The organism is Sodalis sp. dw_96, from assembly GCF_018449575.1.
Taxonomy (GTDB): Bacteria; Pseudomonadota; Gammaproteobacteria; order Enterobacterales; family Enterobacteriaceae; genus Acerihabitans.
Genome location: NZ_JAAVUT010000015.1, coordinates 57,672 through 114,413, shown reverse-complemented (window position 1 = coordinate 114,413; position 56,742 = coordinate 57,672). Strand labels below are relative to the sequence as shown.

Sequence of the window (56,742 nt, the reverse complement as noted above, 5' to 3'; positions counted from 1 at the left end):
CAAGCTCTGTATGGAGCTCACCCTCCAGGCAATAAAGTATATGTCCCTTCGAACACCAGTGATCCGCCAGATAATCCGGAGAATATTCTACCATTCTTACCCGTATATTGTTAAATCTACAGGTCCTCCAGGTGGCATATCCGGTCTCTCCCGGGTGCATTTCCGGCTCGATATTCGACCAGTCGGTGATACCGAACGGTGTGTTTTCCATTTGCATCCAACGCTGCTCCTGATGTGTGCTGTTAAAAACAATGATAACGGCGATTTTGACAGGTTAACGCTGCCATGAATTAACGCAACGTTTAACGTGGGATTTGGTTGTCTCATGTCCGCGATTTTAAGAACAGTAGACAAAAAAATGCCCGCAACTGGCTGCGCGGGCAAAAAAGCTACCTTAAACAATGAAATTGGCTTCATGGGGGAAGCCAATGGCACGATACCAAAATAAAGGTGAGGTTTTTGTAGTGAATTCGTTTTGAGTTGCAACAATTAGCGGCGTTATGGTCGATATGGAGCACCGGACAAAAAAAAGCCCGCATAAGCGGGCGACAAGTATACACACAACAAATGGCAAGGAGATGAGGGTTGTTTCTTTAATGATTATGTTCGTTCGAATGTAGGTTTATGTCATGGCTGAGTAAGTCTTTCTGTGAAGATGTAAGACGCAGTGAGAGAGAAAAGAGCCCGTTGTTAACGGGCGAATCGAGTCAAGTAAACAATGGGATTTCCATGGAGAATGACTATATGCTCTTCGAACACTTAAGCAAATCTTACGTTTCATTCCAAAGACGATAATGCGATTATCGTACCAATTGCGGTTATGTTGAAATATCAGCACATATTAACCTTTAAATGATGGTGGTTAATGCTGCCCAGAGATGACCGCCGCCAGGCTTTTCGTGGGCATGTCAAACAACACTCCCCCCGCCCCCCGGTTTTGTTTCAGTGCATTGTAATATAGAAAGATTATTGACTGACACGGCGGACATAACATATTATATAGCTCTCAGGGACTGAAAAATGTAAGCGAATATTATGGAAAAAAATACTTTGTTCGTTATGGTTTTTGTTTTTGCGTTAGCCGGTTGTGTGCGTACCGCGCCGGTGTTAAATGTCTCCGAGCCTATCACCGCTCATCACAGCGCCGATGAGGTGAAAGCCGCCATCCTTTGGGCAGGGATTAAACACGAATGGGTGATGACCCCCGTTGCTCCCGGCATTATCGACGGCCATCTCAAGCAGCGTGATCATATGGCGAATATTCGTATCACCTATTCTCCCACCGGCTATTCCATCAATTATGTCAATAGTCAAAATTTGATGGCGGATAAGGGTCAAATCCACCGAAATTACAATCGATGGATCCAAAACCTCGATCACGATATCCAGTTAAAACTCTCTTCCAAGCAGGTTAATTAGAGTAGCAGGCCGAATGTCGCTCATTCGGCTGGTTGATCCATTAAATATGGCCTGCTTCTTGAGGGAAAACTGTGCATTACGAATATCATTGCGCTGATTTCGGCCCGTCGGATATGGCGGGATCAAGCCATTAAGCGAATGAATTGTTACTAAAGGTAATCAGTGTCTTGTCGATAACCCTTTCCGTCCTGTATCAATTATTCCAGCCAGCGCGAGCAAGCGGGGCTGTTGTTTACCCATTCCTTCCGATTGGGCTATTCATGCTTCGTTGCCGCAGCCGCCCAGACCGGTTACGCCACGGGTGGCGCCGTCGGTAAATAAACCGGGCGCTGCTATGATTACGAACGGGAGACATGCATTTTTATCTCGTCAGGGCTTCATGCATTTGGCCGGCATCAGGTGAATGGTACCGAAGCAGACGAATCCGATCGTAACCAGGGTGGCGCTGTGGCTATGCTGCCGGATAGCATCGGGATGGCGAAGGGTGTTGGATGCGTCTGTCTGCTAAGACACTTAACCCTTATTAAACCAAAGTGAGAGAAAGGTAAAACGGCACATCGCTGAAGCTGAATGGGACGTGGAGCATAAGTAACGTATCGGCAAAAAAAGACCGGATGAGTTGTCGTGCTCAAGGCAATAAAGCGCAATTCGTGTTTTGATAGCCGGTAATTGTCGCTTGAAGAAGAACTATCGTATGAAATTAACCTTTTCACTTCTTGACTGGCAAGCCAGCGCACCCGGACTTGGCGCCGCCGATGAATGGCGGCGCTGGGCCGCCCATTCCGCGTTTATCGACCCGGAGAGCCCGCTGGTTAAATGCAGCCAGCTGCCGATGATGACGGCGCGTCGTCTGAACAGCGGCAGCAGGGCGGCGGTGGATTGCGGCCTGGCGCTGCTGCGTCGGCAGAAAGTTGATGCCATTGTGTTTACCAGCCGGCACGGCGAATTGGAGCGAAACCTTAGAATTCTGCGGGCGCTGGCGCAAGAAGAAGAAACCTCGCCGACAGATTTCGCCATGTCGGTGCATAATGCGGCGTCGGGAAGCCTGACTATCGCGGCAGCCATGCCGCTGGTCACCACCTCGCTGGCAGCGGGCATTGATTCTTTTCAGCAAGGTCTGGTGGAGGTAGCCGCCTTGCAGGCTGCCGGATACGAACATGTTCTGCTGGTGGATTTTGATGGTGCTGTTCCGGCTTTTTACCAAGACAGGATCCCGACACAGATGCCCCGTTATCCCTATGCGGTCGCTTTATTATTAAGTAAGGGAGATACGATGAGTTGTGAGTCCGATACGGCAGGAAAGTTGGAGGAGCCATTTATGGCACAGAGCCTGCAGTTTTTACATGCCGCGCTGGCGGAGCAGGCGCAGTTTGTCATCTACGGTGAGCGCCTGGCTTGGCAATGGACCCGGTATGGTGGCTAAAGTCCTGCGGCCGTGGGTCGCTACTACTACGGGTTTTGGTCGCCTTTGGCGCCTGCTCATGGGCGGGTGCTGCTTGGTGTTATTCAGCCTGGGGGGATTGTTGATGTCCCTGGTCTGGTTCAATCTTTTGCTTATAGTGCAGCGGGATGCGTCAAAGCGACGCCAGCTGGCGCGTCGAAGCATTTCCGCCAGCTTCCGGCTTTTTCTTGGTACCGCCCGCGCATTGGGGGTGCTTGATTATCGTATTGACGGCATAGAGTCATTGCAAAACGACCACGGTTGCCTTGTGGTGGCAAACCACCCGACGCTTATCGACTATGTTCTGCTGGCCTCCGTTATGCCAGATGTCGATTGTCTGGTTAAAGCCGACCTGCTTCATCATTTTTTTTTCCGCGGCGTGATTCGTGCGGCGGACTATCTGGTTAATAGCCAGGGCAAGACATTGGTGGCAACCTGCCGGCAACGGCTGCTTAACGGGGATACCATCATGATTTTTCCAGAAGGGACCCGTACCCGCTATGGCACGGCGCCGGTATTAAAGCGCGGCGCGGCCAATATCGCCGTGCGTTGCGGCTGCGATCTGAGGGTTGTGCATATCCATTGCAGCGAGCAGATCCTGAACAAGCAGAGCCGGTGGTACCAAACCTCCCCAGCGAAACCGTTTTTTACAATCAGCGTTCGGGAACGTATCAGTATCAGTTCATTCATGGCAAAGGAAGAAGATACGCAACCCATAGCGGTGCGGCATCTGAATCGTTTTTTACAGCAGGCGTTAACGCCGGAGCTTTTATAATTTTTGGAAACAGGTATGGAAGAATTATCCCTTGAGATAAAACAAATGATTATCGACACGCTTAATCTAGAGGAGATGAGTGTGGATGAAATCGAGACCGATGCACCCTTATTTGGGGATGGCCTCGGGTTAGACTCCATCGATGCCTTGGAACTGGGACTTGCGGTCAAAAACCGTTACGGTGTGATGCTGTCGGCGGAAAGCGAAGAGATGCGTCAGCACTTTTTCTCCGTGGCGACACTGGCCGTCTTCATTAATGCTCAGCGCCTCAAGAGTGCCTGATAATACATAACGAGTCGATTATGGACAAAAAACAAATTTATCAGGAAATAACCGGGCTGCTGGAGAAGTTATTTGAAATCGATGCGGCGCAAATAAAACCAGAATCGCGTCTCTATGAAGATCTCGAGCTGGACAGCATCGATGCCGTGGATATGGTGGTCCACTTGCAAAAGCGAATCGGCCATAAAATATCGCCGGAAACCTTCAAGTCTGTGCGCACCGTGCAGGATGTGGTTGACGCGGTAGAACAGTTGGTGAGCTCTGACTGAATGGCGCAGGCCACTGTTGTTGCCGGCAAAACGGTGCAAACACTATTACGCGGCCTGGGCTGGTTAATGGTGCCGGCATGGCCTCTGCTGGTGTGGATAAGCTTTGCGCATCCGCATATCCGCTGGCTGCTGCCGCTCCTGGCGCTGATTTTTGTGCTGCGAATGCTGACGCTTTGGGGGAAAAAAGGCGCCATGGGACAGACGGCGAAGGTTTTGGCGCTGGCCGGGATAATGCTTTGTAGTGCCAGTCTGGCGTTGCGCAATCTGCATTTGCTGCTGTGGTATCCGGTGGCGGTCAATGCCGTTATGCTGGTGCTGTTCGGCGGATCGCTGTTAACGGCCATGCCCCTGGTGGAGCGTCTGGCCCGGTTGCGGGAACCGGAGCTTCCCCTGAGGGCCGTTGCCTATGTACGCCGTGTTACGCAAGTCTGGTGTCTGTTTTTCATCATTAACGGCAGCATTGCGCTGGCGACCTGTCTGGCTGGGAGTTTGCATTGGTGGACATTATGGAACGGCATGTTGAGCTACCTGATGATGGGGTCGCTGGCGGCCGGAGAATGGTGGGTCCGCAGGCGTTTGAGGGCCGGTTTATGAACGCGCCCCGTCCTCTGGCCTTTAATCAGTGGCTCACCGGTGAAAATGACCGGCGTATCGTGGCGGATGACGGCAAGGAGCAGTACACCCTGGCGCAGATGCGCGGACAGGCGCAGGCCCTCTGTCGGCGGCTGCAATCGCTATCCCAGCTGCGTTGGGCGCTGTGTTTCGAAGACAGCTATCTTTTTACCGTTGCTTTGCTGGCCGCATTGCATGCCGGCAAGATTCCCGTTATTCCGGGGCATATCCGTCAATCTCTGTTGCAGGAACAATCCGGCGATTTTGATGGTGTTATCACTGATGCCTGCCTGACCCTGTCATGTCCGGTGCTGGGAGTGGACGACGGCGACGATGGTTTAAGCTATTCCGGGTTAAGCTGCGCCGATTTAACTGACGGATTGCCCGCCATCGATCCCGCGGCTTATGTTGTGCTGTTTACCTCAGGTTCCACGGGAAAACCGCGCCAGGTCAATAAACCGGTGCGGTGCCTCGAGGAGGAGTCGCACTGGCTGGCGCAACTCTGGGGGATGCGTCTGGCGGGTTGCCACTTTGTTGCTTCGGTCAGCCATCAGCATCTGTATGGGCTGACTTTTCGCATTTGCCTGCCCATGGCTCTGGGATTAAGTTTTGACAGTCGCCAGGTGCTCTATAGCGAACAATTGGCCTGCCATTCATCCGGTCGGCGGTATGCTTTTATCAGTAGCCCGGCATTTCTGCGCCGCCTGGATATGTCCCTGCAATCCCCCGGGTGCCGGTTAATTGTTTCCGCCGGCGGCGCGTTGCCCTGGGTGAATGCCGATGGGGCGCGTCGGTGGTTCAGCCAGACGGTGGATGAAATCTACGGCAGTACTGAAACCGGCGTGCTGGCCTGGCGCAGCCGCCAGGAGGAACACACGCCGTGGCAGCCTTTCTACGGTGTCACCCTGTCCTGCGACCAACAGGAAAACTGGTGGGCGCGCTCGGCATTAATCCCGTTGGAGCAAGGGCTGAAGCTTGATGACAAGCTCGCTTTTGAGGCCACGGGCGGTTTTCAGCTGTGCGGTCGTCACGATCGCATCGTCAAAATCGAGGACAAGCGCATCTCTTTAAGCGAAATTGAACGGCGCTTAATGGCGCTGCCGGAAGTCGCGGATGCGGTTGCCTTGCAGGTTGCTCGTCCCGGACGCAGTGGTGTCGGCGTGGTGCTGGTGCTGCGCTCCCCGACTCAGGCTGCCGATTTGCCGCTGCTTAAACGGCAGTGGCGCCATGAGCTGCATCAGTGGCTGGAGCCGGTGGCTATGCCGCGTTTTTGGCGCATCATCGATGCGATTCCCCTCAACAGTCAAAGCAAACGCGCCTGGCCGCAAATACAGGAGTTGTTCCATGCTGCCCGTTGAGCTTTCCAGGCATGCAGATGAGCGTCAGGCGGAACTCTGCCTGCGGGTGGACGGGGATTTGTTCTGGTTTCAGGGACATTTCCCCGGCTATCCGCTGCTGCCGGGGATGGCGCAGCTGGACTGGGTACTGCTGTACGGTGGCGAGCTGTTGGCGCCGGGCTGGCAATTTTCCGCCGTCGAAAGCATTAAATTTCAGCGCCCAATCCTGCCGGGCAGTACTCTGCGGCTAAAGCTGGCCTGGCAGGTGGAAAGATGTCTGCTCACCTTCAGCTATACGATTTTGCATAAGGATGGGGAGCAAGTGGCCAGCAGCGGGAAAATCAGTTTATGTCAGTAGACGGCGTTATCTCCCTTTGTATTATGATCCCCTGTTACAATCATGGCGCCACCATGGCGGATGTGCTGTCGCGTCTGGCGCTGTTCAACCTGCCGGTTATCATCGTGGATGACGGTAGCGATGAGCCGACCCGGCAGATGCTTGGGCAATTGGCCCGGGAGCGCCGGGAGGTCTTTTTGGTGCGTCTGGATCATAACAGCGGTAAGGGCGCCGCGGTTATTCGCGGACTGACCGCGGCGTCCGCGGCCGGTTACAGCCATGCCTTGCAGGTGGATGCCGACGGACAGCACCGGATCGAAGATATTCCCCGGCTGCTGGCGGAAGCGCGCCTTCATCCCGAATGCCTTATTTCCGGCTGTCCGGTTTACGATGCATCCGTGCCGAAGTCGCGCCTTTATGGTCGATATGTCACCCATGTATGGGTGTGGATAGAAACCCTCTCATTCTCCATAAAGGACAGTATGTGCGGCTTTAGGGTCTATCCCATCAGGCCGGTGCTGGCCCTTGCCGCAAAACGCGGTCTTGGGCAGCACATGGATTTCGACACGGAAATCATGGTACGCCTGTATTGGCAGGGAACGACAAGCCGTTTCATCACGACCCGGGTCATTTATCCGGAAGCTGGAATTTCCCATTTCGACGCCTTGTGGGACAACCTGCGGATTTCCTGGATGCATACCCGGCTGTTTTTCGGCATGCTGCCCCGAATTCCCGCTCTGTTACGGCGCCGGCGACACTGGTCGGGCATGGATGAACGCAAGGGGTTGCTGGGCATGCGCTTTATGCTCGCGGTTTACCGACGGCTGGGGAGGGGTGTCTTTAATGTGTTGCTCAGGCCGGTTATCGCCTTTTATTGGCTGACCGGCAGCGTACAGCGCCGCGCATCCCGGCAATGGCTGAGCCAGGTCAGCCGCTATGCCCGTTCGCAGGGGGCGGTGTTGCCGGCGCCCTTGAGCAGCTATCGGCATTTTTTGCGATTTGGTGGCGCCATGCTGGATAAAATCGCCAGTTGGCGCGGCGACCTGCTGTGGGGGCGGGATATAGATTTTGCTCCCGGCGCCCGCGACGCCATCGAAACCTCGATGCGACGGGGACAACTGATCCTGGCCTCGCATCTGGGGGATTTGGAGGTATGCCGCGCCATGGCTCAACAGGTGAGCGGGGTGGTGATTAATGCCCTGGTGTTTACCGATAATGCCCTGCGTTTTAAACAGTTGCTGGAGGAAATTGCCCCCCGGGCGGGAGTGAATCTGATGCCGGTGAATAATATTGGTCCGGAAACCGCCATACTGTTGAAACAAAAGCTGGACGCCGGCGAGTGGGTGGCTATCGTGGGGGATCGCACGGCGATAAACCCGCAGCGGGGCGGGGTACGCCGGGTTATCTGGAGCAGTTTCCTGGGCCGTGAGGCGCCGTTTCCCCAGGGACCCTTTGTGCTGGCGGCGGCGTTGCGCTGCCCTGTGCTGCTGATGTTTGCCATTCGCGAACAGGACAAGCTGCGGGTCTACTGCGAACATTTTGCCGACCCCGTTATGCTGCCTCGCACCAGCCGGCAGGCGGCACTGCAGCAGGTGGTGGATCGCTATGCCGAAAGACTGGGGCATTTCGCCCTGAAAGCACCGCTGGACTGGTTTAATTTTTTCGATTTCTGGCAGTTGCCGGATGAGCGACGCACAACGGAACAGAAGGAGTGACGGTGGTAAACGATTCTCGTTTAAGCCATGAAGTGGAGCTGATTGTCTCTTTCCATGATTGCGATCCGATGGGCGTGGTCTGGCACGGCAACTATATGCGTTTTTTTGAAGTGGCCCGTGAAGCATTGCTGGATAAATTCAATTACGGCTATCGCCAGATGCAGGCGTCCGGTTATTGCTGGCCGGTGGTGGATCTGAAAGTCAAATATCGCGCCGCCATTACCTATGAGCAGCATATCCGGGTGCGCGCCACTATTGAAGAGTACGAGAACCGCCTGCGGATCGCCTATCAGATTTTTGACGCCGACAGCGGGCAACGGACCACCACCGGCTACACCATCCAGGTGGCGGTGGCCGAGGGCTGTCGTGAGCTGAGTTTCGTCTCGCCGCAGATCCTGTTCGAACGACTGGGGGTCACGCCGTGCTGAAATTTTTTATCGCCGTCATGGCGCTGTTCAGCTGCGTCGTGCAGGGCGTGACCCTGGACCAGTTGCAGCAGCGCTTCAGCCTCCAACCGGTGGTGCGCGCCGACTTCAGCCAATCGCGCTCCATTGCGGGTATCGCGAAGCCCCTGGTATCCAGCGGTCAATTGCTGATCGCCCGGGATAAGGGGTTGTGGTGGCACCAGGCGCGTCCCTTTGCCCTGACCCTGGTGCTGGACGATAAGCGTATGGTGCAGGTGATGAACAATCAGCCGCCTCAAATCGTCACCGCCGAAAGCAATCCGCAGATGTTTCAGTTCAATCATCTGTTGCGCGCCCTGTTCCAGGCAGATCGCCAGGCGCTGGAACAAAACTTCATCACCGATTTTACCGACGAGGGCCATCAGGGGTGGCGTTTGGTGCTGACGCCTAAAACCACGCCGCTGGATAAACTTTTTCATACCATCACCCTCACCGGGCACGATTACCTGGAAGGTATCGAGCTCAATGACCGTCAGGGCGACCTGACCACAATTACCCTGAGTAATCAGCGCTTAACACCACGGACGTTAACCGATGACGAACAGCAGCGCTTCGTATTCTGAATGGCATCGCCGCGGGGCCATAGCCTGGGGAATCGTCTGTGTCGCCCTGTTGATTGCCGCCGCCCTGCTATTACCCCGGGCACAGATCAACAGCAGTGTACTGGCGCTGTTGCCCAAACAGTCCATGGGAAATATCCCGCCGGAATTGCAGCAAGGATTTATGCAGCGGCTGGATCGGCAGATGGTCTGGCTGGTCAGCCCCGGCGGTAATGACGATTCCGCCGCCGCCTGGTGGCTGGAGCAGTTGCGGGCTTTGCCGCTGTTGCAAAATCTGAAGGGCCCGGTGGACGAGGCGCAGCTGCGATCATGGGGAAGATTTGCCTTTGAACACCGTAACGGCCTGGTGGACGGCGCAACGCGCTCACGCCTGGCGCTGGGGGGAACGGCTCAGGCGGATTGGGTATTGGCGCAGCTTTACTCCGCTTTTGCCGGCGTCAGCGGACGGGAGTTGCACGGCGATCCTCTGCTGCTGGTGCGCGGCGCGCAGCTGGCGATGCAGGGCAGTGCCGGTGGATTAGGACTGTCCCAAGGCTGGCTGACGGTCAGGGATGCCCAGGGCCGGCAGTGGTATTTTCTCCACGGCGAACTGAGCGGCAACTCATTTGATATGGCCCAGGGCCGGCAATTGGTGGCCGGTCTGCATCGGTTGCAAACCGAACTCAATTCGCGATTCCCCGATGCACAGGTATTGACGCGCGGCACCGTGCTGTTTAGCGATTATGCCAGCCAGCAGGCGCGGCATGACGTATCCAGGCTGGGGCCGGCCACTCTCGGGGGCGTACTCCTGCTGGTATTCGCCGCGTTCCGATCTTCCCGCCCGCTGTGGCTTTGCGGTCTGTCGGTGGGCATCGGCGCTCTCGCCGGCACGGTGATGACGCTGTGGCTGTTTGGAGAGCTGCACCTGATGACCCTGGTCATGAGCCTCAGTATCGTCGGGATTTCAGCGGATTACACCTTGTATTATCTTACCGAACGCATGGTGCACGGCGGTTCGGCATCGCCCCTGGAGAGCCTGAGAAAAGTCCTGCCCGCCCTGCTGCCGGCACTGGCCACGGCGGCGATCGCGTATCTGATCATGGTACTGGCGCCGTTTCCGGGTCTGCGGCAATTGGCGGTGTTCGCGGCGGCGGGCTTGACCGCCTCCTGCCTGACCGTGGTGTGTTGGTATCCCTATCTGGTCCGGGGATTGCCGGTTCGGCCTTTGCCGGCAATGATGCTGCTGGGCCGCTGGCTGGCCGCCTGGCGCCACAATCCCTGGGTACGTCTCGGACTGCCGCTGGCGTTTGTCGCCCTCGCGCTGGCGGGAGCATTGCGCCTTAAGGTTAACGACGATATTTCCCAGCTACAGACCATGCCCGCCGGATTGTTGCGGCAGGAGCGCCAGATTACCGCTTTGACCGGGCAAAGCGCCGATCAAACCTGGTTTGTGGTGTACGGCGACAGCCCTGAACAGACATTGCAGCGATTGGAGAATCTCGCTCCGCGGCTGGAGGAGGCACGGCAAAAAGGCTGGCTGAAAAGCTGGCGTTCGCTGCCGCTGTCATCGCTTATACGGCAGCAGCGCGATACGCAGCTAATCGCCGCCGCCGCCCCCGCGGTTATGAACGGGCTGCGCCAGGCCGGGGTGGATGTCGCCGACCCTGATGTCCGGCCGATGCCGGTGACGCCTGAGTCATGGCTTGACAGTCCCTTGAGCGAAGGCTGGCGCTTGTTATGGTTGTCGCTGCCCTCCGGTGAAAGCGGGGTGCTGGTGCCGGTGAGCGGCGCCGTTCAGGACCAAGGGCTGTCCCGGCTGGCGGAAAGCCTGCCGGGAGTGGCCTGGATCGATCGCAAAAACGCATTTGATGAGCTGTTCGGCTTTTACCGAGTGATGCTGGGCTGGCTGTTGGCGGCCGCCTTGGCGGTGATTGCCCTGAGTTATGTCGCGCGCCTCGGCCTGCGTCGGGGGCTCATCAGCATCGTGCCCTCCCTGCTATCCCTGGGGGCCGGATTGGCGGCGCTGGCGTTGAGCGGGCACCCGCTGAATCTGTTTTCCCTGTTGGCGCTGATGCTGGTGCTGGGTATCGGTATCAACTATACCCTGTTTTTCAGCAATCCCCGCGGTACGGCGATGACTTCTTTGCTGGCGGTGACATTGGCGATGTGTACTACGCTTCTAACGTTGGGCATGTTGGTTTTCAGCAGTACTCAGGCGATTAGCAGCTTCGGTATCGTGCTGTGCAGCGGTATTTTTACCGCGTTTTTACTGGCGCCGCTGGTTGTGCCCGATTCAAAAGGAAAACCTAAATGACATCGTTCAGACGCCGGATAGTCCTGCTGTGCGCGCTGCTTCTCGGTGCCTGTGCCGGCCATCCCGATCCGGGCCGGCCGCAGGCGTGGCTTAAACCCGGCGTGCGCGTCACCCTGCCGGCGCCGGGCATCAGCCCCGCCGTTAGCGAGCAACAGCTGCTGACCGGCACGTTTAAAGGCAAACAACAATCGCTGCTGGTATTGCTGAATGCGGATGAGCGGCAGCTATCCCTGGCGGGGCTCTCTTCCCTTGGCATTCGTCTGTTCCTGGTGACCTATGACCGGCAGGGCATTCATACCCAGCAGTCTATCGTGCTGCCGGAGATGCCCCCCGCCAGCCAGGTACTGCTGGATATCATGCTCAGTCATTGGCCCGTCGAACGGTGGCGGCAGCAATTGCCGGCCGGCTGGACGCTGAGGGACAGCGGCGACACGCGGCAACTCCGCGACGACAGCGGCAGGCTGGTCACTGAAATACGTTACATGATCCGTAATAATCAGCGGGAGCCCATCAGCGTGCAGCAGTTCGCTTTTGGTTACCATATCGTTATTCAACACCTGGATAGTTAGTATGATCACCATTTCTGCTGTGGGCATGTTGAACGCCTTGGGCAATAATCTTGACGACATCGCCGCCAATCTGTCCGGAGGCACCGCTCCGGGGATGAGGCCGGACAGCGGTTGGCTATTGCACGGCAGGCCCTGCTGGACAGGTCGGGTTGATGGGGATCTTCCCCTCATTCCCCCGGCGTTCGCCGATCACAACAGCCGCAACAATCGTCTGCTGCTGGCCGCTCTGGCCCAGATCCGGTCGGCGGTGGATGAGGCTGTCGCCCGCTTCGGCGCCCATCGCGTGGCGGTGATCCTGGGTACCAGCACCTCCGGCCTGGATGAGGCGGATAAGTATGTCGCCCATCACTTGCCCAGCTACCGTTATGCCCAGCAAGAGCTAGGGGATCCTTCCCGTTTTTTGGCCGGCTTGTTGCGATTGGGCGGCCCGGCTTACACCATTTCCACCGCCTGTTCCTCCAGCGCGCGCGCCCTGATAAGCGGACAGCGTGTGATTGAGTGCGGGCTGGCCGATGCGGCCATCGTCGGCGGCGCCGATACCCTGAGCCGTATGCCGCTGAACGGTTTTGACAGTCTGGAGTCTCTTTCCGCCGGGCGCTGCAGTCCGTTCAGTCGCCAGCGCGACGGCATCACCATAGGCGAAGGCGCCGCGTTGATGCTCATTGGCCGGCAATCCGGCAGCGTCGGGCTGTTGGGGGTGGGTGAATCTTCCGATGCGCATCATATGTCCGCCCCCCATCCGGAAGGCGCGGGTGCGATCCGGGCGATAACCATGGCGTTGGAACAGGCGCGGCTGCGGCCGATGGATGTGGGTTATATCAACCTGCACGGCACGGCGACGAAAATGAACGATCGAATAGAAGCCGGGGTGATCCATGGCCTTTTCGGCGACGCGGTGCCCGGCAGTTCCACCAAGCATCTGACCGGGCATACCCTCGGGGCGGCGGGAATCTGTGAGGCGGCAATCTGTTATCTGCTGTTGACGAGGGAGTTGGACCTGCCGCCGCAGGATTTTTCACAAAGCGACCTGGATGATACCTTGCCGCCGTTCGGTCTGCTTACCGCCCCGGCGCGGCCCGCTCATCCCGTAATGTTATCCAATTCGTTTGCCTTTGGCGGCAATAACGCCTGCTTGATTTTGGGAAGGACTGATGGCTGAGTATTTATCCGCCGCGGAGTATTTACCGCACCGCACGCCCATGATGCTGCTGGACGAGTTGCTCTTGATTGACGAAGAACGCGCCCATTGCCGCGTGCGCGTCGGCCGCGATACGGTGCTGGGGCCCTTCCTGAACGCAGAGGGGCAACTACCGGCCTGGTTTGGCATTGAAATCCTGGCTCAAACCATCGGCGTCTGGTCCGGCTGGCATGGCCACCGTCTGTACAATACCGTGCCGCGGCCGGGTATGTTATTGGGCGGGAGGGGATACCAGTGTAAAACCGCCGGTTTCCCGGCCGGCGCCCTACTGGACGTGCAGGTTCAGCTATTGATGCGCGATGAAAAAATCGGCAGCTTCGAAGGGGTGATTTTTATCGGCGGTGAACGTTATGCCGGCGGCAGGCTGAACATTTATCAGCCTGACGACCATGAATTACAACAACTTTTACAACAGGGCGATAGCTAATGTCATGTGCAGTGTTAGTGACCGGGGCCAGTAAAGGCATTGGACGGGCGATTGCGCTGCGTCTCGCCGCCGACGGTTTTTTGGTGGTGGCGCACTACCACCGCGACCGAGCGGGGGCCGAAGAGACCTTGGGGCGGATAAAGACCGCCGGCGGCGCGGGGCGTATCCTGGGTTTTGATGCGGCCGAACGCCTGGAGTGCAGGGCGGCTATCGAGCGGGACATTGAACGTCACGGCGCCTATTACGGCGTGGTCAGTAACGCAGGCGTTACCCGCGACGGCGCTTTTCCGGCCCTTGGCGACGAAGACTGGGATCAGGTTATCCATACCAATCTCGACAGCTTTTACAATGTGCTCCAGCCCTGCGTCATGCCGATGATCGGCTTACGCAAAGGGGGGCGGATCATCACCTTGTCATCAGTGTCCGGCCTGATGGGCAATCGCGGCCAGGTGAATTACAGCGCGGCCAAGGCGGGCATTATCGGCGCCACCAAGGCGCTGGCGGTGGAACTGGCGAAGCGTAAAATTACCGTCAATTGCATTGCCCCCGGCCTGATAGATACCGGCATGATCCAGATGGAGCCGGCGGCTCTTGAGGAAGCAATGCACATGATCCCCATGAAACGGATGGGACAGCCGGACGAAGTCGCGGGCTTAGCGGGGTATTTAATGTCCGATAGCGCGGGTTATGTGACCCGTCAGGTGATATCCATCAATGGAGGTATGCTGTGATTCGGCGCGTCGTGGTAACGGGAATGGGCGGCGTGACAGCCTTCGGCGAGTCCTGGCAGAGCGTGTCCGATGGACTGCACTCGGGTTTGAACGCCGTGCGCAAAATGCCGGAATGGCAAATCTATGACGGGCTGCATACCCTTCTTGGCGCACCCATCGATGACTTCCGCCTGCCGGAGCACTATACCCGCAAGCGAACCCGTTCCATGGGCCGTGTTTCGCTGCTGGCCACCCGGGCCACGGAATTGGCTTTGGCGCAAGCGGGCCTGCTGGGGGACCCGGTGCTTACCAACGGCGAAACCGGCATTGCCTACGGATCCTCCACCGGCAGTACCGGGCCGGTGAGCGAATTCGCCACCATGCTGACGGAAAAACACACCAATAATATCACCGGCACTACCTATGTGCAGATGATGTCCCATACCGCCGCGGTAAATACCAGTCTGTTCTTCGGCCTGCGCGGCCGCCTGATCCCCACCTCCAGCGCCTGTACTTCCGGCAGCCAGGCCATCGGCTACGCGTTTGAATCCATCCGGCACGGCTATCAAACCGTCATGGTGGCGGGCGGGGCGGAGGAGCTTTGTCCGTCGGAGGCGGCGGTCTTCGATACGCTGTTTGCCACCAGCCAGCGTAACGATACGCCTAAAAGCACGCCGGCGCCTTTCGATACCCATCGAGACGGCCTGGTGATCGGCGAGGGGGCCGGCACGCTGGTACTGGAAGAACTGGAACACGCCCTGGCGCGCGGTGCCACCATTTATGCCGAACTGGTGGGGTTTTACACTAATTGCGATGCGACGCATATTACCCAGCCACAGCATGAAACGATGCAGGTCTGTATTGAAGGGGCGTTGCGTATCGCGGGTTTACAGGCGGCGGACATCGGTTATATCAGCGCTCACGGCACCGCCACCGATCGCGGCGATGTGGCGGAAAGCATGGCCACGGCGGCGATATTCGGCAATCAGACGCCCATTTCTTCCCTGAAGAGTTATTTCGGACATACGCTGGGTGCCTGTGGCGCACTGGAAGCCTGGATGAGCATAGAAATGATGCGTGAAGGCTGGTTTGCGCCGACGCTCAATCTAACTCGACCGGCGGAAGATTGCGGCGATTTGGACTACATCATGGGGGAACTGCGCCTGCTGGATACGCAATATATACAGTCTAATAATTTTGCGTTCGGGGGGATTAACACTTCATTAATTTTTAAACGCTGGTCAGCATAAAAATTCTCACCCTATTTTTCCGGCAAAAAACCCCGCCGTCCAAGACGGGTAAACAGGGTAGAACAGTGCTGAATTTTTATCCAGCTGTATCAATTATAGGCTATCGGCAAATTACCGGCACAATGCATCCGCCAGCCGGTGCGGGACTTTTGTTGGCGTTCATGGGTCTGTTCAGGCCGGCAGGGGAAAAGCTATCTGTAAAAAACGGGAGCATTAAAACAGCAGCAGTGCCACGACAATGGGAAAACTCAGCGGCCAGGTAAGGGCTATCAATACCGAGCAGAGAAGACGCATTTTCATTGAAGGGTCGCAGCTGACCCGATATGTTAAAAAACCCGTGGCAGCGGCCCCAAGGGAATAGATCAATTTGATATATTCCCATCCCGTGACCATTTCAATATCCATTTTAATAGGCCTTCAAATCGCGCTATTTTCCCCGGTATATTCCGGGCTATGGGTCCTGCATTAACCTTAATCTATCAAGATACAAAATAATCCAATGATGCTAAGAGCAATAGCCAAAGCGGATATGACATTGAAATCCTGATTGTCCAGATACATAGTCACCTCCTACCATTTTTAACCCTATTAATAATGGGACTTTTGCTGCCGGCGTGTTGTGACTGAGTGTTCATAATTGTAAGTTTACGTAAAAACAGCGGATTTTTGATGGTAGCCGCCGGCGCTATTTTTTTACCCATTCCCTGAGCCGTTGAATATGAAGATAAAGCGCGGGGATCACTAAAATTCCCACGGCGGTGGCCATCAGCATACCGCCGAATACCGTTATGCCGATAATTCTTCGGCTCATGGCGCCGGCGCCGCTGGCGAACACCAGGGGCGTTACCCCGAATATAAAAGATATGGCGGTCATCATAACGGCGCGGAAACGCTGAAAAGCGCCGTCCCGGGCCGCTTGCGTAATACTTGCGCCCTCTTCGCGCCGGGCTTTCGAAAACTCGACAATCAATATCGCGTTTTTAGCCGCCAGCCCTATCAGCAGCACCAGTCCTATCTGGGCATAGACGTCATTGGCAAAACCCATGACCTCTAGGCCGGCCACGGCGCCGGCCACGGCAAAGATGACCGACAGCATCACCACCAGCGGGATACTCCAGCTTTCATACTGCGCAACTAAAAACAGGTAGGCGAAAACCAGCGCCGCCGCATAAATCACCAGCGCCTGGCCGCCGGCCTGCTGCTCCTGCCAGGACATACCGCTCCAGGCATATCCGTAACCCGCGGGAAGCTGATGCCGCATCAGATCCTCCATCGCCCCCATGGCCTGGCCCGAACTGACGCCTTCGGCGGCGGAGCCGCTCACCGACACTGAAGGAAACTGATTGAAATTACTGATAAACGGCGCTCCCAGGGTGGGAGTAATATGCACCAGATTGGCCAGCCGGACCAATGCGCCGTTGTCGCTGCGTACATTGATTTGTCCGATCTGCTCCTGCCGTTGCCGGTACTCCATGTCATTTTGCAGTTGTACGTTGAATAAACGATTATTGCGGGTAAAGTCTCCCACGTTTATCCCGCCCATGGATGCCTGCAGCGTTGCGAAAATACGGCTGACGGGTACCTGCATCAGCGCGGCGCGATTGCGATCGATGCTCAAGCCGATTTCCGGCACCGCGGCGCTGAAGGTAGTGAACACTCGATTTAACAAGTGATTCTGATTGGCCGCCAGGATCACTCCGCCGGCGACCTGCGCCAATGCTTGGGGCGTCTGTCCTTCCAGTGCCTGGATGCGCAGATCAAAACCGGAAGCGCTGCCCAGGCCGCTGATGGCCGGCGGATTGAAGGCCATGATCATGGCTGCCGGAATGGCCGCCAGGCGCGGCTGGATATCGGCCAGTACCTGATTGACCTGCTGACGTTGCCCCCAGGGCTTAAGCAGGACAAACATTAACCCGGCATTGGTGGAATCACCGCCGCTGAGCAGGCTGAAACCGGTGATTTTGATGACATTCGCCACCGCCGGATTCGCCGCCACCTGCTGATAAACCCGCCCCATCACCCGCTGTGTGCGATCCAGTGAAGCGCCGTCCGGTAATTGTACATTGATAAAAAAATATCCCTGATCCTCTTCAGGCAAAAAGGAGGCGGGCAGGCGGCTATAAACCCATCCGGTGGCTAACCCCACCAGCAGCAGGATAATCACGCTGGTGGCCGCCCGCTTACTGATTAACAGGGCAACACGGACGTATTTGTCCCGCAGCCGGTCCAGGTCCCGGTTAAATCCGCCGAAAAATCCCCGGGTAGTTAATTCACGCCGTTTTATCAGCGAGACGCACAGGGCGGGGGCCAATGTCAGGGCATTGATGCTGGACAAAATAACCGCCGAAGAGAGGGTAACGGCGAATTGCCGGTAAAGCGAGCCGGTAATGCCCGGCAGTATGGCGATGGGCACGAACACCGCCATCAGCACCAGCGTGGTGGCGATTATCGGGCCGGCTATCTGTACCAGCGCCTTGCCGGTGGCCTGCGCCGGCGTCAACGTGTCATCCTGGGACAGCAGTCGTTCGACGTTTTCCACCACCACGATGGCATCATCCACCACCACGGTAAGCGCCAGGATAATCGCGAACAGGCTGAGGGTATTGGCGGTATAGCCAAAAGCGAACAGCACAGCAAAGGTGCCGAGCAGGGAAACCGGAATGGTAAGGGCCACGATAAAGGTGGCACGCAGGCTTTGTAAAAACAGATAAACCACCACCAGGACCACCGCCAGGGTCAGCGACAGTGAAATGACAATCTCGTCCAGGGTGGCGGTAACCGTGGTGGTGGAGTCGTAATTGATGGAATACGCCATGTCGTCCGGGAAGTCGCGGGCCAAACGGGCCATTTCCGCTCTGACCGCGCCGGCCACCGCCAGGGCATTGGAGCCGGGGGTGGGATAAACCCCCAAAAAGGTTGAGTCGGTATTATTCAGGGATGAATTCACCTGGTAATTTTGCGCCCCGAGATCCACCCTGGCCACGTCTCCCAATCGTACCGTGCCACCTTGTGCGTTGGTGCGGATAATCACCTGGCTGAACTGCCGGGCGTCCTGCAAGCGGCCCCGGCCGCTGATGGTCAAGGTTTGCTGCTGCGCGGGGGGATTGGGGGGCGAGCCTACCTGGCCGGCGGCGGCCTGGATATTCTGTTGCTGCAAGGCCTGGATAATATCCTGCGTGCTGACATTAAGGGATTCCATCCGGCGCGGATCCAGCCAGACCCGCATGCTGTAATTGCGCGCGCCGAAGATTTGAACGTCTCCCACGCCGTCGAGGCGGGCCAGGGCATCACGCAGGCGCAGGCTTGAATAATTGCTGAGAAACAGAGTGCCCAATGTCTGTTTGGGGGAAAAGATGTTCACCCCCAACAGGATATTGGAGGAACGTTTACGTACCGAGACGCCATTGTTATTCACCTCCGCCGGCAATTGCGCGCTGATTTGAGAGATTCGGTTTTGCACTTCCACCGCCGCCATGTCCGGATCGGTGCCGCTGGCGAACGTCACGTTCAACTGATATCCGCCGCTGCTGGCACTGTTGGATTCCATATACAGCATATGGCTGACGCCATTGACCTGGGCTTCGATGGGGGAGGCCACCGCTTCGGCGACGTCCCGGGCGCTGGCCCCGGGATAAAGCGCGGAGACCGATACCACCGGCGGCGCGATATCCGGGAATTGTTCCACCGGAATCACCTTCAGGGCGGTCAAGCCAATCAGCGTGATAACCACCGCAATGACCATGGCGAACTTAGGACGCGTGATGAAAAAAAGCAGCATGAGTAGACCCCTTAGTCCGCGTTAGCCGGTTCAGCTATGGCCGAACCTACCGGCACCGCCGTGGTCGCATTCACCATCATGCCGGGCTGGACCCGCTGCAGGCCTTCGATAATGACCCGATCCCCGGCCGCCAGTCCCTGTTTGATTTGGTACTCCTGCTCAAACTGATCGCCGATAACCACCGGCCGCACTTCCACCCGGTTTTGACTGTCTACCAGCAGGACAAAAAAGCCCTCGCGATTTTGCTGTAACGCGGCGATGGGCGCCATCACCACCGGATCGACGCGGCCGGAGGTCAGCGATACGTTCACCACCCCGCCGGGCAGCAGCAGATGGCGTGGATTGGCAAAACGCGCCCGCACGGTAACCGTGCCGGTCTGACTGTCGATGCGATTATCCACCGATTCAAATACCCCCGGTTCCGGATAATCCATGCCGTTGGCCAACTGCAGGTGCGGGGTATAGCCGCTGTGGGAAAAATCATCGGCGTCGGCGTTTTTCCGGTTTGCCGCGGCGATGTAATCCCGTTCATTGACGGCGATGGCAATCCGGATAGGGTCGAGCTGGACCAGATGCACCAGCGCACCGCTCGCCGGATTGATCAGGCTGCCGACGCCAAAATTGCTGTGGCCTATACGTCCGGTAATCGGCGCGGCGATCAGGGTAAAACTCAACTGTAACTGCTGAATGCCGAGATTGGCTTGTGCCTGGGCCACCGCCGCGCTGGAGGTATCCCGCTGCGCCTGGGCGGCATCCACGTCCGCCAGGCTGGCGGACCGCTGCTGTCCAAGGCGCTGCAGACGGCCCAGGTTAAGTTGCGCAAGGCGGGCAGTGGCTTTGGCGCTGTCGAGCTGCGCCTGCGCCTGGGCAACGGCGGCCCGATGCAGCGCTGGATCGATTTCAAACAGCGGATCGCCGGCCTTAACCATCTGGCCTTCGGTAAAATCCCGCCTGGCGATAAAACCTTCGGTGCGAGTAGTGATATCCACAGCCTGTATGGCCTCTATACGCCCTAGGTAATATAAAGCCCGCTGGAGCACCCGCTGCTCGATAACCGCGACAGTCACCGCCGGCAGTGGCGCGGCGGACAGGGGGTAGGAGACATTGAATAACGCCAACATTATCAAAGAATAGAGCAGCAGGCCGGTACGATGCTTTACTGTCATGATCTTACCTATACATAAATGAAGTTCACGCTTTTATAAAAGGTTTTTAAATATCCATTCACATCAAATGCGGCCGGTGCATAAAGCGATACCGGTGTGATTCAAGGCTCAATCTTGTTATCGATGCGTTTGAGCATATAAGGAAAAAACGGATTGGATGAAAGACGCATCAGAGAATCCAACCCCACCACCAATACCGAGCGTTCGCCTCGGGCGGCAAAGGCTCCCAGGCTGATACCGTACTGATTGCGCGGATCCGGATAACGCCCGTACAGGGAATCGTTCATGGGAAAAGGCAAGGCCACATGGGATAACGAAAAGATATCCGCCGGATAGTCTATTCCCAGCAGTTCTACGGTTTCCTCAGTGTGTCCGGCAAGGGTGGTCCGCGCCAGGGTTGAGAGGCTATTGGGGGAAATATTGGTGACCACGGTAGTGGTATAGCGGCGCGGCGCCGGCGGTAATAAACGACCTAAGGCGGTATAGGAAGAGGTCCTAAGCAACGGTCCGAAGCTCTCGGTCTGATTCAGATCAAACAGCACCAGTTCGCTGCCGTTGGCCGGTAGCTGCTCATATAACGCCGTGACCACCGCGCGGGTGCTGACGGTGGAATCCATAACCGACTGAAAAGTCAGCACCGGCGGCAATGACGCCAGCTTATTATTGCGGGCGTCCCGGGCGATTTGCTGTTGCAGGACCCGGGTCAGCTCAAAGGATTGCCGGCCGCCGTTCACCGGAAACGAATTGTATTTGAAGGGGTTGAATTCCGGCACTATTCCCAGCCAGGCGGCCTTGGCAAATGCCGGGAAAAAAGCCGGCCAACCGGCGATGCCGGCGAACCGGGCAAAACGGGTCACCCCGATCATGGGCGAAATCAGAATGACCCGGGAGGGTTTTGCCAAAGCAGGATCGTCCAAGGCATCGAGGGTGTATTTCATCGCCAGCGCCCCGCCATTGGAAAAACCAACGATATGCAAAGGCCGATCCTTACCGCTCAGCATTTTCGCTTCACGTACCGCTAAACGTGTCGCCGCCGTCCAATCCTGCCATTTCACCTTGGTAAGGGCGCCCGGTACCGTGCCATGGGCCGGCAGACGGATGCCGACGGCCACAAATCCACGCTGGCGGTAATTTTCGGCTATATGACGCAGACTGTAGGGGGTATCAGTCAAACCGTGCAGTAATACCACCGCGCCTTTGGGGGCGCCGTCAGGCATCATGATATAGGACCGATTCCAGTTGGTGACGAAACGGTCGGGATAAATCGGACTGCCGGAATAATAGCGATTAAGCGGGGTTTGGACGTCCGGCGCCAGCTTGTCGGTCACATTTTCCCGCACGCTTTGGAATAATGCGTCTTCCGCATGTAAATAGTCCTCCCAACTGGCTTTATCAATGGCTTCCGCCTGCATATCGTTCGGCACAAAAGTATGCCAAAGCTGTAATGGCGGTCCGCGCTGTGTTTCAAAAACACGCAATCCGAATACCGCGACAGCGAAGATGACCAGGACCCAAAAAAAACGCCTCATCCAGGTGTAAATGACTCTGACAGCCATAGGCCCATCCCCCGATCAGCGCGGTGAAACCGTCGTCGAACTGCCGTTGGTGGCGACGGCCACGCGCTGGCCGACATGGAACTGGCTGGAGCCCAGGGCCTGGACCACTATGATGGTGGATCCATCGTCCCGGCGAACTTCAAGCTCCACACCGCTGCTGCGATTAGCGGCGCTTTGCACAGCCGAACCCGCGGCGGCGCCGCCCACCGCGCCCGCGGCGGTGGTCAACCTGCGTCCGTTGCCGCCGCCGACGGAATTGCCGAGCAATCCGCCTATTACGCCGCCGCCAACGGTACCCAAGACATTTTCGCCGGAGCCTCCCTGAATAGTGACCGGACGGACCGAGATCAATGTGCCATAGGTAACGATATGGAGTTGCCTGGCTTGCGCCGAGGTAAAAGTATCGCCGGAAGAGGTGCGGTTACTGGCGCAGCCGCTTAATAACGCCATGGTAACGGCAATGACGACATATGTTCTGGTCATGATTTCCCCTGTAATTTCTCATGTATGACACGCGGAGCAACATTTATGTAAGCCCGGGATGGATTATATAAGCGAGTATTAAGCATCTATTAAATGCCTGGTTATCTCAGCCAGACATAAAATGAAAATAGATTAAATCATAATTTATGTGAAGCTAATAATTAACAATAAATTCTCATCAATGTGCCAAAGATAAATAATTCTTACGGAATGGGGGAAAAATCCAAAGTAATCTTGTTCTTATTATTTCAGTATTATTTATGTATAAGTAACCAATTCTTATTTGTACATAAATTCAAAATAGCTCATGCTGGGTTAATATAAACATTAATTATTATTTTGATGTGAGATATCGATCATATTCAACGGTTAAGTTATCCCATAACCGGTATGGCCCCTGCCGGCGGCCCACAATTTAACGCAAAAGGCGCGCTTGCCGCTGCGGGTGGGATAATTTACAATCGATCGTTATGAAAACAGATAAAATCCCTCCCACCAAGCCCCGCGGGCGGCCGCGCTCTTTTGATCGCGATACCGTGTTGGATCGCGCCATGCGATTGTTTTGGCTGCGTGGTTATGAGACCACCTCCCTGGCGGAATTACTTAAGGTCATGGAAGTCACCACGCCGAGCATTTACAGCGCTTTCGGCGACAAGGAACATCTGTTCCTGGAAACCATCAAGCGATATATCGCCGGGCCGGGCAGCTACCAGGCCGAGGCGCTGGGGGAAAAAACCGCCAAACAGGCGGTGACGCGCATTCTCAGCCAGGCGGTGGACAGCATGGTTGACCCCCATACTCCTCCCGGCTGCATGCTGACGCTTTCCACCATCAACTGTTCCGCGGCGTCGGCCTATGTGCAACAGGCCGTTACCGAAGCCCGTAGGGAAACGGAGCTGGCGTTGTGTCGGCGTATCGAGCGGGGCATAGCGGAAGGGGATGTGCCGGCGGATACCGATGCGGCGGCGCTGGCGGGATTCTACGCGACGTTTTTGTACGGGATGTCCATCAAGGCTACAGAAGGAGTGACCCGGGCACAGGCCCGAGCCATGGCGGATGCGGCCTTGAGGGCATGGCCGCCGGACTGAAACGGCCGCCCGGCTTAAAATATGCCAGACCGCCGTCGGGCTGGGACGGTTTTGGGGTCTCAGATCTGCGCCTGGCCGCCGTCGACAAACAGTTCCGCGCCGTTAACGAAGCTCGCCGCGTCAGAGGCGAGGAATACCGCTACTTTGCCGATTTCCGCCGGCTGGCCCACCCTTCCAAGGGGGACCAGGGAGGCCATGGTCTGCAGCAGGCCCTGCTGGTGTTCTTGCTCAACCAGACCCAGCAGGCCGGGCGTTTGGACGGGGCCTGGGCTTAGCACATTGATGCGGATATCCTGGCCGGCCAGATCCTGTATCCAGCTGCGGGCGAAATTCCGCACCGCGGCTTTGGTGGCGCTGTAAACGCTGAAATCCTTTCCGCCAAGGGCCGAGGTGGTGGAGCCGGTCAGGATTACCGACGCGCCTTTCGATAACAGCGGCAGTGATTTCTGCACGGTAAACAGCACTCCTTTGACATTGATATCGAAGGTACGATCATAATGCTCCTCGGTAATCGCCCCAAGGGGAGCAAATTCGCCGCCTCCCGCATTGGCTACCACAATATCCAGATGTCCTTTTTGGCTTTTGATCTGATCAAACAGGGTATCCAGCGCCGCTAAATCCGCTACATCAGCCTGGATCCCCGCTGCCTGATTGCCAAGCTGCGCCAACGCGTCGTCAAGCTGCTGTTTCCTGCGGGCGGTGATAAAGACAAACGCCCCCTCATTGACGAATTCCTGGGCGATACCCAAGCCGATACCGGTGCTGCCGCCGGTTACCAGCGCTATTTTACCTTGAAGCGTTTGACTCATCCGATCCCCCTGGTCAATGTTTGTTATTCTTTAGATTTTCATAGTGAACACTACGAAAATAGTCACAGGAAGAAGGGACGTCAAGATATTTCGTAACGATTGATACGCAATAGTCGTGAAATGTTATACCGCTAAATCAAATTAACTCTTGGTTTCTTTATCGACCCAACCGGCTATTTCCTGATAGGGAACAAACATGGTTTGGTTCCGTTTAGGATGAGTGGCGGTAAATACCCCCACTATCGCACCATCCTGGGCGTAGACCGGACCGCCGCTCATGCCGGGCACACCGCCGGCGTCGCTCAGCCCATAGAGGCAACTTGTGCCCGGCTTATCCCACCAGCCGAATTCCTTCAACACACCGGATGAGGAGGTCGGCATGGCCGTATAGGCGTTATATCCGTAGAGGCTGAGTTTGTCGCCTTTACCCGCGGTTTCAAGCTTGGGTAATTTCCGGCCGGTATTATCATGATAAATAATCGCGACGTCGCACAATGGATTATACGCTTTTACCTTGACCATCATGATCTTAGCCACATGTCCAGCGGTGAGGCTATATTTGGCGGTAAGAGGAAAGCTGGAACCAATGGCGCCGGCAAGCACCGGAATCCCGACAAAATGAAAATCTGCTTTGCTTTCTGCCGTTTGATCAACTTTATAATGTCCAACCGCGGTACAGGCAGATAATAATAGGGGAAATAAAGAGACTAAAAGAGTAATTTTCATCATTACCGCTTCGCTATTGCCGCTTGAATGAAATTGATCACCGGTGGATCAAACCTGGCTAATACTGCGTGCCAATAGGGTTAACGGCCGGTTTTTCTTTTTCTTTAGCCGGCGGAATTACCCTATTCAATAAATGGAAAGAACTTGGCAGGTAAAATTATTCACTTAACTCAAATTATTTTTTGGATGATATTGATTCAGTGAGCTATATTTTATTCGGAGGCTTTATCATTTTTCCGCGTTAAAAAGAAAAAATTTATTTATGCGCGGACCTGGCCATTATGCGCCTCCAGGCCTGCCCGAATGGCCTATCACCGAGTGTAAAAGCAGTGATCGGGTGAGTTAAGTAAAATTTTGAGTTGAATAAGCGACGTAGGGTCATAAAATGACTATTTTTTATTGTTTGCCGTATCATAATTTGTATTTATTTTTATTTTTCGCTTTGAAACAAAATATTAATATATCTACAACATATATATGCCATTGAAAGCAGAAATATCTGCAAGAGTGTTTTTAGCCACTGGTCGAGTTGAGTTGGTTTTGAGTTCGTTTATGGAAAGACATTTATCCTGGTTTTTTTGAACGGGGTGTGTTTATGCATAGAGTGCTTTTATATTTATGTTTGGTGCTTGTGGCGGGGTGTACCGGGAATTCAGGACAGATTGACCGGGGTGATTACCTGGCGGATACCACCGTTTCCTCCCGCAGTCAGGATGAGAGGATACGTTTTCTGGTAATGCATTACACCGCCGCGGACGACAATGAATCGTTACGTTTATTGACGCAGGGCCAGGTGAGCGCACATTATTTGGTGCACACCTCTCCGGAAATCATCCGGGGCAAGCCGGTGGCAAGTCAACTGGTTGCCGAGGAGAAACGCGCTTGGCATGGGGGCGAAAGCCACTGGCAGGGACGTGACAATCTTAACGATACCTCCCTGGGCATCGAAATCGTGAATCCTGGATTTAGCCAGGGTGTGAAGGGAAAACACTGGTATCCCTTCAAGGAAGATCAAATAGAACTGGTGGCGCGGCTGGCGCGGGATATCATCCATCGCTATGGGATAAGCCCGGCTAATGTCTTGGCACACAGCGATATCGCGCCCCTGAGAAAATCCGATCCCGGCCCGCTTTTTCCCTGGCAGCTATTGGCGCAGCGGGGTATTGGCGCATGGCCCGATCGGGCGAGCGTGGATAAGTATTTGGCGGGCAGGGCGTTTGGGACGCCGGCCTCGGTGGCTAACATCCAGCGAACCCTGGCCCGCTATGGCTACCGTATTCCACAGAACGGTCTGGCGGATGAGGAGACGTTACGCACCATCAGCGCTTTCCAAATGCATTTCAGACCAACAGATTTTTCAGGCACCCCCGACGCGCAAACAGAAGCTATTGCAATGGCGCTGGTGGAAAAATACCGCAGCTGACAAGGTCCGTGGCCGGGGATTCATAACGGGTGTCCGTTCCTGACCGCGGGAACCTGCGGACTTTCATCCCTTCCAGGGGTATGATGAGAGGAGCGCGTGGTCATCCTAAGCGACTTTTAACCGAGAATCTGCCGGGACGGGCAGATTCTCGGTTAAATTTCGTGCATTACTTACACAATTGCTCACACAAGCGGGATGCAATCAGGTAAAATACACAAACTTTCTGACAAAATTATGAAAATGCGGAGGTGTCCTGTCATGAATTCAAGTAATCAGCATCAAACCGAAAACCACTATAGCCCTATAACCACCACTTTATCTGGCGTCATCACCAAATCACCCAGCCGTATTAAAGGCAATACCGGACGACCCATGGTGAAAGCGACTATCCTGGCGGAAAGCGATAAACGCAGCTCTTACCCGTTAACCGTGGTGGGTTTCGATATCATGGCGCTGGAATTGATGGCTCATCTTCGGGGCGAACGTTTGACCGTCACTGGCCGTATGGAGTGGAACGGGGGTTATTCAATTGTCGCGGACCAGATTGTCTCCGTATAAATATGTCATTTCTTCCATGACGGCTTGCGCGTCCGGCATGACTTTTTAGAACCATCATACCTCCGGATACACAGTAGCCCTTCCCGGCCCGTACCCCATAGTCGTGATGATTTGCAAATCGAACGAGGTCGTTATTCATCGATAATCAACTCTATTTTTCAAGGAGTTGTGCGGCTTTTTTTTCGATTTGCATGTGGTAATCCGTGGTACCATGGATAGTGCCAGGAAAGTGCAACGGCATTGTCTGGAACGTTAAAAGGATGAAAAATAAAAATGAAAAAACCTTGCTATAACGATCCCCCTATGTGTAAATAGAGTTATCGGTTTGTAGAGCAGACCTATTTATGAATGTCATTTTAGTAAAGTTGTTCCGATTTAAACGGTATTGCAAATTATCGCTTCTCCGAGGAATTTCCTTCTTTAGTGCTCCCATAAGTAAATCTTGATAAGCAGACCTTAATCGCCTTTATGTGGCGGCCCTAAAAAAGGAAACAAAAATGGCTAACAAAATGACTGGTTCAGTAAAATGGTTTGACGCGGGCAAAGGTTTTGGTTTTATCACCCCTGCTGACGGTAGCAAAGATGTGTTCGTACATTTTTCTGCAATCCAAAGCAATGATTTCAAGACCCTGGACGAAGGCCAACAGGTCGAATTCAATATCGAACAAGGCCAGAAAGGTCCGTCAGCAACTAACGTTGTTGCTCTGTAATATAGCTGCTCTGTAATATAGCTGCCCTGTAACATGGTTGCCCTGCAAACAGCTGACGCAATATAGACGCGCAGTGTGTACAGCGCCGCTAGCGCCCCGGTAGTATCATCCCGGGAGCAACACGGAATCAATAAGAGTACCTGCGATAGCGATGAAGGCGAAAGCCGGAGCAGTCAGGTAACTTTTAAACAGCGAAAAAATTCTAAGCCTCGGTAATGCCGGGGTTTTTTTATGGTCATTTCCAATGAAATCCCCTCGCCGCACCGTTGGCAACTCATAACGTCCAACGAAATAACGCTGAATAGCGTTATAAGATTCTTGTCGCTTTTAACAATCCCCTTCATTTAATGCTAAAATCCCGCTTCGACTGAACAAGGACACTGGTATGAAGAAAATTTTTGTCACCGGTCTGCTGGCGACTGCTTTGGCCGGATGCGCGGGAACCGCCAATTATGCCGAGGTGATTAAAGCGCCCGCGCCGCAGGAACTTGCCGGCGTGTGGACGACTAGCGGGCCGCAAAGCTGGCTGGTCAGCCCTGAGGCCAAAGCCAGCCTCATCATCACTCGCGCCGGCGATACGCTGGACTGCCGCCAATGGCAGCGCATCATTGCCAAAAGAGGCAAGCTGGACAGGACCGGCGGCGAGTACTATAACGTCACTTTCAAAAACGAAAACTATAAAATCGACCTGACGGGCGGTGAGATGAAGTATGACCATATGATATTGCATCGGGTTAAAACACCCACCACGGAATGCATGGCTTACCTGAAAAGCGTCAATGGCGACTATATTATCCTTCAACCGACCGCCCCGGCCCGGCCCGCTGCAACATCACACAAAAAATCCGGCGGCGCGGCAATGAGAAATACAAAAGGCTGATATGATTGCCCGGCCATTTAATCTCAAGAGATTAAGATCATGGCACTGTAATTGCTTCTTGCCAAGATAACGTCCCTGAGAGGTCTTAACAATGAAAGCGATCATTATTGGTGCGGGAATGGGGGGTGCCACCGCCGGCATCGCCCTGCAAAAAATGGGCTGCCAGGTAGAGATATACGAGGCGGTGAGGGAAATAAAAACGGTGGGCGCCGCGATATCCATCTGGCCAAATGGTGTTAAGTGTCTGAATTTTATAGGGCTTCAACAGCAAATCAAGGCCCTTGGCGGAAATATGGCCGCAATGGCCTACCAGGACTATCGCACTGGGCAGACCCTGACTCAATTCAGTTTGCAGCCTCTGGTGGATCGGGTAGGTGAGCGCCCCTACCCGGTGGCCAGGGCGGAGTTGCAATCCATGTTAATGGATGCCTTCGGCCGGGAGCGAATTTATCTTGGCAAACGGTTGATGAAGATAGAGGATGACGGCCGACAGGTTACCGCCTGGTTTGAGGACGGCAGCTCGGCCAGCGGCGATTTACTGATTGGCGCCGATGGGGCGCACTCTGTCGCCAGGGGATATGTGCTCGGTTATACCGTTGAACGCCGGTACGCGGGTTATGTGAACTGGAACGGTTTGATTGCCGCTGAGGAGGGCTTGGCCCCGGCGGATCAATGGACCACCTATGTTGGCCAGGGTAAACGGGTCTCGCTGATGCCGGTAGCCGGCGGGCGTTTTTACTTTTTCTTCGATGTTCCTCTTCCCAAAGGGTTAACCCAGCAGCCTGCCGGCGTAAAAGAGGATTTGAGCGGTTATTTCGCCGATTGGTGCGCTCCGGTGCAACAGCTTATTCATAGGCTTGAACCCGCCGGCGTCAATCGGGTGGAAATACATGATATTGATCCCCTGGAGCAATTGGTGCGCGGACGCGTCGCCCTGCTGGGCGACGCCGGCCACAGTACCACGCCGGATATCGGGCAGGGGGGCTGCGCCGCCATGGAAGATGCGGTGGTGCTGGCCACCGTGCTGCGCACACACTCGCTGGGTATTGAGGATGCATTGCGTCGTTACCAGGAAAAACGGCGACAGCGCGTCGGATCCTTGGTACTTAAAGCGCGTAAGCGCTGTGATGTCACGCACGGCAAGGATCCGGCGGCCACTGAACTTTGGTACCGCAGCCTGGCGGGCGAAACGGGAGAGCATATTATCGACGGATTAGCCGAAACTATTGAGGGCGGTCCGCTGTAGCGGCGAAAATAGCCGTCTTTGGCGAGGCGCTATCGGCCAGTGGCGATTGCCTTGCCATGCTGCACGTTCTGCGACGCTATCCCCATAGTCCGATTATTTTATGACGGCGGCCATTCACTCTTGCCGCTGATTGTCGGGTTTGGTAAATAAGCTTTGCCTCGGCTCCCCGCCGGGGTATGGTTCATGAAATATTTTTCAAGATAATCCCGATGCGGATTATGGTATTCTTATCTGCTCCCAATCATTTTTCTTTGTTAGAAAATGTCCTGTTCGCTTCTGTTATTGTCATTTTTCCTTTCTGAAAAAAAAGAAAAGTGCCTCTTATTCAAGCAAATAATCCAGGGTAATTTTTGAAAAAGGTAAACAATAATATTATGAAGCGTAACTAAATGGTAGATTCACAAAAATTTACATTTTCATTACTGCATCCGCGCTATTGGCTTACATGGTTCGGTCTGGGTGTGCTGTTTTTATTAGTACAACTGCCTTATCCGACATTATATAAGCTGGGCGGCTGGCTGGGCCGGCAATCAATGCATTTTCTAAAACGCCGGGCGGCAATAACCCGCCGGAACCTTGAACTCTGCTTTCCCGCCATGGATCCGGCCAAATTGGAACGAACCGTGGTCAATAATTTTCGTTCGGCGGGCATGGGGCTGATTGAGACCGGTATGGCCTGGTTCTGGTCTGATGCCAGGGTGCGGCGCTGGTTTGATGTTTATGGGTTGCATAATCTGCAGCAGGCCAATGAACATAATCAGGGCGTGATGGTCATTGGCATTCATTTTATGTCGCTGGAGCTGGGCGGGCGGGCTATGGGATTGTGTCAGCCGATGATGGCCATGTATCGGCCCCATAATAATAAGGTGATGGAGTTGGTGCAAACCTGGGGCCGGATGCGGTCCAACAAGGCGATGCTGGATCGCAAGGATTTGCGCGGCATGGTGCAGGCTATGAAGCAGGGCGAGACGGTATGGTTTGCCCCCGATCAGGATTACGGCCCGCGCGGCAGTATTTTCGCCCCTTTTTTCGCCGTGAGTCACGCCGCCACCACCCGCGGCACTTTTACGCTGGCCCGGCTGGCTAACCCGAAACTGGTGCCGGTGGTATTGCTGCGCAAAAGAAATGGCAAAGGATACCGGCTGCTGATTCAGCCACAGCTGGATGGTTACCCGTTGGATGACGAGATGGCCGCCACCTGTTATATGAATAAAATTGTCGAGCAGGAAATCATGCGGGCGCCGGATCAATATTTATGGATGCATCGGCGTTTCAAAACCCGGCCCACCGGTGAACTTTCACTTTACCTCTGATTCACCGCTTTCTTGAAATAGGGGATCGTGCTATTAGCCTTTTTAAGCGGAGCCATGAAAGCCTCGTCGTTTTGATCACCTTTTGCCGCAGTTCCCCTTGAATGGACTCGTCCCGGATCTAATCCCCCGATATAACCTGTTTTTTGCCGCTTTTTCCAACAATCACCACGGCGGGTAATTTCTATACTGGCATCATGAAAATAAACACAATGGTCAGAGAATATCCAAATATGGACGAAGCACATAATAACGCCTGGGTAATGGTGTTTCTATTCAGTGCGCTGTTCTGGACGATCGGCGGTGGCTTCATTTACTGGTTACTCTGTAAATAGAGTGCGGCGCGGCCTGTTATTCACATTTGAATTAATTAATTAACTTTATTTAAACATTTGCCCAAATGCAGGGACTATCGGCATTTTTTTTCATTTTTTTCGGGCGATTATGCAAATCTGTCGGTATAGTAATCGACAATTCAGGATACTTTTATATTTCAGATTAATCCGAAATTTTCAGTACCGGGCAATGTAAATATTGTGCAAACGGAAGTAAAGGTCTGTGCACTGTGATGTTTATTTAAAGTTACTGAATAATCAGCTTTTTTTTAGTACTTTACCGCCCAAGGCTCCAACAGAACTTAAATAAAAGCTGTAAAGTTTAAAGTTTGTTACCAATATTACAAAAAATTACTGGTACACCTTTTGTTCTGATTCGCTACACTATCAACCTTTCTTTACATGTGCTGGTTTCATACCCCCCAATTATTTATAGGTAAATTATGTTACGCAATGGCCGCTCTCGGGCAGTATCGCTGTTAGCTATCCTGGGAATGTCCCTGGCTAGTTTCTCGACTTTTGCTGATACCGATATCTTCACCGCGCTGGATGATCCATCAACCGCGAAAAAAAGTTTCGACGGCAATGTCCAAGGCAGCTACAACAAGCAATCCGGTAACACCACCAGCTCCAATCTGGCCGCCAGCACCACCATGACCTGGTTTCAGCCGACCAATGCCTACAGTATCTGGGGCGAAGCGGCGAATGATTCCTCCAATGACGTCCGCTCGGATGAAAAATATCAGGCCGGTGCCCGTGCCCGCCATAACCTGGATGCCGATAATTTCCTGTTTGGCCAGGCCAACTGGTTAAGCGACCGCTATAACGGTTATCGTTCGCGTTCCACCGCCACCGCCGGTTACGGGCGTCAGCTGCTTAACGGCCCCATCACGCATTTGCGGGTGGAAGCCGGTCCTGGCGTAAGGCACGACGAATTCGAGAACGGCGGCCGTCAAACCAAGGCCTTGGCATATGGCGCGATGTCCTTCTCTTATCAGTTAACCGATAGCACTCAGTTTATCCAAGGCGTATCGCTATTGGGTAACGCGGATCTTACTGCTAACTCCGAGACCGGCCTTAGCGTGGCCATCAATAAGAGTTTCGCGCTGAAAGTGACCTATGACGTGACCTATAACAGTGCGCCTCCCGAAGGCGCGCCGAAACATACCGATACCAAGACCGCTATTTCCCTGGTCTACGGGCTTTGATTTTCCCATCGTTTCGGCCGTGCTGAACGGCTGAATCACGTGGGTTGGAAGCAGATAAAGTCAGTGGGAAGTGGTCTTGCAGGTTAAAATGTTATTTTAAGTATTTTTATCACGTTTTGATGATCTTGCGCTGGACAAAGGACTTACCAATTGCTGTACTACACACGACACAGAGTTGGTGTCTATCAATTATTTAAAGGTAAGTTTGATGTCTAAGATTAAAGGTAACGTTAAGTGGTTCAACGAATCCAAAGGGTTCGGTTTCATTACTCCGGAAGACGGCAGCAAAGATGTATTTGTCCATTTCTCCGCTATCCAGAGTAACGGTTTCAAAACGCTGGCCGAAGGTCAACGTGTTGAGTTCGAAATCACTAACGGCGCCAAAGGCCCTTCGGCCGCTGACGTAACAGCTATTTAAATATAGCCGGTTTCCTGAAAAACCCGCCTCGTGCGGGTTTTGTTATTTTAAGGGGATGCCGCTGCTTAAAGCGGTACCGGCGGTCCGAACAGGTGCACCAATCCCACCGCCACGAAGGTCATGATTAATGAACCCACCAGATTCAGCAAAATGTTCACCCCCGCCCACAGCATCTGTCCGCTAAGCATCAACGTCACGACTTCCGCTGAGAACGTGGAAAAAGTGGTTAAACCGCCACAAAGTCCGGTTGTGATAAATAGCTTCCAGAACGGCTCAATATGCGTCATTCGCACAAACAGAGCCAGGCATAGCCCGATAACGAATGCACCCACCAGATTGACGGTCAGGGTACCTGCCGGGATATGAATCGATGAGCTGCTCAACTTCAAGCTCACGTACCAACGTAATACGCTGCCGAGACCTCCGCCGATAAAGACGGCCGAAAGAAGGGTAAACATAAAGACCTTTCAAAATGAGGGAATGAAAGCTCACAAAGGCGAACACGACGCTACGTTCCTCTTTGCAGGCAGGTTAACGTAGGCATCATCAGCCGAAACGGCGGTTAGAGGAGGAATGCCATCTCCGGCATTCATTATACATAAAATTTGTTTATAGCAAAGGACGGAGGCTTTGGGTCGGATGCCGCCGCTATTGGAAAATCGTTGTTTCACCTCTCGCCGATTGCTGGTACGGTAGGTCATAGAGGATCGATGGCATCATCCCGATTCATCCGGATTTCCCGCTCGGTATGTAAATCTGTTACAGATATCTCTTGTAATAGGGCGATAATAGCGGTAAAAAGCGTTAAACTGTAAGTTCGCTGGTTTTATGAGCAAGCGTTAATCAAGAAGGTGATTATGGAAGGTTTAAGCATTACCAAATTGTTAGTTATCGGCGCCTTGATTGTGCTGCTATTCGGTACCAATAAACTGCGTAGCCTGGGTGGCGACCTGGGGGCTGCTATCAAAGGGTTCAAGAAGGCCATGAATGGCGATGAGCCGACCGCGCAGAAAACGCAGACTGAAGAACCGGTGGCTCCTCAGGTAACAGAACGCAAAGACTAAAGCGAGCTGATAAAAAGGATGGTCGCGTAGCCCATCCTTTTTGCATTGCCTGCGATATTTTCCCTTAGCCGTGCCCACCGTAGCGCCGTAATATACTGCGCCGTGCCGTTTAGCGTCATAACCGTTGCTCTTTATCTAAAGGATATCGGTTACTTCACTTCAATTCCCTTAGCCTGTAAATCCGCGTGGTAAGACGAACGTACGAAAGGACCGCAAGCCGCATGGGTAAAGCCCATGGCTAATGCTTCCCCCTTCATGTCGTCGAATTCCTGCGGGCTGACATAGCGCTTCACCGCCAGATGGTGGCGGCTGGGTTGCAGATATTGGCCGAGGGTCAGCATGGTAACGCCATGACGGCGTAAATCGCGCATGACTTCAACTATTTCTTCATTGGTTTCGCCAAGTCCCACCATCAGCCCGGATTTAGTGGGCAACCCGGGGTTAGCCTCTTTAAAGCGTTCCAGCAGCTTCAAGGACCAGGAGTAGTCGGCGCCGGGGCGGACCTGGCGATAAAGCCGCGGCACGTTTTCCAGATTATGGTTGAAGACATCCGGCGGCGAGGTATTGATGATTTCCAGCGCCCGATCCATCCGGCCGCGAAAATCCGGGACCAGCGTTTCGATTTTAATGGTGGGGTTTTTGACCCGGATGGCGCTGATGCAATCGGCGAAATGCTGGGCGCCGCCATCGCGTAAATCATCGCGGTCCACCGAGGTGACCACCACGTAACGCAGGGCCATCTCAGAGATGGTCTGGGCGAGTTTTTCCGGCTCGCCGGCATCCGGCGCCGTCGGGCGTCCATGGGCCACATCACAGAAGGGACAGCGGCGGGTGCATATGGCGCCGAGAATCATAAAGGTGGCGGTGCCGTGATTAAAACACTCCGCCAGGTTGGGGCAGGAAGCTTCTTCGCAGACGGAGTGCAAACCGTTTTTGCGCATCGCGGCCTTTATTCCCTGGATACGTGTGGAATCCGACGGCAGTTTGATCTTCATCCATTCTGGTTTGCGCAACAGCTCTTGCCGCTCTACCGCCACGGTTTTAACCGGAATTAAGGCCATTTTGTCTGCGTCACGGTATTTAACGCCGCGTTCCATCTGTATCGGTTTAGTCATAATATCGCGGGTCCCGTCCCCAAAGTCCTTGAATGAACCTTATCATCCGGACTGTTACGTGGTTGTTCAACTTTTTTTGATAAAACGTCAAAAATTATAACATGTTTGATACCGGCGGTGCATGCTCTTCGGGCTATTGCGGATAATCTTCCCCGCGCCAGGGCAGGATTTCGCTGGCCGGGTTATGCAATAACGCGAGAAAAGACTCAATCAAAACCGGCGCGACATCGGCCGTTTGCACGCCGGGGACATATTCGCTCACCTGGGTCATACGCAACCCGGCGTATCCGCAGGGGTTGATGCGCAGAAACGGCGACATATCCATGGCAACATTCAACGCCAAGCCGTGGAACGAGCAGCCTTTGCGGATGCGCAGCCCCAACGAACAGATTTTGGCCTCGCCGACATAGACACCCGGCGCATCGGCGCGGGCGCGGGCACTAATACCAAAGCGGGCCAGTGTCGCCACCACCAGGTCCTCCAGCAGGGTCACCAACTGCCTGACCCCAAGCTTACGGCGCTTCAGATCGAGTAATACGTACATCACCTGCTGGCCGGGGCCGTGAAAGGTGACCTGGCCGCCGCGATCGCTCTGTATGACCGGTATGGATCCCGGTTGCAGAATATGTTCGGCTTTGCCGGCCTGTCCCTGGGTAAAGACCTGGGGATGTTGCACCAGCCAGATCTCGTCCGGCGTCTCAGGGCCTCGGCGCTGGGTAAAGACATGCATCGCCCGGGACACGATGTCATAGGGTTGCAGGTTCAACTGACGAATGATGACGTTATCCGATGACACAGGCAGCTCCCGCTTTACAATACCATGCGAACCATCTCGATCTTGCCCAGTTCCTCATACAATGCCTCCACCTGCTCGATATGCGTGGCGGTGATGGTAATGGAAACCGCGTGATAGTTGCCCTTGCTGCTCGGTTTGACCTCGGGAATGTAATCACCGGGCGCATGGCGCTGCACCACTTCCACAACGTCGTCAACCAGCTCGGGACGCGCGACACCCATGACTTTATAGGTGAACGAGCAAGGAAATTCGAGCAGTTCGTTCAGTTTGGTTTTCATTGGCGCTCCGGATAGCGTAGATATCCCGGCAAAACCCAGGGGCGGAATACCGGACTACAAAAATGACACTCCCGCGATAGCGGAAGTCAGGTCTGCTGACAACATACTCGGAGTCTATGAGTCGGGACAGGCTGCTAGAAGAGTAAACCGTCAGCGCCAGGGATGGCGCGGATCGAGCCTCCATGGATGGATTCACGGCGTGTTTACGATCTGGCGGCCTGTCCCGACCGGGCACTTTGTCAACAAGCTCACCCCCGCAATAGCGGGAGTGTTAACGATTGGATCTATTATACGGCGGCGGGTTTAAGCCTGACAAGGAATGCTTCCGTTACGCGAACAAGTGATGGAACATCAGTTTGATATAATCCACCATCCGGCTGAAGATATTGCCTTCTTTCACTTCATTCAGCACCACCAAAGGATGCTGATCGATAATTTTGCCGTCGAGCTGGAAATTAATGGTGCCCACCGGCTGATTCAGCGCCAAAGGTGCGTGCAGCTCCGTCTTGTCCAGGGTATAGCTGGCTTTCAAATCTTTCATGCGTCCGCGGGGGATGGTGATATACGCATCTTTATCCACGCCCAGCTTGACCGTGTCGGCATCGCCGAACCAGACCGGCTCGGAGGCGAATTCCTTACCGGCTTTCAACGGCGCCACTGTTTCAAAGAAACGAAATCCCCAGGTCAGTAATTTGCGGCTCTCGTTTTCACGTCCTTTCGAGGACCGGCCACCCATCACCGCGGAAATCAGCCGCATCGGTCCATCGGTGGCCGAGGCCACTATGTTGAACCCGGCGGAATCCGTATGGCCGGTTTTGATGCCGTCAACGTCCAGATTGGTATCCCACAATAAACCGTTGCGGTTCAACTGACGGATATTATTGTAGGTGAATTCCCGCTCTTTGTAGGTGATATATTCATTCGGCACGTCGCGGATTAACGCCTTGCCGATCAATGCCATATCACGGGCTGAACTGAACTGGCCCGGCGCGTCGAGACCGTGCACCGTCTCAAAATGGGTATTGGCCAGGCCCAGGGCGCTGACGTAGTTGTTCATCAAACTTACAAAGGCATCCTGGCTGCCGGCGACATAATCCGCCATGGCAACGCAGGCATCATTGCCCGACTGAAGAATGATTCCCCGGTTCAATTGCGCCACCGGAACACGATCCCCTGGTTTAAGGAACATCAACGATGAACCTTTAAATACCGGGTTACCGGTTGCCCAGGCATCTTTATTAACGGTTACTACATCGTTAGGCGTGATTTTACCCGCCTTGATAGCCTGGCCGATAACATAACTGGTCATCATTTTGGTCAGACTGGCCGGGTCGCGCCGGCTATCGGCATTCTGCTCGGCCAATACCTTGCCCGAGTTATAGTCCATCAGGATATAGGACTCAGCATCGATTTGCGGTGCGCCGGGAATCATGGTCTTCAGATTCACATCATCCGCCAGGCTCTGGGCCAGGGGAAACAGTACGATGACGGAACTTAACGCTAAGCGCTTGAATAAAAGGTGGGTCATTTCTTTATTCATGTCAGGACAACAGCATCCATGGGAGTAAGTTAAAATCGTGCCACACTATAGCAGATGTATAAAAGAGCGGCATCAGACATTCGATTCCCCGACAAAGGAGAACCTTTTAAGAATGTTTCAAGGGGCACGGAACGTTAAAACGCTCCGCAGGCCGTTAGCTTTGCGGTGTTTTACTCCGCAGCGGTGGTAATAAATGACTGCTGCTGTGCTTCGCTGGATAACCGTTGCTGCAGTGCGGCGGCTTGCTGGCGGCTGCTGAACGGTCCAAGCTGCACCCGATAGAGGTTGCCGTTGGCGGTCACTTTACCCGGAACGCCGAAACGCTGGCCGAGGGTCTTTTGCCAGGTCAGCGCTCGCTGTTTGTCCCCCAGCGCCCCCACCTGTACCACGAAGCGACCGGATACCGGTGCCGCAGCCGAGGCATGGGTCTTGGTATAGGTCGCGGCCGGTGCGGCGGACGCTTGGGATGGCGTATAGGTTGGGGCGGACGCGTGGGACGGCGTATAGGTTGTCGCCGGTGCGCCGGACGGTTCACCGGACTCCACTACGCCGGCCGGCAACGGTGAGGGACTGCCGAGAAAGCCGCCGCCGGTGCCGGATGCGGACGGGGCGGACGGCGAATCAGGCGAGGAAGTCACGGGATCCGCCACCGGGCGGATAGTCGGCGCCGGGACGGCTCCGGTGCCGGAAGATACCCGCGTGTCGTCTACCGGCGCCGACGAGGACGGCTGCATCGCACCCGGCGAGGGGCCGTCCAGGTTCGGGCGCGGCGGTAGCGCATAGGTCTGTTTGGCCACCACGGTGCCGATGGTGCCCGGCCCGGACAAGGTGCCGTCGGGGGCGACCTGGATAAAGTCCACCTTGACCGTGGTTTGATTGGATATATTGAGCCGTTCGGCGGCGGCCTCCGACAGGTCGATAATGCGCCCCGGGGTATAAGGTCCGCGATCGTTGACCCGCACCACCAACTGGCGGCCGTTACTCAGATTGCTTACCCGCACATAGCTGGGCAACGGCAGTGTCGGATGGGCGGCGGTCAGAGCCTGGGCATCGAAGGGTTCGCCGGTGGCGGTGGTATTGCCGCTGCGCTCGGCGCCATAAGAGGAAGCCAGCCCGGTTTCACTGAAATTCTGCGGGTTTTTGACGATACGGTAGGTTTTCCCGTCCATCTGGTAGTCTTGGCCGGTATTGGGGTTATAGGGTTCATAACGCGGCTCCACGCCGCTGATTTCCACCACCGGGCCGTTATAGGCCGCCGGCGCGGCGGATTGCTGCGGCGTTTCGGTAGTCGTGGTACATGCCGTGAGCAACAGCCCAATCACGCCGATCCAGTGCCATTCCTTCCGCATTGCTCACCTCTATAGATTTTTAGACAGCATCTTCCGATGTGTATGTATCGACATGACGATACCGAAGCCCGCCATAAGCACAATCAAGGCCGAGCCGCCGTAGCTTACCAGGGGCAGCGGCACGCCGACCACCGGTAAGATACCACTTACCATGCCGATATTCACGAAGACATAGACGAACAGAATCAGCATCAGACCGCCCGCCATCACCCGGCCGAAGGTGGTTTGCGCCTTGGCGGCAATCACCAGCCCCCGCATGATTACGCATAGATATAGACCTAATAGCACCAGAGCGCCAATCAGCCCCAGTTCTTCCCCCAATACCGCAAAAATGAAGTCGGTATGGCGTTCGGGCAGAAATTCCAATTGGGATTGGGTTCCCTGCAGCCAGCCTTTGCCGCTCAAACCGCCGGAACCGATGGCGATTTTGGACTGGATGATATGGTAACCCGCCCCCAGGGGATCGGTTTCCGGATCCAGCAGCATCATTACCCGCTCCCGCTGGTAATCATGCATCAAAAAGAACCACAGTATGGGAATGAAGGCCGCCACCATCAGAGCCGCCAGGACGATAAGTTTCCAGCTCATCCCGGACAGGAAAAGTACAAACAGTCCCGAGGCGGCGATCAAAATGGCGGTGCCCAGGTCGGGCTGGGCCGCCACCAGCAGTGTCGGCACAAAAATAAGCACCAGGGCGATGGCTGTATTTTTCAACGACGGGGGACAACTGTCGCGATTGATAAAGCGCGCCACCATCAGCGGCACGGCGATTTTGGCGATTTCCGACGGCTGAAACCGTACAAAACCCAAATCCAGCCAGCGCTGCGCCCCTTTACTCACTTGGCCGAAGGCATCCACCAGCATCAGCAGGACCAGGCTGATAACGTACAAATAGGGCGCCCAGGCCTCATAGACCCGGGGCGGCACCTGCGCCAGCCCCAGCATGATCAGCAGTCCCATCAGGATCTGGCCGATCTTGCGTTCCATCATGCCCACATCCTGGCCGCTGGCGCTCCATATCACGATGGCGCTGTAACCCAGCAGCAGCATGATGAGGATAAGAAACGGTAAATCAATATGGAGTTTGGCCCAGAATGTCCCGTTTTGCTGATTATCTGTCATGTTGTTCAATCACCTTCGGTACCTGGGGGAGCGGGCTGCTCGGCCGGTAAATTAATCGTGTTGTCGCCCAACATGATATGATCAAGGATCTGGCGGGTAATCGTCCCCACCGCCGGGCCGACCCCGCCGTTTTCCAGCACCACCACCACCACCACCTCAGGCTTGTCGTAGGGCGCGAATGCCGTCATCAATTTATGGTCGCGCAGGCGCTCGGCAATCTTATGCGCATTATAGACTTCATTGGCCTTAAGGCCGTAAACCTGGGCGGTACCGGATTTGGCCGCCACCTTATAAGGCGCGTCGGCAAAATTCTTGCGGGCGGTGCCGTTCGGCCGGTTGGCCACCCCGTACATACCGTCTTTGGCAATCTCCCAATAACCGGAATGGGGATCGCCGATTTGGGTATGCTCCTGTTGCTGGTAAGGAATCAGCTTGCCGTTTTCACGGGTGCTGTACAACAGATGGGGAATTCGCACCGCACCGTCATTGATCAGGGACATCAGCGCCTTGGACATTTGTATTGGCGTCGCGGTCCAATAGCCCTGGCCGATGCCCACCGGGATGGTGTCGCCAAGATACCAGGGTTTTTTGAAGCGTTGCAATTTCCATTCGCGGGTCGGCATGACCCCGGCGCGTTCTTCCGAAAGGTCGATGCCGGTTAGCGAGCCGTAACCGAACTTCGACATCCATTCCGAAAGCCGGTCGATACCCAAATCATAAGCCACCTGATAGAAAAAGGTATCCGCCGATTCCTCCAGGGCTTTGGTGACGTTTAGCTTCCCATGCCCCCATTTTTTCCAGTCGCGATAGCGCTTATCAGAACCGGGCAGTTGCCACCAGCCGGGATCGAACAGCGTAAAGTTTTTGTTGATGACCCCCAGGGTCAATGCCGACACCGATATATAGGGTTTTACCGTCGAGGCGGGCGGATAGACCCCCTGGGTGGCGCGATTGATTAACGGCCGGTCTTCATTCTCCAGCAAACTGCGGTACTGCTTGCCGGAAATGCCGTCCACGAACAGATTGGGATCGTAACTGGGATTGGACACCAGCGCGCGAATACCGCCGTCGCGAGGATCCGCCACCACCACCGCCGACCGGCTGCCCGCCAGCAATTGCTCAATATAGATCTGCAGGTGTAAATCCAGCGTCAGGTAGATGTCTTTGCCCGCTTGCGGCGGCTGTTCATGCAACTGGCGAATGACCCGGCCGCGGTTATTCACCTCCACCTCTTCATAACCGGTTTTGCCGTGCAGAACGCTTTCATAATAACGTTCGATGCCCAGTTTGCCGATATCATTGGTGGCGGCATAGTTTGCCAGGATGCCGTCTTTGTCCAGCCGCTCCACGTCCTTGTCATTGATTTTGGAAACGTAACCGATGACATGGGTCAGGGCGGATCCATAGGGATAAAAACGGCGCTGGTAGCCTTTGACTTCCACACCGGGGAAGTTGAACTGGTTTACGGCGAAACGGGCCTGTTCCACGTCGGTCAGCCCTACCTTGAGGGGGATCGAAGTGAAGCGATGAGAACGTTTACGTTCTTTTTGAAAGTTGGCGATATCTTCATCGGTCAGATCAACGATGGGCCTGAGGGCTTTGATGGTCCCCTGCAGGTCGTCGATTTTTTCGGGCATCAGCTCGAGCTGGTAGATGGTGCGGTTCATCGCCAGCGGGATGCCGTTGCGATCGTAAATGATGCCGCGGCTGGGGGCGATGGGCACCAGTTTGATCCGGTTTTCGTTGGACCGGGTTTGATAATCTTCAAAACGGGTAATTTGCAGGTGGTAGAGATTGACCACCAGAATCCCGCTTAACAACAGAATACCTAAAAATGCCACCAGCGCGCGGCGAATGAATAATGCCGACTCAGCCGAATAGTCGCGAAAGGGGTTGTGATCTATTTTCATTCCGCGAGATTATTTCACTTTGTGCATCTTCACCGGGTTATTCCCGGTGATAAGGATGGTTGGTGGTAATGCTCCAGGCACGATACAGGCTCTCCGCGACTAACACCCTGACCAAGGGGTGAGGCAAGGTTAACGGCGATAACGACCAGCTCTGTTCCGCCGCCGCTTTGCAGGCTGGGGCCAACCCTTCGGGACCGCCAATCAGCAGGCTGACATCGCGGCCGTCCCGCTTCCAGCGTTCCAGCTGGAGCGCCAAAAACGGCGTCTCCCACGGGGTGCCGGGAATATCCAGCGTCACGATGCGGTTGCCTTTACCTACCGCGGCCAGCATCGATTCGCCTTCTTTTTCCAAAATGCGGCCGATATCGGCATTCTTTCCCCGTTTGCCGGCCGGGATCTCCGTCAGTTCAAACGGCATGTCTTTGGGGAAACGGCGCAAATAATCCATAAAACCGGTTTGCACCCAATCCGGCATTCTGTTGCCCACCGCGATCAGCTGAAGTCTCACCGGTCAGCTCCAGAGTTTTTCCAATTCATAAAGCTGACGACTTTCGGCTTGCATGACATGCACAATGACATCCCCCAGATCGACTACGATCCAGTCGGCGACTTTTTCGCCTTCCACCCCCAGCGGCATCAGACCCGCGCTGCGGGACTCCTGCACGACGTGATCGGCGATGGACATCACATGGCGGCTGGAGGTGCCGGTACAGATCACCATACAGTCCGTAATACTGGATTTACCCCGTACATCAAGGGAAATAACATCCTGACCTTTCAAATCATCAATTTTATCAATGACGAAATCTTTGAGCGTGTTACCTTGCAAAGGTTCCCCTCCGGTGTGCTTCGCATGCGCTGCCCTGTAGTACCTATGTAGTACCTATGTAGGACAAGGCTGCGTTCAATGGGTGATTCCTGCCTGATTACTGACGGGCATCGTCTGGTGCTTAACCGCGAAATAAGCCGCGCAGTATAACACGAGCGGCACACTAGAGATATAAACCCTGTTCGTCAATATATCTCTGAACCGATGGCGTCAGCATATCATCACAACGCAGGCCCTCGTGGCGCCGTTCCCGGATTAACGAGGCTGAAATTGACAATTGCGGGGTAGGTGCCAGATAGATAAGCCCGGCGGGTTTTGTGTGCAATTGACCGACATCGGTGGTCAGGCGCGCCTCAAGCCAAGACTGCAATGCCGGCGTAGGCATCTTAGCCCCATAGCCGGGGCGGGCGCAAACCAACAAATGACACTTATCCAATAATTCCAGCCCCCGATGCCATTGTGGCAAGGTCAGCAGGGAATCCTGCCCGATGATGAATCCCAGCGGCGCGTTGCGGCCGCGCTCCCGGCGCAGTGTTTCAAACGTATCCACTGTCCAGGACGGGTTATCCCGCCTCAGTTCCCGGTCATCGATATCGAACAGGGAGCCGCCGATATCCGCCAGGGCCATCTGCACCATGGCCAGCCGCTGCTGGGCGCTGGCTTCCGGCTGCGGACGGTGGGGCGGGACATTGTTCGGCAGCAGGGTGATGCGCTTGAGCCCCACCAGCTTCGCCAGGGCAATGACCGGTTTGATATGGCCGTAATGTATCGGATCAAACGTGCCGCCGAACATTGCCGTCAAAGGCGGGGCGGTCAAGGGCCGGGCTACAGTGTCAGACATTTATCGGCGTTCCGGCGGTGATTTTGCCGCATAACAGCAGGGAAAGGGTTTCCAGACTGGACCAAACCGGATAGCCATAATCCTGCTTGAGGGTGATTTCGATGGCGGTCATCAGCGACACCGCATGGTGCAATTGGTGGGGCGACAGGCGCTGCAACGCCGCCGTCAGCAGCGGCCTGCGGGTTTGCCACACCTTGTGCTGGTCTAGTAATGCGCGCAATGGCGACTGGCGCATCTGCCGTTGAATGGTCAGCAACAACATTACCTCTCGCTGCAGGGTGCGTAATAAAATCACCGGTTCACAGGCTTCCTGCCGCAGTTGCCGCAGTATATGTCCGGCCCGTTTGCCTTTCGCCGCCAGCATGGCGTCCACCCAATGGAAGGGCGTGAAGTGCGCCGCGTCGTTAACCGCGGTTTCCACCCGAGGCAGCGTCAGGCTTCCGTCGGGGTAGGTAAGCGACAGGCGTTCCAGGGCTTGGGACAATGCCAGCAGGTTGCCCTCATAGCAATAACAAAGCAACTGGTTCGCGGCGTCATCCAAGCTCAGCTTCATCGCCTTGGCCCGCGCGGCCGCCCAGCGCGGCAGTTGCCCCTGCTCCGGCGTCATGCAGCTCACATATGCTCCGTTGCGGCCGAGGGATTTGTACCAAGCGCTGTTCTCCTGGGCGCGGGTTAATTTGGTCCCCCGCAACATTAATAATAAATCCGGATGGAGCAGGGTGGACAATTGCGCCAGTTTTTCGCCCAGGGCCGCGTTGGCCCCATTTTCCGGCATTATCAGCAATAAGGTCTGCCGGCTGGCGAACAGGCTCATTGCCTGGCAAAGGCTGAAGATCTCGTCCCAGTCCACGGACGTATCCAGAATAAAGCTCAGATGTTCGGAGAAGCCCTGTGATTCCGCCTGGCGGCGTATCGCATCGTGGCTTTCCTGCAACAGCAGCGGATCGTTCCCGAACAGCAAATAGCAGGCGCGCAGTGATTCCTGCAACTGCGCGCCGAGCTGCTCGGGGTAAAGCCTGATCATTGCGCGTCCTGGGCCGCCAAGGCTTTTTTCAAGGTGAGACTCGCCTGTTTATCGGACTGCCTTTTGCTGGCTTCCTCGGCGGCATGAACCGCCAGAAGCCTGCGCACCAGCTGCTGTGCCGCCTGTTCCCGCATTTCCTGCCGGATGATATCGCCTTCATTGGCTTTGGCCAGGGCGGTCAAGGGGTTGTCAAAAAACGAACGGAATACCCGGATATCGATGGGGAACAAGTCCTTACCGGGCGTCAGCAGGGATGCCTGCACATCCAGCACCAGCTGGTATTCGGCGGTGGTGCCGTTCAGGAACACCGACACCGTCTCCTGGCTTTCGCCGGCGCCGGTCAGGCGCAATGAAGGCAGGAGCCGGCTTTTGGGATCGGAGTCCTTGACTATCTTAATGTCGTTGAGCCGTAATTCCGACCGCACCGCCCGGGTCAGCGGTCCGTAAGGATCGTAACTGTTCAGGGTGAGTGTTTTTAAATCATTGGGTACCATGGTATGAGCCCCGGTACCGCGCAAATGATAACCGCAGCCGGCGGTGACCAGCACCGCGACCCCCAGCAACAATGCTTTCATCCGATGTCGCACAACGCCTCCTTGTCTTAACCTACAACCAGGTTAAGCAATTTGCCCGGTACATAAATGACTTTACGCACCTGGACCCCTTCAAGATATTTTGCCACCAGGTGTTCCCGGGCGGCGCGTTCACGCACCAATGCCTCGTCGGCGTCGGCGGGCACGGTAATTCTGCCGCGCAGTTTACCATTAACCTGAATCACCACTAGTTTGTCGTTTTCCACCATGGCGCTGTCATCTGCAACCGGCCAGGACGCATTGTCGATATCCCCTTCGCCGCCCAGCTCCCGCCACAGGGCGAAACTGGTATGGGGGGTGAAAGGATAAAGCATGCGCACCACCGTCAGCAGCGCTTCCCGCAGCAATGCCCGATCCTGATCATTCTCCTGCGGCAGGCGCGCCAGCTTATTCATTAGTTCCATGATGGCGGCGATGGCGGTGTTGAAGGTTTGGCGCCGGCCGATATCGTCGGTGACCTTGGCAATGGTCTTGTGCAGATCGCGGCGCAGCTCTTTTTGCGGATCGGTCAGGTCGCTTAGGTCCAGCGGCCGCACCGGGCCCGACGCCGTATGATCATAAACCAGTTTCCACACCCGCTTCAGAAAACGGTTTGCGCCTTCAACGCCGGATTCCTGCCATTCCAGGGTCATTTCCGCCGGTGAAGCGAACATCATAAACAAACGTACGGTATCGGCGCCGTATTTTTCCACCATCACCTGCGGATCGATGCCGTTATTTTTCGATTTGGACATCTTGCTCATGCCGGCATAAACCAGCTCGCGGCCCGTGGCGTCGGCGGCTTTAACGATCCGGCTTTTTTCATCCCGTTGCACCGTCACATCCACCGGCGATACCCAGACGCGCTCGCCGCCGGCGCCGGTATAATAAAACGCGTCCGCCAGCACCATGCCCTGGCACAATAAACGTTTGGCGGGTTCATCGGAAGTTACCAGGCCGGCATCCCGCAGCAATTTATGGTAAAAACGGAAATACATCAAATGCATGATGGCATGTTCGATGCCGCCGATATACTGATCCACCGGCAGCCAGTAATTGGCGGCGGCGGGATCCAGCATACCGGTGTCATAGTGCGGGCAGGTATAGCGGGCATAATACCAGGAGGACTCCATAAAGGTGTCGAAGGTATCGGTTTCACGTAATGCCGGCCTGCCGTTCACGGTGGTTTTCGCCCACTGGGGATCGGCTTTTATCGGGCTGGTGATGCCGTCCATCTCCACATCTTCCGGCAGCAGCACCGGCAGCTGATCGTCCGGCGTCGGTATGACCGTGCCGTCTTCCAGGGTGATCATTGGAATCGGCGCGCCCCAATAACGCTGCCGGGATACGCCCCAGTCCCGCAGGCGATAATTGACCTTGCGCTCGCCCACCCCCAGCGCCACCAGTTTATCGGCGATGGCGTTAAACGCGGCGGCGTAATCGAGACCGTCGAATTCACCGGAGTGAAACAACGCGCCTTTTTCCGTCATGGCCTGCTGATTGAGATCCGGCTCGCTGCCGTCCGCCGCCAGGATAACCGGTTTGATGGAAAGACCGTATTTGGTGGCGAACTCCCAGTCGCGCTGGTCATGGCCGGGCACCGCCATCACCGCGCCGGTACCGTAGTCCATCAACACGAAGTTGGCGACCCAGATCGGCACCCGTTCGCCGTTCAGCGGATGAATGGCGAACAGGCCGGTATCCATGCCTTTTTTCTCCATGGTGGCCATGTCGGCTTCAGCCACTTTGGTATTGCGGCATTCGGCGATAAAATCCGCCAGGGCCGGGTTGGCGGCGGCGGCCTGCAACGATAACGGATGGCCGGCGGCGATGGCGACATAGGTTACGCCCATAAATGTATCGGGACGGGTGGTGTACACCGACAGCTTTTCGCCGCTTTCCGCTACGTCGAACCTGATTTCAACCCCCTCGGAGCGGCCAATCCAGTTGCGTTGCATGGTTTTTACCTGTTCAGGCCAGCTCTCCAGCTTGTCCAGGTCGTAAAGCAGTTGATCGGCGTACGCCGTGATCTTCACGAACCACTGCGGGATCTCTTTGCGTTCCACTTTGGTATCGCAACGCCAGCAGCAGCCGTCGATAACCTGTTCGTTGGCCAATACCGTCTGGTCGTGAGGACACCAGTTCACTGCGGAGGTCTTTTTATAGACCAGTCCCTTTTCATACAGCCGGGCGAAGAACCACTGTTCCCAACGATAATATTCCGGCCGGCAGGTGGTGACTTCACGGTCCCAGTCATAACCGAATCCCAGCAGCTTAAGCTGGGTTTTCATATAGTCGATATTGGCATAGGTCCAGGGTGCCGGCGCGGTATTGTTTTTTACCGCCGCCCCTTCCGCCGGCAGACCGAAAGCGTCCCAGCCGATGGGCTGAAGTACGTTTTTGCCCAGCATGCGCTGATAGCGCGAAATCACGTCCCCAATGGTGTAATTGCGCACATGGCCCATATGCAGGCGGCCGGAGGGATAAGGCAGCATGGACAGGCAATAGTATTTTTGCTTGCTGTTATCCTCTGTGACGCTGAAAGTTTTGTGTTCATGCCAGTGACGCTGGACGTGGGGTTCGATTTCTTCCGGGCGATATTGCTCTTGCATGGCAGCCAGTGGTCCTATAGTGAAATACAGCTACGCCCGTATTTTTTATCGGACGCTCTTAACCAAAGATCCGCATAGCATAGCTGATAAGCAACAGTGGCAACAACACCCGCCGTAGCCCGGAGGCGTATTTCTGCCACAATAGGCGTCATCGGGGCGAAATATTTCCTTGCCGCCGGTTTTATGCCGAGTGAGTTTACTCCCATGAACTAGAATTATCGGCACAATAGCTATTCCGGTTCGGCCGGCGGGCAGTCACTGGCCGGTTTGGCACAGACGAGGAGTCAATGATGGACAACGTTGCAATCTATTACCGGGAATTACTGGCCTCCCTGAGTCATCAGCTGGAACAGGGCGAACGGGACATCGACGCGCTGGTGGCGGATGGCCATCGGCGGCTGCTAGCCGCGGGGGATCTGACCCCGGCCGAAGTGGACAATTTAACCCGGGCGGTGCGACGCGATCTGGAAGAGTTTGCTCGTAGTTATGATGAAAGCCGCGGGGAAAATACCGATAGCGTTTTCACCCGGGTGATAAAAGAGAGCCTGTGGCAGGAACTGGCGGATATTACCGATAAAACCCAGCTTGAATGGCAGGAAATCTTCAAGGATGTCTCCCATCACGGTGTCTATACCAGCGGAGAAGTAGTGGGGCTGGGCAATCTGGTGTGCGAACGCTGCCATCATACTCAGCCGGTTTATACGCCGGAAGTGCTGCCGCTGTGCCCGGAGTGCGGTTTTGATCAGTTCCAGCGGCGGCCATTCTGAGGAGTATGTGGCGCGAGTTCCTTTTAACAGGCCCGGTTCAGGCCTCGGCGATCGCGGGTCTAGCGTGCCATGTGGCGCTCGGGCGGGCGGAAAAACCACGCCCGCTTCGACCACATTGGCGCACTCTCCCTTTAACAGGACCGGTTTGAGGTCCGGTAAGTTAGTGCAGGATTTTTGCCAGAAAATCCCGGGCGCGATCGGTTTGCGGATTCTGGAAGAACGCCTCTTTATGGGTGTCTTCCACAATTCTTCCTTCATCCATGAAAATCACCCGGTTGGCCACTTTGCGCGCAAAGCCCATTTCATGGGTGACCACCATCATGGTCATGCCTTCCTGCGCCAGCTCCACCATGACATCCAGCACTTCGTTTATCATCTCCGGATCCAGCGCCGAAGTCGGTTCATCAAACAGCATCGCCACCGGGTCCATGCACAGCGCACGGGCAATGGCCACCCGCTGTTGCTGGCCGCCGGACAATTGACCGGGGTATTTATTAGCCTGTACGGACAGGCCGACGCGTTCCAGTAATTTCAGCCCTTTTTCCCGCGCGGCGTCCTTATTGCGCTTAAGCACTTTTACCTGAGCCAGGGTCAGGTTTTCGATGATGGAAAGATGGGGGAATAATTCAAAATGCTGAAATACCATGCCCACCTTGGCGCGTAATTGCGCAAGATTGGTATGTCGGTCATTCACCACGATATCGTTAACCTGGATTTTTCCCTGCTGGATCGGTTCCAGGCCGTTAACGGTTTTAATCAAGGTGGATTTACCCGAACCCGAAGGACCGCAAACCACCACGACCTCGCCGGTTTGCACTTCGGTTGAGCAGTCGGTCAGAACCTGAAAATGACCATACCATTTCGAAATATTTTTCAGGGAAATCATCAAACCGTCCTTTTCTTTAAATGATTCACCAGCGCAGAAGCGCTCAGGCTGATGACAAAATAAACCGCGCCGGCAAACAAAATCATTTCCACCTGGGTGCCGTCGCGCTCACCCACCGACGTTGCGGTGCGAAAAAAGTCCGCCAGGCTCAATACGTAAACCAGCGAGGTATCCTGGAATAACACGATACCCTGAGTCAGCAGCAGCGGCACCATGGCCCGGAACGCCTGGGGCAGGATAATCAGTTGCATGGACTGCCAATAGGTCATGCCCAATGCCAGCGCGGCCGAAGACTGCCCCCGGGCGATACTGATTATCCCGGCGCGGATAATCTCGGCATAATAGGCGGCTTCAAACAGGGAAAAAGCCACCAAGGCCGAAATCAGCCGGATATCGGTTTTTGGCGACAGTCCCATCACTCTTTGCAGGAAGCTGGGCACCACCAGGTAAAACCATAACAGCACCATCAGCAAAGGTATGGAACGGAACAGATTGACGTAAATTTTTGCCAGCCAGCTGACGGGCTTGAATGACGACAGGCGCATGACCGCCAGGACGGTGCCCCAGACAATGCCGACAAAAACCGCTGTAAAGGTGATTTTCAGCGTTAATGCCATACCCTGCAGCATATAGGGCATACTGGGGCCAATAGAACTCCAGTCAAATTGGTACATCATTTACCTCCTACATGACCGGGCAAGCGTACTTTTCTCTCAACCAGGTGCATGGCAAACATAATGACCGCGTTGATGATCAGATAACCCACCGTGATGGCGGTGAAGGATTCATAGGCGTGTGCGGAGTAATCAAGCAGCTTGCCGGCCTGCGCCGCCATCTCCACCAGGCCGATGGTGGAGGCCACCGCGGAATTTTTTACCAGGTTCAACATTTCCGAGGTCATGGGCGGCAGGATGACCCGATAGGCGCTGGGCAACAGAACATAGCGGTAGGTCTGGGCCAAGGTCAGCCCCATGGCCAACCCGGCGGCCCGCTGACCCGACGGCAAGGACTGTATGCCTGAGCGCACCTGCTCGCAAATACGGGCGGCGGTGAACAGGCCAAGGCAAATCATCGACGAGACAAAAAATTGTATATTCGGATCCAGCTCCGACTTGAACCACATCCCGATATGTACAGGCAAGAGTTCAGGGACCACCAGATACCAGATAAAAAACTGCACGATCAGGGGCACATTGCGAAACAGCTCCACATAACAGGTGCCCAAGGCGGAAAGGAAACGGTTCGGCACGGTGCGCAGGATGCCGAACAGCGATCCCACCAGCAACGCGATAACCCAGGCGCAAAAAGAGACCGCGACGGTCACTTCAAATCCCGACCATAACCAGCCGAGATAAGTGGTGTTGCCGAAAGGGGCGGCTTCAAAAAAAATGCCCCAGTCCCAATTTATAGACATAAAAAACTCCGGGAAAAAAGGGTAGCATCGCTACCCTGAAGATTGATGAAGACCACCATTTTCATACTGCGGGGAACGGCCGCGGCATGTCTGTCTGTCCGGGACCTCAAGCAATCGAGAGGACGGGGAGTCACCCGTCCTTATAGTCGTTATTAGTTTACGGCTTTGTCGTTGGGGGTTTTGAAAAGCTGCTTGACGTCAGAGGACATCTCGAAATTCATATTCATATTCTTCGGCGGAATCGGCTGTTTGAACCAGGTGTCATACCATTTTGCCGCCTGGCCGGAGGTTTGGATGGAGACAATGGTGTCATCCATCAATTTTTTAAACTGCGTGTCGTCTTTACGCAGCATGCAGCCATAGGCTTCTTTTGATTGCGGCGTACCGACTATCTCCCACTCGGACGGGTTTTTGGATTTGGCGCGTTCGCCGGCCAGCAAGGCATCGTCCAGCATAAAGGCCGCCGCACGGCCGGTTTCCAGCGTACGGAACGAGTCGCCGTGATCCTTGGTGGAGATAATGCGCATATTCATGTGCTTTTCGTCGTTCAGTTTATTGATCAGCACTTCTGAGGTGGTACCGGCGGTCACCACCACCGTTTTACCCGCAAGGTCGGAGAAGTCTTTGATTCCGCTGCCCTTTTTAACCGCAAGCCGGGTGCCGATAACAAACAGGGTATTGGAGAAATCCACCTGTTTTTGGCGTTCCAGATTGTTAGTGGTCGAACTGCATTCAAAATCATAAGTGCCGTTTTGCAGCAGCGGAATACGATTTTGCGAGCTGATAGGCAGATATTTCACCTGCAGATTAGGCGCATCGATTTTTTTCTTGATGGCGGCCACGATAGCATCGGAATAATTCTGCGAATAACCCACCACTTTTTGCTGATTATCATAATAAGAGAAGGGTACCGAAGACTCACGATGGCCCACCACCACCACGCCGCTGTCTTTGATCTTTTTCAGTGTGCCGGTCAGGTCTTCCGCATGGGCCATGCTTCCCGCCATACCCAAAATCAGTAATGATAAAGCCACTTTGCGCATTTGCATCTTCCAACTCCTTTGCTGTCATTACGGTGCTGGTGGAATGAGCAGCCCGTAACCATGAGTATCACGTTAAGCGTTGAGAGCTTAAAGCGTAAAACCAAACCAAACTTTATTAAAAATAGTCGATTGTAAATTCTTTGAAATCAAAAAGTTTGTGTTTTGTGAGATTAAGCGCACCAAAATACGGCGTCATGACCGGTTTCGCACAATAAGAGTGCGTAAAATGCACCATTGCGGCGCATTTCGGGCGGAATTATCTCAACAAAAAACAGTTTTTAACGACTATCGCCTGATTATGGAGCAAAATCTATGCCAAAGTCATTATTTACATGCTTGGTATCTTATTTAGCGTCAAGGGACGATAAGGCCACATGAGCTTTGAAAATATCCATTGGCTTGGGGATCCGTGCCGGGTCGGGATGTTTTTCGGGATTCCAGAGGTCGGCAAAGCCGACGGCCCGGCCGCAATGAATAAAGGCTTCGTCTACTTCGATACAAATGACGCTTTTTGCCGGGTGTCCATTCAGCGGGAAACGTTGACATAACGCCGGGTCGACGGAGATACACCCACGGCCGTTAACCCGGAACGTCTCTTGCCAGCCCGGGATCAGGAACAGCATGCCCACATACGGGTTTTGCAGAAGGTTGTTCAGGCCGTCAAGGCGATTGTTGCCGGCGCGGTCGGGCAATAACAACGTCTTGGTGTCCTCGACCTGTACAAAACCGGGTTCGCCGCCTTTGGGAGAGCAGTCGATACCCCGGGCGCCGAGGGTGCCAAGGACCATAAAAGGCGATAAGGCGATGAGCCGCCGTCCATAGTCGTCAATATGGTCAATTTGCTTTAGCACCACCCCTTTTGCGGGCTGCGCATAATGTTCGCGCAGTTGGGCGGGATCGGTAAGCAGATAACGGGGATCGGGCGTCATGGCATTCTCTTCGGTAATAGGCGGGCAGGTTCGCCCGCCGTTTGCTCTATAAAAACCGCGTTTGCCGGCGGCGGCCGAATACCAGCGCCGTAAAGCCCAGCAGCAGTGTGACTATCCACAGCGGCCAATCGCCGAAACGGGCATAGGGCGTCATGCCGGTAGTGGGCGTTACCCTGGCGCTGAGCACGTCGCGGGTAAATTGAGGCAACTGCGCATTGATTTTACCGTCTGCGCCGATTACCGCCGTCACGCCGTTATTGGTACTGCGCAGCAGCGGGCGTCCCAGTTCCAGGGAGCGCATCCGCGCCATCTGAAAATGCTGCCACGGTCCGATGGAGTGGCCGAACCAGGCGTCATTGGAGATGGTCAGCAGAAAATCGGTATCGGGACGGAAATTATCCCTCACCTGAGAACCCAGGACAATTTCGTAGCAGATGGCCGCCGTCAGTTTCATTCCGGCCACGTTGAGCTGCGGCTGGATATAATTGCCGCGGCTGAAGGAGGACATCGGCAGGTTGAATAACGGCGCCAACGGGCGCAACAGCTTTTCAAAGGGTACAAATTCGCCAAAAGGCACCAGGTGATATTTGGCGTAGCGATTCGGGCTCGGGTAATGGTAAGGGGTATTTTCCCCCAGCACCACAATACTGTTGTAATACCGGTCCCCGGCCGGAGACGGACGCGAATCGATAATGCCGGTAATAAGACTGCTATGCTCGTCCCGCAGCAATCCGTCCAGCGTCAGCAGAAACCGGTTCTGATCCAGCTCGTCATCCGGGATCGCCGATTCGGGCCAGATGATGATTTGCGCTTTTCCCAGGGCCGGGCGGCTGTGGTTAAGATAAATATCCAGCGTCGGGCGCACCTGATCGGCGTCCCACTTCAGGGATTGGGCGATGTTCCCCTGCACCATGGCAACATTAATCGCCCGCGCTTCCACGGGGGTATACCAGCGCAGGTTGCTTAGCGGCCAGGGCAGCAGCAAGAGCGCCAGCCCGCAAACCGCCGTCAATGGACCCCGCAGCGCCAGGGAGGCCACCAGCAGGCCGCTGACGGCCATCAGTACGAAGGTCAGGGACTCGACGCCGAACAGCGGCGCCAGGCCCTTGAGGGGACCGTCGATTTGCGTGTAGCCGAACTGCAGCCAGGGTAAGCCGGTGAGCACCCAGCCGCGCAGGAATTCCGTAATCTGCCACAGCACCGGCGCGCCCAGCGCCAGCCGCCATACCGTGGTGGCCGGCCAGATGCGCGCCAGCAGGCCGCTGAACAGCATCGGGTAAAGCGCCAGATAGGCCGCCAGTATCACCACCAAACCGACATTAACCGCTCCGGGAAGGCCGCCGAATTGGGCGATACTGACATAAATCCAGTTCATGCCGCTGCCGAACAGGCCAAAACCCCAGATAAAACCAAGCCAAGCGGCCTGGCGTGGCGTCCGGTTTAAACCTACCGCCAGCAGACCGGCTAATGACAAGAGCGCCGCGGGCCAGAAATCATAAGGTGAAAAAGCAAGGGTGCCGCAGGCACCCGTTAACAGCGCCAGCAGCATACGCAGCCACTGGCGTTTAGATCGCTCGGCGATAACCATGTAAAAATTATTCTTCCATTATGGGTTGAGGTGAATCGTCGGGGATTTTGACATGAACCTGAATAATCCGTCTACTGTCGGCCATGGCAACCTTAAACACATAGTCGTCAATTTCAATGGTTTCGCCGCGGGCCGGCAAATGGCCGAACGCCTGCATCACCAGACCGCCGATGGTATCCACTTCCTCGTCGCTGAAATGGGTGCCGAACGCGTCGTTGAAATCTTCAATGGGGGTAAGGGCGCGAATGGTAAAGGTATGACGGTTAAGCTGGCGAATGTCCCGGTCTTCCTCGTCATCGTATTCATCTTCGATTTCGCCGACAATCAGCTCCAGGATATCCTCAATGGTCACCAGGCCCGAGACGCCGCCGAACTCATCGATGACGATGGCCATGTGATAGCGCTGAGAGCGAAATTCCTTGAGCATGCGATCGACCCGCTTGCTTTCCGGCACCACCACCGCGGGGCGCAATACTTTATCCATGCTGAAAGGCTGGGAATTGCTGAGCATAAACGGCAGCAGGTCCTTGGCCATCAGGATCCCCTCGATATGATCCTTATCCTCGCTTATCACCGGAAAACGGGAGTGAGCGGATTCGATAATGACATCAAGACACTCTTCCAGGGACTGGTTGTTTTTCAGCGTCACAATCTGTGAACGGGGGATCATGATATCCCTGACGCGCTGTTCGGCGATGTCCATTACGCCCTCCAGCATATCGCGGGTATCGGGGTCTATCAGCTCGTTTTGTTCCGAATCGCGGATAAGTTCCAGCAAATCATTACGATTTTTGGGTTCACCGTGAAATAGTTGATTAAGGATAAGGGTAAAAAAGCCTTTTTTGGGACTGGGGCTGTCATTGCTTTGCGAATGGTCGTCGCTCATGGCGTTTAGTTAATTTCACTCGTAGTGGGTTAGGGGTTAACGTCTTTTTCCGCAATATAAGGGTCCGGATAACCCATGGATTGCAGGATTTCAGCTTCCAGCGCTTCCATCTCCTCGGCTTCCTCATCGAGGATATGATCATACCCTAGCAGATGAAGGCAGCCGTGAACAACCATATGCGCCCAATGGGCATCCAGGGGGACATTTTGTTCCTCCGATTCCCGTTCCACCACCTGGCGGCAAATCACCAGGTCCCCCAGCAGCGGCAGCTCAACCTGCGGCGGGGCTTCAAACGGGAACGACAATACATTGGTGGGCTTGTCCTTGCCGCGGTAAGTCAGGTTCAGTTCGTGGCTTTCCGCCTCATCCACCAGACGGACGGTCACTTCGGCCAGTGGACGGAAACGCGGCAACACCGCCGTCAGCCAGCGGGTAAATGCCGCTTCGTCGGGCAAACCCGCGACGTCTTCGCAGGCCAGCTGTAAATCAAGAATAACGTCACTCATCGGGCTTGTCCCTCATTGTCGCCGAGCGTCCCCTGGCCGTTGTAATGGTTATAGGATTCGCGCTTGCGCAGCTCCGCCAATGCGTCTTTGCGTTTTTGCTCGGCGCTTTCCCATTCTTCATAGGCCACCACGATGCGGGCCACTACAGGATGTCGCACCACGTCCTCGCTATGGAAAAAGTTGAAGCTGATTTCCTCAACGCTCGCCAGCACATCGATGGCATGACGCAGCCCGGATTTGGCATTACGCGGCAGGTCGATTTGCGTGATGTCGCCGGTAATGACCGCCTTGGAATTAAAACCGATGCGCGTCAGGAACA

At 55.1% G+C, this 56,742-nt stretch carries 59 protein-coding genes and 1 riboswitch (2 of these 60 running past the window's edge); of the genes, 28 read left to right on the top strand and 31 right to left on the bottom strand.

Annotation, left to right across the window (positions count from 1 at the left end; genetic code table 11):
• Positions 1-217, bottom strand: partial view of a DHCW motif cupin fold protein gene (locus HB631_RS19620; protein ID WP_213992866.1) — the 5' portion only. Its footprint begins 113 nt before the window's first position; the window shows 217 of its 330 coding nt (coding positions 1-217); the start codon lies at positions 215-217; the stop codon falls past the left edge of the window.
• An 818-nt stretch (positions 218-1,035) separates the two neighbouring features.
• Between HB631_RS19620 and HB631_RS19615 the strand changes: the two genes are divergently transcribed.
• From HB631_RS19615 to HB631_RS19535, 17 genes are all read left to right on the top strand, one after another.
• Complete coding sequence (locus HB631_RS19615; RefSeq protein ID WP_213992865.1) at positions 1,036-1,419, top strand: hypothetical protein; 384 nt, start codon at positions 1,036-1,038, stop codon at positions 1,417-1,419.
• 694 nt (positions 1,420-2,113) lie between these two features.
• The gene (locus tag HB631_RS19610) at positions 2,114-2,842 is read left to right on the top strand and encodes a beta-ketoacyl synthase chain length factor (protein ID WP_213992864.1); all 729 of its coding nucleotides are present in this window, start codon (positions 2,114-2,116) and stop codon (positions 2,840-2,842) included.
• Complete coding sequence (locus tag HB631_RS19605) at positions 2,832-3,635, top strand: lysophospholipid acyltransferase family protein (protein ID WP_213992880.1); 804 nt, start codon at positions 2,832-2,834, stop codon at positions 3,633-3,635. The genes HB631_RS19610 and HB631_RS19605 overlap by 11 nt, the downstream gene beginning before the upstream one ends.
• 15 nt (positions 3,636-3,650) lie before the next feature.
• A complete protein-coding gene (locus tag HB631_RS19600) occupies positions 3,651-3,917 on the top strand; it encodes a phosphopantetheine-binding protein (RefSeq protein ID WP_132922875.1) in 267 nt (88 codons plus the stop codon).
• A 20-nt stretch (positions 3,918-3,937) separates the two neighbouring features.
• On the top strand, positions 3,938-4,186 hold the full coding sequence (locus HB631_RS19595; RefSeq protein WP_213992863.1) for an acyl carrier protein: 249 nt from the start codon (positions 3,938-3,940) through the stop codon (positions 4,184-4,186).
• On the top strand, positions 4,187-4,780 hold the full coding sequence (locus tag HB631_RS19590) for a hypothetical protein (protein ID WP_255557131.1): 594 nt from the start codon (positions 4,187-4,189) through the stop codon (positions 4,778-4,780).
• The gene (locus tag HB631_RS19585) at positions 4,777-6,156 is read left to right on the top strand and encodes an AMP-binding protein (protein WP_213992862.1); all 1,380 of its coding nucleotides are present in this window, start codon (positions 4,777-4,779) and stop codon (positions 6,154-6,156) included. The genes HB631_RS19590 and HB631_RS19585 overlap by 4 nt, the downstream gene beginning before the upstream one ends.
• On the top strand, positions 6,143-6,493 hold the full coding sequence (locus HB631_RS19580; protein ID WP_213992861.1) for a hydroxymyristoyl-ACP dehydratase: 351 nt from the start codon (positions 6,143-6,145) through the stop codon (positions 6,491-6,493). The genes HB631_RS19585 and HB631_RS19580 overlap by 14 nt, the downstream gene beginning before the upstream one ends.
• Positions 6,484-8,187, top strand: a complete 1,704-nt coding sequence (locus HB631_RS19575) for a glycosyltransferase family 2 protein (RefSeq protein ID WP_213992860.1) — start codon at positions 6,484-6,486, stop codon at positions 8,185-8,187. The genes HB631_RS19580 and HB631_RS19575 overlap by 10 nt, the downstream gene beginning before the upstream one ends.
• 2 nt (positions 8,188-8,189) lie before the next feature.
• Positions 8,190-8,615, top strand: a complete 426-nt coding sequence (locus tag HB631_RS19570; protein ID WP_213992859.1) for a thioesterase family protein — start codon at positions 8,190-8,192, stop codon at positions 8,613-8,615.
• On the top strand, positions 8,609-9,214 hold the full coding sequence (locus tag HB631_RS19565) for an outer-membrane lipoprotein carrier protein LolA (RefSeq protein WP_213992858.1): 606 nt from the start codon (positions 8,609-8,611) through the stop codon (positions 9,212-9,214). Before HB631_RS19570 ends, HB631_RS19565 begins: the two co-directional genes overlap by 7 nt.
• On the top strand, positions 9,186-11,504 hold the full coding sequence (locus HB631_RS19560; RefSeq protein ID WP_213992857.1) for an MMPL family transporter: 2,319 nt from the start codon (positions 9,186-9,188) through the stop codon (positions 11,502-11,504). The genes HB631_RS19565 and HB631_RS19560 overlap by 29 nt, the downstream gene beginning before the upstream one ends.
• Positions 11,501-12,073, top strand: a complete 573-nt coding sequence (locus tag HB631_RS19555; RefSeq protein ID WP_213992856.1) for a DUF3261 domain-containing protein — start codon at positions 11,501-11,503, stop codon at positions 12,071-12,073. Before HB631_RS19560 ends, HB631_RS19555 begins: the two co-directional genes overlap by 4 nt.
• A gap of 1 nt (position 12,074) precedes the next feature.
• The gene (locus tag HB631_RS19550) at positions 12,075-13,232 is read left to right on the top strand and encodes a beta-ketoacyl-[acyl-carrier-protein] synthase family protein (protein ID WP_213992855.1); all 1,158 of its coding nucleotides are present in this window, start codon (positions 12,075-12,077) and stop codon (positions 13,230-13,232) included.
• Positions 13,225-13,698, top strand: coding sequence for a 3-hydroxy-fatty acyl-ACP dehydratase (locus HB631_RS19545; RefSeq protein ID WP_213992854.1), 474 nt, complete (start codon positions 13,225-13,227; stop codon positions 13,696-13,698). The genes HB631_RS19550 and HB631_RS19545 overlap by 8 nt, the downstream gene beginning before the upstream one ends.
• Positions 13,698-14,429, top strand: coding sequence for a 3-ketoacyl-ACP reductase FabG2 (locus HB631_RS19540; protein ID WP_213992853.1), 732 nt, complete (start codon positions 13,698-13,700; stop codon positions 14,427-14,429). The genes HB631_RS19545 and HB631_RS19540 overlap by 1 nt, the downstream gene beginning before the upstream one ends.
• Positions 14,426-15,658 (top strand): beta-ketoacyl-ACP synthase, encoded by a 1,233-nt coding sequence (locus HB631_RS19535; protein ID WP_213992852.1) that lies wholly within the window; start codon positions 14,426-14,428, stop codon positions 15,656-15,658. Before HB631_RS19540 ends, HB631_RS19535 begins: the two co-directional genes overlap by 4 nt.
• A 213-nt stretch (positions 15,659-15,871) precedes the next feature.
• On the opposite strand, the gene HB631_RS19530 is transcribed toward HB631_RS19535, so the two are convergent.
• From HB631_RS19530 to HB631_RS19510, 5 genes are all read right to left on the bottom strand, one after another.
• Positions 15,872-16,063, bottom strand: a complete 192-nt coding sequence (locus HB631_RS19530) for a GhoT/OrtT family toxin (RefSeq protein ID WP_255557130.1) — start codon at positions 16,061-16,063, stop codon at positions 15,872-15,874.
• 280 nt (positions 16,064-16,343) lie between these two features.
• Positions 16,344-19,436 (bottom strand): efflux RND transporter permease subunit, encoded by a 3,093-nt coding sequence (locus HB631_RS19525; RefSeq protein ID WP_213992851.1) that lies wholly within the window; start codon positions 19,434-19,436, stop codon positions 16,344-16,346.
• Between the two features lie 11 nt (positions 19,437-19,447).
• Positions 19,448-20,557, bottom strand: a complete 1,110-nt coding sequence (locus HB631_RS19520; protein ID WP_255557133.1) for an efflux RND transporter periplasmic adaptor subunit — start codon at positions 20,555-20,557, stop codon at positions 19,448-19,450.
• Between the two features lie 146 nt (positions 20,558-20,703).
• The gene (locus HB631_RS19515) at positions 20,704-22,158 is read right to left on the bottom strand and encodes an alpha/beta hydrolase (protein WP_213992849.1); all 1,455 of its coding nucleotides are present in this window, start codon (positions 22,156-22,158) and stop codon (positions 20,704-20,706) included.
• Positions 22,159-22,173: 15 nt separating this feature from the next.
• The gene (locus HB631_RS19510) at positions 22,174-22,641 is read right to left on the bottom strand and encodes a glycine zipper 2TM domain-containing protein (RefSeq protein WP_213992848.1); all 468 of its coding nucleotides are present in this window, start codon (positions 22,639-22,641) and stop codon (positions 22,174-22,176) included.
• Positions 22,642-23,111: 470 nt separating this feature from the next.
• Here HB631_RS19510 and HB631_RS19505 point away from each other — a divergent pair, with 470 nt between their 5' ends.
• Positions 23,112-23,729: a TetR/AcrR family transcriptional regulator gene (locus HB631_RS19505; protein ID WP_213992847.1), complete on the top strand. Its 618-nt coding sequence runs from the start codon at positions 23,112-23,114 to the stop codon at positions 23,727-23,729.
• A gap of 59 nt (positions 23,730-23,788) precedes the next feature.
• On the opposite strand, the gene HB631_RS19500 is transcribed toward HB631_RS19505, so the two are convergent.
• Together HB631_RS19500 and HB631_RS19495 are read right to left on the bottom strand one after the other, a co-directional pair.
• Positions 23,789-24,538: an SDR family oxidoreductase gene (locus HB631_RS19500; protein WP_213992846.1), complete on the bottom strand. Its 750-nt coding sequence runs from the start codon at positions 24,536-24,538 to the stop codon at positions 23,789-23,791.
• A gap of 141 nt (positions 24,539-24,679) precedes the next feature.
• Positions 24,680-25,267, bottom strand: a complete 588-nt coding sequence (locus HB631_RS19495) for a trypsin-like peptidase domain-containing protein (protein ID WP_213992845.1) — start codon at positions 25,265-25,267, stop codon at positions 24,680-24,682.
• A gap of 592 nt (positions 25,268-25,859) precedes the next feature.
• Here HB631_RS19495 and HB631_RS19490 point away from each other — a divergent pair.
• The 8 genes from HB631_RS19490 (at position 25,860) to cspE (ending at position 33,352) form a co-directional block, all read left to right on the top strand.
• Positions 25,860-26,687, top strand: coding sequence for an N-acetylmuramoyl-L-alanine amidase (locus HB631_RS19490; RefSeq protein WP_213992844.1), 828 nt, complete (start codon positions 25,860-25,862; stop codon positions 26,685-26,687).
• A gap of 258 nt (positions 26,688-26,945) precedes the next feature.
• The gene (locus tag HB631_RS19485; RefSeq protein WP_213992843.1) at positions 26,946-27,245 is read left to right on the top strand and encodes a hypothetical protein; all 300 of its coding nucleotides are present in this window, start codon (positions 26,946-26,948) and stop codon (positions 27,243-27,245) included.
• Positions 27,246-27,742: 497 nt separating this feature from the next.
• On the top strand, positions 27,743-27,955 hold the full coding sequence (locus HB631_RS19480) for a cold-shock protein (RefSeq protein WP_132922852.1): 213 nt from the start codon (positions 27,743-27,745) through the stop codon (positions 27,953-27,955).
• Between the two features lie 385 nt (positions 27,956-28,340).
• The gene (gene yedD, locus HB631_RS19475) at positions 28,341-28,835 is read left to right on the top strand and encodes a lipoprotein YedD (protein ID WP_213992842.1); all 495 of its coding nucleotides are present in this window, start codon (positions 28,341-28,343) and stop codon (positions 28,833-28,835) included.
• Between the two features lie 91 nt (positions 28,836-28,926).
• Positions 28,927-30,081, top strand: coding sequence for an FAD-dependent urate hydroxylase HpxO (gene hpxO / locus HB631_RS19470; RefSeq protein WP_213992841.1), 1,155 nt, complete (start codon positions 28,927-28,929; stop codon positions 30,079-30,081).
• 389 nt (positions 30,082-30,470) lie between these two features.
• Positions 30,471-31,394: a kdo(2)-lipid IV(A) palmitoleoyltransferase gene (gene lpxP, locus HB631_RS19465; RefSeq protein ID WP_213992840.1), complete on the top strand. Its 924-nt coding sequence runs from the start codon at positions 30,471-30,473 to the stop codon at positions 31,392-31,394.
• A gap of 775 nt (positions 31,395-32,169) precedes the next feature.
• Positions 32,170-32,934 (top strand): DUF481 domain-containing protein, encoded by a 765-nt coding sequence (locus HB631_RS19460; RefSeq protein WP_213992839.1) that lies wholly within the window; start codon positions 32,170-32,172, stop codon positions 32,932-32,934.
• 208 nt (positions 32,935-33,142) lie between these two features.
• Complete coding sequence (gene cspE / locus HB631_RS19455; RefSeq protein WP_025244663.1) at positions 33,143-33,352, top strand: transcription antiterminator/RNA stability regulator CspE; 210 nt, start codon at positions 33,143-33,145, stop codon at positions 33,350-33,352.
• A gap of 65 nt (positions 33,353-33,417) precedes the next feature.
• On the opposite strand, the gene crcB is transcribed toward cspE, so the two are convergent.
• Complete coding sequence (gene crcB, locus HB631_RS19450; RefSeq protein WP_213992838.1) at positions 33,418-33,810, bottom strand: fluoride efflux transporter CrcB; 393 nt, start codon at positions 33,808-33,810, stop codon at positions 33,418-33,420.
• 72 nt (positions 33,811-33,882) lie between these two features.
• Positions 33,883-33,945, bottom strand: a riboswitch (Fluoride riboswitch).
• Positions 33,946-34,209: 264 nt separating this feature from the next.
• Between crcB and tatE the strand changes: the two genes are divergently transcribed.
• Positions 34,210-34,416: a twin-arginine translocase subunit TatE gene (gene tatE / locus HB631_RS19445; protein WP_213992837.1), complete on the top strand. Its 207-nt coding sequence runs from the start codon at positions 34,210-34,212 to the stop codon at positions 34,414-34,416.
• A 149-nt stretch (positions 34,417-34,565) separates the two neighbouring features.
• On the opposite strand, the gene lipA is transcribed toward tatE, so the two are convergent.
• From lipA to leuS, 13 genes are all read right to left on the bottom strand, one after another.
• Positions 34,566-35,531 carry a lipoyl synthase gene (gene lipA, locus HB631_RS19440; protein WP_213992836.1) on the bottom strand — a complete coding sequence of 322 codons (966 nt, stop codon included), beginning with the start codon at positions 35,529-35,531 and terminating at the stop codon, positions 34,566-34,568.
• A gap of 133 nt (positions 35,532-35,664) precedes the next feature.
• Entirely contained in the window at positions 35,665-36,327 is a 663-nt protein-coding gene (gene lipB, locus HB631_RS19435; RefSeq protein WP_213992835.1) for a lipoyl(octanoyl) transferase LipB, read from the bottom strand.
• Positions 36,328-36,341: 14 nt separating this feature from the next.
• Complete coding sequence (gene ybeD, locus HB631_RS19430; RefSeq protein WP_213992834.1) at positions 36,342-36,605, bottom strand: DUF493 family protein YbeD; 264 nt, start codon at positions 36,603-36,605, stop codon at positions 36,342-36,344.
• A 328-nt stretch (positions 36,606-36,933) separates the two neighbouring features.
• Positions 36,934-38,145 carry a D-alanyl-D-alanine carboxypeptidase DacA gene (gene dacA / locus HB631_RS19425; RefSeq protein WP_213992833.1) on the bottom strand — a complete coding sequence of 404 codons (1,212 nt, stop codon included), beginning with the start codon at positions 38,143-38,145 and terminating at the stop codon, positions 36,934-36,936.
• 170 nt (positions 38,146-38,315) lie between these two features.
• Positions 38,316-39,494: an endolytic peptidoglycan transglycosylase RlpA gene (gene rlpA, locus HB631_RS19420; protein ID WP_213992832.1), complete on the bottom strand. Its 1,179-nt coding sequence runs from the start codon at positions 39,492-39,494 to the stop codon at positions 38,316-38,318.
• 9 nt (positions 39,495-39,503) lie between these two features.
• The gene (mrdB, locus tag HB631_RS19415) at positions 39,504-40,616 is read right to left on the bottom strand and encodes a peptidoglycan glycosyltransferase MrdB (protein WP_213992831.1); all 1,113 of its coding nucleotides are present in this window, start codon (positions 40,614-40,616) and stop codon (positions 39,504-39,506) included.
• A 5-nt stretch (positions 40,617-40,621) separates the two neighbouring features.
• The gene (gene mrdA, locus HB631_RS19410; protein ID WP_213992830.1) at positions 40,622-42,526 is read right to left on the bottom strand and encodes a peptidoglycan DD-transpeptidase MrdA; all 1,905 of its coding nucleotides are present in this window, start codon (positions 42,524-42,526) and stop codon (positions 40,622-40,624) included.
• 37 nt (positions 42,527-42,563) lie between these two features.
• Entirely contained in the window at positions 42,564-43,034 is a 471-nt protein-coding gene (rlmH, locus tag HB631_RS19405; RefSeq protein WP_213992829.1) for a 23S rRNA (pseudouridine(1915)-N(3))-methyltransferase RlmH, read from the bottom strand.
• Between the two features lie 3 nt (positions 43,035-43,037).
• Complete coding sequence (gene rsfS / locus HB631_RS19400) at positions 43,038-43,355, bottom strand: ribosome silencing factor (protein WP_213992828.1); 318 nt, start codon at positions 43,353-43,355, stop codon at positions 43,038-43,040.
• 163 nt (positions 43,356-43,518) lie between these two features.
• Positions 43,519-44,196 carry a nicotinate-nucleotide adenylyltransferase gene (gene nadD / locus HB631_RS19395; RefSeq protein ID WP_213992827.1) on the bottom strand — a complete coding sequence of 226 codons (678 nt, stop codon included), beginning with the start codon at positions 44,194-44,196 and terminating at the stop codon, positions 43,519-43,521.
• Complete coding sequence (gene holA, locus HB631_RS19390; RefSeq protein WP_213992826.1) at positions 44,189-45,220, bottom strand: DNA polymerase III subunit delta; 1,032 nt, start codon at positions 45,218-45,220, stop codon at positions 44,189-44,191. Before holA ends, nadD begins: the two co-directional genes overlap by 8 nt.
• Positions 45,217-45,807, bottom strand: a complete 591-nt coding sequence (gene lptE / locus HB631_RS19385) for an LPS assembly lipoprotein LptE (protein ID WP_213992825.1) — start codon at positions 45,805-45,807, stop codon at positions 45,217-45,219. The genes holA and lptE overlap by 4 nt, the downstream gene beginning before the upstream one ends.
• Positions 45,808-45,821: 14 nt before the next feature.
• On the bottom strand, positions 45,822-48,404 hold the full coding sequence (gene leuS, locus HB631_RS19380; RefSeq protein ID WP_213992824.1) for a leucine--tRNA ligase: 2,583 nt from the start codon (positions 48,402-48,404) through the stop codon (positions 45,822-45,824).
• A gap of 290 nt (positions 48,405-48,694) precedes the next feature.
• On the opposite strand from leuS, the gene HB631_RS19375 reads away from it, so the two are divergent.
• On the top strand, positions 48,695-49,171 hold the full coding sequence (locus HB631_RS19375) for a zinc ribbon-containing protein (protein WP_213992877.1): 477 nt from the start codon (positions 48,695-48,697) through the stop codon (positions 49,169-49,171).
• 160 nt (positions 49,172-49,331) lie between these two features.
• Here HB631_RS19375 and HB631_RS19370 read toward each other — a convergent pair whose 3' ends face one another.
• The 9 genes from HB631_RS19370 to HB631_RS19330 form a co-directional block, all read right to left on the bottom strand.
• Positions 49,332-50,057 (bottom strand): amino acid ABC transporter ATP-binding protein, encoded by a 726-nt coding sequence (locus tag HB631_RS19370; protein ID WP_213992823.1) that lies wholly within the window; start codon positions 50,055-50,057, stop codon positions 49,332-49,334.
• Positions 50,057-50,731 carry a glutamate/aspartate ABC transporter permease GltK gene (gene gltK, locus HB631_RS19365; RefSeq protein WP_213992876.1) on the bottom strand — a complete coding sequence of 225 codons (675 nt, stop codon included), beginning with the start codon at positions 50,729-50,731 and terminating at the stop codon, positions 50,057-50,059. The genes HB631_RS19370 and gltK overlap by 1 nt, the downstream gene beginning before the upstream one ends.
• Positions 50,731-51,471 (bottom strand): amino acid ABC transporter permease, encoded by a 741-nt coding sequence (locus HB631_RS19360; protein ID WP_213992822.1) that lies wholly within the window; start codon positions 51,469-51,471, stop codon positions 50,731-50,733. Before HB631_RS19360 ends, gltK begins: the two co-directional genes overlap by 1 nt.
• A gap of 152 nt (positions 51,472-51,623) precedes the next feature.
• The gene (locus HB631_RS19355; RefSeq protein WP_213992821.1) at positions 51,624-52,520 is read right to left on the bottom strand and encodes a glutamate/aspartate ABC transporter substrate-binding protein; all 897 of its coding nucleotides are present in this window, start codon (positions 52,518-52,520) and stop codon (positions 51,624-51,626) included.
• Positions 52,521-52,858: 338 nt separating this feature from the next.
• Entirely contained in the window at positions 52,859-53,443 is a 585-nt protein-coding gene (locus HB631_RS19350) for an MSMEG_1061 family FMN-dependent PPOX-type flavoprotein (RefSeq protein WP_213992820.1), read from the bottom strand.
• Positions 53,444-53,489: 46 nt separating this feature from the next.
• Positions 53,490-55,031 (bottom strand): apolipoprotein N-acyltransferase, encoded by a 1,542-nt coding sequence (lnt, locus tag HB631_RS19345; RefSeq protein WP_213992819.1) that lies wholly within the window; start codon positions 55,029-55,031, stop codon positions 53,490-53,492.
• Positions 55,032-55,038: 7 nt separating this feature from the next.
• Positions 55,039-55,917, bottom strand: coding sequence for a CNNM family magnesium/cobalt transport protein CorC (gene corC, locus HB631_RS19340; protein WP_213992818.1), 879 nt, complete (start codon positions 55,915-55,917; stop codon positions 55,039-55,041).
• A gap of 29 nt (positions 55,918-55,946) precedes the next feature.
• Positions 55,947-56,423 (bottom strand): rRNA maturation RNase YbeY, encoded by a 477-nt coding sequence (gene ybeY, locus HB631_RS19335; RefSeq protein ID WP_213992817.1) that lies wholly within the window; start codon positions 56,421-56,423, stop codon positions 55,947-55,949.
• Positions 56,420-56,742 carry the 3' end of a PhoH family protein gene (locus HB631_RS19330; RefSeq protein ID WP_213992816.1) on the bottom strand. The gene runs 760 nt beyond the window's last position, so 323 of the gene's 1,083 nt are visible here — the last part of the coding sequence; its start codon lies off the right edge, out of view; the stop codon is at positions 56,420-56,422. Before HB631_RS19330 ends, ybeY begins: the two co-directional genes overlap by 4 nt.

What these genes read in the sequence shown, in the direction of transcription:
- nadD (WP_213992827.1), bottom strand. Translation starts at nt 44,196, where the DNA reads ATGTCTGACACTGTAGCCCGGCCCTTGACCGCCCCGCCTTTGACGGCA.
- ybeD (WP_213992834.1), bottom strand. Translation starts at nt 36,605, where the DNA reads ATGAAAACCAAACTGAACGAACTGCTCGAATTTCCTTGCTCGTTCACC.
- HB631_RS19515 (WP_213992849.1), bottom strand. Translation starts at nt 22,158, where the DNA reads ATGGCTGTCAGAGTCATTTACACCTGGATGAGGCGTTTTTTTTGGGTC.
- leuS (WP_213992824.1), bottom strand. Translation starts at nt 48,404, where the DNA reads ATGCAAGAGCAATATCGCCCGGAAGAAATCGAACCCCACGTCCAGCGT.
- hpxO (WP_213992841.1), top strand. Translation starts at nt 28,927, where the DNA reads ATGAAAGCGATCATTATTGGTGCGGGAATGGGGGGTGCCACCGCCGGC.
- HB631_RS19495 (WP_213992845.1), bottom strand. Translation starts at nt 25,267, where the DNA reads ATGATGAAAATTACTCTTTTAGTCTCTTTATTTCCCCTATTATTATCT.
- tatE (WP_213992837.1), top strand. Translation starts at nt 34,210, where the DNA reads ATGGAAGGTTTAAGCATTACCAAATTGTTAGTTATCGGCGCCTTGATT.
- HB631_RS19585 (WP_213992862.1), top strand. Translation starts at nt 4,777, where the DNA reads ATGAACGCGCCCCGTCCTCTGGCCTTTAATCAGTGGCTCACCGGTGAA.
- HB631_RS19600 (WP_132922875.1), top strand. Translation starts at nt 3,651, where the DNA reads ATGGAAGAATTATCCCTTGAGATAAAACAAATGATTATCGACACGCTT.
- HB631_RS19460 (WP_213992839.1), top strand. Translation starts at nt 32,170, where the DNA reads ATGTTACGCAATGGCCGCTCTCGGGCAGTATCGCTGTTAGCTATCCTG.
- holA (WP_213992826.1), bottom strand. Translation starts at nt 45,220, where the DNA reads ATGATCAGGCTTTACCCCGAGCAGCTCGGCGCGCAGTTGCAGGAATCA.
- HB631_RS19520 (WP_255557133.1), bottom strand. Translation starts at nt 20,557, where the DNA reads ATGTTGGCGTTATTCAATGTCTCCTACCCCCTGTCCGCCGCGCCACTG.
- cspE (WP_025244663.1), top strand. Translation starts at nt 33,143, where the DNA reads ATGTCTAAGATTAAAGGTAACGTTAAGTGGTTCAACGAATCCAAAGGG.
- HB631_RS19480 (WP_132922852.1), top strand. Translation starts at nt 27,743, where the DNA reads ATGGCTAACAAAATGACTGGTTCAGTAAAATGGTTTGACGCGGGCAAA.
- HB631_RS19605 (WP_213992880.1), top strand. Translation starts at nt 2,832, where the DNA reads ATGGTGGCTAAAGTCCTGCGGCCGTGGGTCGCTACTACTACGGGTTTT.
- HB631_RS19590 (WP_255557131.1), top strand. Translation starts at nt 4,187, where the DNA reads ATGGCGCAGGCCACTGTTGTTGCCGGCAAAACGGTGCAAACACTATTA.
- lipA (WP_213992836.1), bottom strand. Translation starts at nt 35,531, where the DNA reads ATGACTAAACCGATACAGATGGAACGCGGCGTTAAATACCGTGACGCA.
- mrdB (WP_213992831.1), bottom strand. Translation starts at nt 40,616, where the DNA reads ATGACAGATAATCAGCAAAACGGGACATTCTGGGCCAAACTCCATATT.
- lpxP (WP_213992840.1), top strand. Translation starts at nt 30,471, where the DNA reads ATGGTAGATTCACAAAAATTTACATTTTCATTACTGCATCCGCGCTAT.
- HB631_RS19555 (WP_213992856.1), top strand. Translation starts at nt 11,501, where the DNA reads ATGACATCGTTCAGACGCCGGATAGTCCTGCTGTGCGCGCTGCTTCTC.
- HB631_RS19575 (WP_213992860.1), top strand. Translation starts at nt 6,484, where the DNA reads ATGTCAGTAGACGGCGTTATCTCCCTTTGTATTATGATCCCCTGTTAC.
- dacA (WP_213992833.1), bottom strand. Translation starts at nt 38,145, where the DNA reads ATGAATAAAGAAATGACCCACCTTTTATTCAAGCGCTTAGCGTTAAGT.
- HB631_RS19610 (WP_213992864.1), top strand. Translation starts at nt 2,114, where the DNA reads ATGAAATTAACCTTTTCACTTCTTGACTGGCAAGCCAGCGCACCCGGA.
- HB631_RS19580 (WP_213992861.1), top strand. Translation starts at nt 6,143, where the DNA reads ATGCTGCCCGTTGAGCTTTCCAGGCATGCAGATGAGCGTCAGGCGGAA.
- HB631_RS19525 (WP_213992851.1), bottom strand. Translation starts at nt 19,436, where the DNA reads ATGCTGCTTTTTTTCATCACGCGTCCTAAGTTCGCCATGGTCATTGCG.
- HB631_RS19540 (WP_213992853.1), top strand. Translation starts at nt 13,698, where the DNA reads ATGTCATGTGCAGTGTTAGTGACCGGGGCCAGTAAAGGCATTGGACGG.
- gltK (WP_213992876.1), bottom strand. Translation starts at nt 50,731, where the DNA reads ATGTACCAATTTGACTGGAGTTCTATTGGCCCCAGTATGCCCTATATG.
- HB631_RS19370 (WP_213992823.1), bottom strand. Translation starts at nt 50,057, where the DNA reads ATGATTTCCCTGAAAAATATTTCGAAATGGTATGGTCATTTTCAGGTT.
- HB631_RS19500 (WP_213992846.1), bottom strand. Translation starts at nt 24,538, where the DNA reads ATGAGTCAAACGCTTCAAGGTAAAATAGCGCTGGTAACCGGCGGCAGC.
- crcB (WP_213992838.1), bottom strand. Translation starts at nt 33,810, where the DNA reads ATGTTTACCCTTCTTTCGGCCGTCTTTATCGGCGGAGGTCTCGGCAGC.
- HB631_RS19490 (WP_213992844.1), top strand. Translation starts at nt 25,860, where the DNA reads ATGCATAGAGTGCTTTTATATTTATGTTTGGTGCTTGTGGCGGGGTGT.
- HB631_RS19510 (WP_213992848.1), bottom strand. Translation starts at nt 22,641, where the DNA reads ATGACCAGAACATATGTCGTCATTGCCGTTACCATGGCGTTATTAAGC.
- HB631_RS19530 (WP_255557130.1), bottom strand. Translation starts at nt 16,063, where the DNA reads ATGGATATTGAAATGGTCACGGGATGGGAATATATCAAATTGATCTAT.
- HB631_RS19560 (WP_213992857.1), top strand. Translation starts at nt 9,186, where the DNA reads ATGACGAACAGCAGCGCTTCGTATTCTGAATGGCATCGCCGCGGGGCC.
- HB631_RS19505 (WP_213992847.1), top strand. Translation starts at nt 23,112, where the DNA reads ATGAAAACAGATAAAATCCCTCCCACCAAGCCCCGCGGGCGGCCGCGC.
- HB631_RS19545 (WP_213992854.1), top strand. Translation starts at nt 13,225, where the DNA reads ATGGCTGAGTATTTATCCGCCGCGGAGTATTTACCGCACCGCACGCCC.
- HB631_RS19375 (WP_213992877.1), top strand. Translation starts at nt 48,695, where the DNA reads ATGGACAACGTTGCAATCTATTACCGGGAATTACTGGCCTCCCTGAGT.
- lnt (WP_213992819.1), bottom strand. Translation starts at nt 55,031, where the DNA reads ATGGTTATCGCCGAGCGATCTAAACGCCAGTGGCTGCGTATGCTGCTG.
- yedD (WP_213992842.1), top strand. Translation starts at nt 28,341, where the DNA reads ATGAAGAAAATTTTTGTCACCGGTCTGCTGGCGACTGCTTTGGCCGGA.
- rlpA (WP_213992832.1), bottom strand. Translation starts at nt 39,494, where the DNA reads ATGCGGAAGGAATGGCACTGGATCGGCGTGATTGGGCTGTTGCTCACG.
- HB631_RS19595 (WP_213992863.1), top strand. Translation starts at nt 3,938, where the DNA reads ATGGACAAAAAACAAATTTATCAGGAAATAACCGGGCTGCTGGAGAAG.
- mrdA (WP_213992830.1), bottom strand. Translation starts at nt 42,526, where the DNA reads ATGAAAATAGATCACAACCCCTTTCGCGACTATTCGGCTGAGTCGGCA.
- HB631_RS19355 (WP_213992821.1), bottom strand. Translation starts at nt 52,520, where the DNA reads ATGCAAATGCGCAAAGTGGCTTTATCATTACTGATTTTGGGTATGGCG.
- HB631_RS19485 (WP_213992843.1), top strand. Translation starts at nt 26,946, where the DNA reads ATGAATTCAAGTAATCAGCATCAAACCGAAAACCACTATAGCCCTATA.
- HB631_RS19350 (WP_213992820.1), bottom strand. Translation starts at nt 53,443, where the DNA reads ATGACGCCCGATCCCCGTTATCTGCTTACCGATCCCGCCCAACTGCGC.
- HB631_RS19360 (WP_213992822.1), bottom strand. Translation starts at nt 51,471, where the DNA reads ATGTCTATAAATTGGGACTGGGGCATTTTTTTTGAAGCCGCCCCTTTC.
- ybeY (WP_213992817.1), bottom strand. Translation starts at nt 56,423, where the DNA reads ATGAGTGACGTTATTCTTGATTTACAGCTGGCCTGCGAAGACGTCGCG.
- HB631_RS19550 (WP_213992855.1), top strand. Translation starts at nt 12,075, where the DNA reads ATGATCACCATTTCTGCTGTGGGCATGTTGAACGCCTTGGGCAATAAT.
- HB631_RS19615 (WP_213992865.1), top strand. Translation starts at nt 1,036, where the DNA reads ATGGAAAAAAATACTTTGTTCGTTATGGTTTTTGTTTTTGCGTTAGCC.
- corC (WP_213992818.1), bottom strand. Translation starts at nt 55,917, where the DNA reads ATGAGCGACGACCATTCGCAAAGCAATGACAGCCCCAGTCCCAAAAAA.